Annotated in this window: 51 protein-coding genes, 1 tRNA gene and 1 pseudogene (1 of these 53 only partly in view); 27 read left to right on the forward strand and 26 right to left on the reverse strand. The window is 68.2% G+C overall.

Annotated elements, in window-relative coordinates; genetic code table 11:
- Nucleotides 1-150 precede the first annotated feature (150 nt).
- Nucleotides 151-942, forward strand: coding sequence for an ATP-binding protein (locus tag LRA89_RS13080; protein WP_230770847.1), 792 nt, complete (start codon nt 151-153; stop codon nt 940-942).
- A 375-nt stretch (nt 943-1,317) separates the two neighbouring features.
- Here the strand turns inward: LRA89_RS13080 and LRA89_RS13085 are convergent, their stop codons facing one another.
- The gene (locus tag LRA89_RS13085; protein WP_230770849.1) at nt 1,318-1,806 is read right to left on the reverse strand and encodes a thiamine phosphate synthase; all 489 of its coding nucleotides are present in this window, start codon (nt 1,804-1,806) and stop codon (nt 1,318-1,320) included.
- A 58-nt stretch (nt 1,807-1,864) separates the two neighbouring features.
- Here LRA89_RS13085 and LRA89_RS13090 point away from each other — a divergent pair, with 58 nt between their 5' ends.
- The 7 genes from LRA89_RS13090 (at nt 1,865) to LRA89_RS13120 (ending at nt 6,577) form a co-directional block, all read left to right on the forward strand.
- Complete coding sequence (locus tag LRA89_RS13090; protein WP_055761711.1) at nt 1,865-2,539, forward strand: YggS family pyridoxal phosphate-dependent enzyme; 675 nt, start codon at nt 1,865-1,867, stop codon at nt 2,537-2,539.
- 10 nt (nt 2,540-2,549) lie between these two features.
- Nucleotides 2,550-3,230: an HAD family hydrolase gene (locus LRA89_RS13095; protein WP_230770851.1), complete on the forward strand. Its 681-nt coding sequence runs from the start codon at nt 2,550-2,552 to the stop codon at nt 3,228-3,230.
- Between the two features lie 599 nt (nt 3,231-3,829).
- Entirely contained in the window at nt 3,830-4,030 is a 201-nt protein-coding gene (locus LRA89_RS13100; protein ID WP_055761714.1) for a ParD-like family protein, read from the forward strand.
- Nucleotides 4,031-4,032: 2 nt separating this feature from the next.
- On the forward strand, nt 4,033-4,800 hold the full coding sequence (map, locus tag LRA89_RS13105) for a type I methionyl aminopeptidase (protein ID WP_055761717.1): 768 nt from the start codon (nt 4,033-4,035) through the stop codon (nt 4,798-4,800).
- 294 nt (nt 4,801-5,094) lie between these two features.
- A complete protein-coding gene (locus tag LRA89_RS13110; protein ID WP_230770854.1) occupies nt 5,095-5,517 on the forward strand; it encodes a VOC family protein in 423 nt (140 codons plus the stop codon).
- The gene (locus LRA89_RS13115; RefSeq protein WP_230770856.1) at nt 5,514-6,221 is read left to right on the forward strand and encodes a glutathione S-transferase family protein; all 708 of its coding nucleotides are present in this window, start codon (nt 5,514-5,516) and stop codon (nt 6,219-6,221) included. The genes LRA89_RS13110 and LRA89_RS13115 overlap by 4 nt, the downstream gene beginning before the upstream one ends.
- Nucleotides 6,218-6,577: a DUF1428 domain-containing protein gene (locus LRA89_RS13120; protein ID WP_230770858.1), complete on the forward strand. Its 360-nt coding sequence runs from the start codon at nt 6,218-6,220 to the stop codon at nt 6,575-6,577. Before LRA89_RS13115 ends, LRA89_RS13120 begins: the two co-directional genes overlap by 4 nt.
- 263 nt (nt 6,578-6,840) lie before the next feature.
- Here LRA89_RS13120 and dnaN read toward each other — a convergent pair whose 3' ends face one another.
- Together dnaN and LRA89_RS13130 are read right to left on the reverse strand one after the other, a co-directional pair.
- Nucleotides 6,841-7,953, reverse strand: a complete 1,113-nt coding sequence (gene dnaN, locus LRA89_RS13125) for a DNA polymerase III subunit beta (RefSeq protein WP_055761728.1) — start codon at nt 7,951-7,953, stop codon at nt 6,841-6,843.
- Between the two features lie 256 nt (nt 7,954-8,209).
- Entirely contained in the window at nt 8,210-8,869 is a 660-nt protein-coding gene (locus LRA89_RS13130) for an outer membrane protein (protein ID WP_056491756.1), read from the reverse strand.
- A gap of 143 nt (nt 8,870-9,012) precedes the next feature.
- On the opposite strand from LRA89_RS13130, the gene LRA89_RS13135 reads away from it, so the two are divergent.
- The 4 genes from LRA89_RS13135 (at nt 9,013) to rlmN (ending at nt 12,169) form a co-directional block, all read left to right on the forward strand.
- On the forward strand, nt 9,013-9,666 hold the full coding sequence (locus tag LRA89_RS13135; RefSeq protein ID WP_230770860.1) for a histidine phosphatase family protein: 654 nt from the start codon (nt 9,013-9,015) through the stop codon (nt 9,664-9,666).
- Nucleotides 9,663-10,115, forward strand: coding sequence for a hypothetical protein (locus LRA89_RS13140; protein ID WP_230770862.1), 453 nt, complete (start codon nt 9,663-9,665; stop codon nt 10,113-10,115). The genes LRA89_RS13135 and LRA89_RS13140 overlap by 4 nt, the downstream gene beginning before the upstream one ends.
- A gap of 123 nt (nt 10,116-10,238) precedes the next feature.
- Nucleotides 10,239-10,964 (forward strand): NYN domain-containing protein, encoded by a 726-nt coding sequence (locus tag LRA89_RS13145; protein WP_230770864.1) that lies wholly within the window; start codon nt 10,239-10,241, stop codon nt 10,962-10,964.
- Entirely contained in the window at nt 10,961-12,169 is a 1,209-nt protein-coding gene (gene rlmN, locus LRA89_RS13150) for a 23S rRNA (adenine(2503)-C(2))-methyltransferase RlmN (RefSeq protein ID WP_230770867.1), read from the forward strand. Before LRA89_RS13145 ends, rlmN begins: the two co-directional genes overlap by 4 nt.
- Before the next feature lie 121 nt (nt 12,170-12,290).
- Here the strand turns inward: rlmN and LRA89_RS13155 are convergent, their stop codons facing one another.
- Entirely contained in the window at nt 12,291-13,286 is a 996-nt protein-coding gene (locus LRA89_RS13155; protein ID WP_230771217.1) for a ligase-associated DNA damage response exonuclease, read from the reverse strand.
- 81 nt (nt 13,287-13,367) lie between these two features.
- Between LRA89_RS13155 and LRA89_RS13160 the strand changes: the two genes are divergently transcribed.
- Nucleotides 13,368-14,633: a DUF5690 family protein gene (locus tag LRA89_RS13160; protein ID WP_230770869.1), complete on the forward strand. Its 1,266-nt coding sequence runs from the start codon at nt 13,368-13,370 to the stop codon at nt 14,631-14,633.
- Nucleotides 14,634-14,638: 5 nt separating this feature from the next.
- Here the strand turns inward: LRA89_RS13160 and LRA89_RS13165 are convergent.
- The 5 genes from LRA89_RS13165 to LRA89_RS13185 all read right to left on the reverse strand — a co-directional run bounded on the left by LRA89_RS13165 (nt 14,639) and on the right by LRA89_RS13185 (nt 17,155).
- Nucleotides 14,639-14,715: transfer RNA gene (locus tag LRA89_RS13165), tRNA-Arg, on the reverse strand.
- A 37-nt stretch (nt 14,716-14,752) separates the two neighbouring features.
- Entirely contained in the window at nt 14,753-15,418 is a 666-nt protein-coding gene (gene nth, locus LRA89_RS13170; protein ID WP_230770871.1) for an endonuclease III, read from the reverse strand.
- Nucleotides 15,415-16,143, reverse strand: a complete 729-nt coding sequence (dapB, locus tag LRA89_RS13175) for a 4-hydroxy-tetrahydrodipicolinate reductase (protein WP_055761758.1) — start codon at nt 16,141-16,143, stop codon at nt 15,415-15,417. Before dapB ends, nth begins: the two co-directional genes overlap by 4 nt.
- 67 nt (nt 16,144-16,210) lie before the next feature.
- Nucleotides 16,211-16,582, reverse strand: a complete 372-nt coding sequence (locus LRA89_RS13180) for a hypothetical protein (RefSeq protein ID WP_230770873.1) — start codon at nt 16,580-16,582, stop codon at nt 16,211-16,213.
- A gap of 48 nt (nt 16,583-16,630) precedes the next feature.
- Nucleotides 16,631-17,155 (reverse strand): DUF2306 domain-containing protein, encoded by a 525-nt coding sequence (locus LRA89_RS13185; RefSeq protein ID WP_056491772.1) that lies wholly within the window; start codon nt 17,153-17,155, stop codon nt 16,631-16,633.
- 175 nt (nt 17,156-17,330) lie between these two features.
- Here LRA89_RS13185 and LRA89_RS13190 point away from each other — a divergent pair, with 175 nt between their 5' ends.
- From LRA89_RS13190 to LRA89_RS13220, 7 genes are all read left to right on the forward strand, one after another.
- A complete protein-coding gene (locus LRA89_RS13190) occupies nt 17,331-18,113 on the forward strand; it encodes a LytTR family DNA-binding domain-containing protein (protein WP_230770875.1) in 783 nt (260 codons plus the stop codon).
- 455 nt (nt 18,114-18,568) lie between these two features.
- Entirely contained in the window at nt 18,569-18,946 is a 378-nt protein-coding gene (locus LRA89_RS13195) for a CrcB family protein (protein ID WP_230770877.1), read from the forward strand.
- Entirely contained in the window at nt 18,943-20,037 is a 1,095-nt protein-coding gene (locus tag LRA89_RS13200; protein ID WP_230770879.1) for an RluA family pseudouridine synthase, read from the forward strand. The genes LRA89_RS13195 and LRA89_RS13200 overlap by 4 nt, the downstream gene beginning before the upstream one ends.
- Complete coding sequence (locus LRA89_RS13205) at nt 20,037-20,612, forward strand: FMN-binding negative transcriptional regulator (protein WP_230770881.1); 576 nt, start codon at nt 20,037-20,039, stop codon at nt 20,610-20,612. Before LRA89_RS13200 ends, LRA89_RS13205 begins: the two co-directional genes overlap by 1 nt.
- Nucleotides 20,609-21,268, forward strand: a complete 660-nt coding sequence (locus tag LRA89_RS13210) for an HAD-IA family hydrolase (protein ID WP_230770883.1) — start codon at nt 20,609-20,611, stop codon at nt 21,266-21,268. Before LRA89_RS13205 ends, LRA89_RS13210 begins: the two co-directional genes overlap by 4 nt.
- Nucleotides 21,265-21,474 (forward strand): hypothetical protein, encoded by a 210-nt coding sequence (locus tag LRA89_RS13215; protein WP_230770885.1) that lies wholly within the window; start codon nt 21,265-21,267, stop codon nt 21,472-21,474. The genes LRA89_RS13210 and LRA89_RS13215 overlap by 4 nt, the downstream gene beginning before the upstream one ends.
- Nucleotides 21,471-22,157: an ATP12 family chaperone protein gene (locus tag LRA89_RS13220; RefSeq protein WP_230770888.1), complete on the forward strand. Its 687-nt coding sequence runs from the start codon at nt 21,471-21,473 to the stop codon at nt 22,155-22,157. The genes LRA89_RS13215 and LRA89_RS13220 overlap by 4 nt, the downstream gene beginning before the upstream one ends.
- Before the next feature lie 539 nt (nt 22,158-22,696).
- On the opposite strand, the gene LRA89_RS13225 is transcribed toward LRA89_RS13220, so the two are convergent.
- The 5 genes from LRA89_RS13225 to LRA89_RS13245 form a co-directional block, all read right to left on the reverse strand.
- Complete coding sequence (locus tag LRA89_RS13225) at nt 22,697-23,716, reverse strand: LacI family DNA-binding transcriptional regulator (protein WP_056491790.1); 1,020 nt, start codon at nt 23,714-23,716, stop codon at nt 22,697-22,699.
- A gap of 90 nt (nt 23,717-23,806) precedes the next feature.
- On the reverse strand, nt 23,807-25,228 hold the full coding sequence (locus LRA89_RS13230; RefSeq protein WP_055761785.1) for an amino acid permease: 1,422 nt from the start codon (nt 25,226-25,228) through the stop codon (nt 23,807-23,809).
- A gap of 39 nt (nt 25,229-25,267) precedes the next feature.
- Nucleotides 25,268-25,924: a GntR family transcriptional regulator gene (locus tag LRA89_RS13235; protein ID WP_230770890.1), complete on the reverse strand. Its 657-nt coding sequence runs from the start codon at nt 25,922-25,924 to the stop codon at nt 25,268-25,270.
- Nucleotides 25,921-26,919, reverse strand: a complete 999-nt coding sequence (locus tag LRA89_RS13240) for a 4-hydroxyproline epimerase (RefSeq protein ID WP_230770893.1) — start codon at nt 26,917-26,919, stop codon at nt 25,921-25,923. The genes LRA89_RS13235 and LRA89_RS13240 overlap by 4 nt, the downstream gene beginning before the upstream one ends.
- Before the next feature lie 10 nt (nt 26,920-26,929).
- On the reverse strand, nt 26,930-27,859 hold the full coding sequence (locus tag LRA89_RS13245) for a dihydrodipicolinate synthase family protein (RefSeq protein ID WP_230770895.1): 930 nt from the start codon (nt 27,857-27,859) through the stop codon (nt 26,930-26,932).
- Nucleotides 27,860-27,911: 52 nt separating this feature from the next.
- Between LRA89_RS13245 and LRA89_RS13250 the strand changes: the two genes are divergently transcribed.
- The gene (locus LRA89_RS13250; RefSeq protein ID WP_230770897.1) at nt 27,912-29,153 is read left to right on the forward strand and encodes an NAD(P)/FAD-dependent oxidoreductase; all 1,242 of its coding nucleotides are present in this window, start codon (nt 27,912-27,914) and stop codon (nt 29,151-29,153) included.
- 198 nt (nt 29,154-29,351) lie between these two features.
- Nucleotides 29,352-30,533: a M24 family metallopeptidase gene (locus tag LRA89_RS13255; RefSeq protein ID WP_230770899.1), complete on the forward strand. Its 1,182-nt coding sequence runs from the start codon at nt 29,352-29,354 to the stop codon at nt 30,531-30,533.
- 45 nt (nt 30,534-30,578) lie between these two features.
- Here LRA89_RS13255 and LRA89_RS13260 read toward each other — a convergent pair whose 3' ends face one another.
- The 8 genes and pseudogenes from LRA89_RS13260 to LRA89_RS13295 all read right to left on the reverse strand — a co-directional run bounded on the left by LRA89_RS13260 (nt 30,579) and on the right by LRA89_RS13295 (nt 45,020).
- Nucleotides 30,579-30,806: a hypothetical protein gene (locus LRA89_RS13260; RefSeq protein WP_230770901.1), complete on the reverse strand. Its 228-nt coding sequence runs from the start codon at nt 30,804-30,806 to the stop codon at nt 30,579-30,581.
- Nucleotides 30,807-30,873: 67 nt separating this feature from the next.
- Nucleotides 30,874-30,951, reverse strand: a pseudogene (locus tag LRA89_RS13265).
- Between the two features lie 81 nt (nt 30,952-31,032).
- Entirely contained in the window at nt 31,033-32,772 is a 1,740-nt protein-coding gene (locus LRA89_RS13270) for a DUF885 domain-containing protein (protein ID WP_443024974.1), read from the reverse strand.
- A gap of 128 nt (nt 32,773-32,900) precedes the next feature.
- Complete coding sequence (locus LRA89_RS13275) at nt 32,901-33,923, reverse strand: Ldh family oxidoreductase (protein WP_230770904.1); 1,023 nt, start codon at nt 33,921-33,923, stop codon at nt 32,901-32,903.
- The gene (locus tag LRA89_RS13280) at nt 33,920-36,283 is read right to left on the reverse strand and encodes a beta-L-arabinofuranosidase domain-containing protein (RefSeq protein WP_329958514.1); all 2,364 of its coding nucleotides are present in this window, start codon (nt 36,281-36,283) and stop codon (nt 33,920-33,922) included. Before LRA89_RS13280 ends, LRA89_RS13275 begins: the two co-directional genes overlap by 4 nt.
- 237 nt (nt 36,284-36,520) lie before the next feature.
- Entirely contained in the window at nt 36,521-38,791 is a 2,271-nt protein-coding gene (locus LRA89_RS13285) for a S9 family peptidase (RefSeq protein WP_230770906.1), read from the reverse strand.
- The gene (locus tag LRA89_RS13290; protein ID WP_230770908.1) at nt 38,788-41,871 is read right to left on the reverse strand and encodes a glycoside hydrolase family 2 TIM barrel-domain containing protein; all 3,084 of its coding nucleotides are present in this window, start codon (nt 41,869-41,871) and stop codon (nt 38,788-38,790) included. The genes LRA89_RS13285 and LRA89_RS13290 overlap by 4 nt, the downstream gene beginning before the upstream one ends.
- Nucleotides 41,872-42,119: 248 nt before the next feature.
- Nucleotides 42,120-45,020 (reverse strand): TonB-dependent receptor domain-containing protein, encoded by a 2,901-nt coding sequence (locus LRA89_RS13295; RefSeq protein WP_230770910.1) that lies wholly within the window; start codon nt 45,018-45,020, stop codon nt 42,120-42,122.
- A gap of 238 nt (nt 45,021-45,258) precedes the next feature.
- Between LRA89_RS13295 and LRA89_RS13300 the strand changes: the two genes are divergently transcribed.
- Both LRA89_RS13300 and LRA89_RS13305 read left to right on the forward strand, forming a co-directional pair.
- A complete protein-coding gene (locus tag LRA89_RS13300; RefSeq protein ID WP_329958516.1) occupies nt 45,259-47,301 on the forward strand; it encodes a carbon starvation CstA family protein in 2,043 nt (680 codons plus the stop codon).
- Nucleotides 47,285-47,473, forward strand: a complete 189-nt coding sequence (locus LRA89_RS13305) for a YbdD/YjiX family protein (RefSeq protein WP_230770912.1) — start codon at nt 47,285-47,287, stop codon at nt 47,471-47,473. The genes LRA89_RS13300 and LRA89_RS13305 overlap by 17 nt, the downstream gene beginning before the upstream one ends.
- Nucleotides 47,474-47,608: 135 nt before the next feature.
- On the opposite strand, the gene LRA89_RS13310 is transcribed toward LRA89_RS13305, so the two are convergent.
- Nucleotides 47,609-49,156, reverse strand: coding sequence for a cryptochrome/photolyase family protein (locus LRA89_RS13310; protein WP_230770914.1), 1,548 nt, complete (start codon nt 49,154-49,156; stop codon nt 47,609-47,611).
- 30 nt (nt 49,157-49,186) lie between these two features.
- Between LRA89_RS13310 and queF the strand changes: the two genes are divergently transcribed.
- The 3 genes from queF to LRA89_RS13325 all read left to right on the forward strand — a co-directional run bounded on the left by queF (nt 49,187) and on the right by LRA89_RS13325 (nt 53,549).
- The gene (gene queF / locus LRA89_RS13315; protein ID WP_230770917.1) at nt 49,187-49,630 is read left to right on the forward strand and encodes a preQ(1) synthase; all 444 of its coding nucleotides are present in this window, start codon (nt 49,187-49,189) and stop codon (nt 49,628-49,630) included.
- A 319-nt stretch (nt 49,631-49,949) separates the two neighbouring features.
- Nucleotides 49,950-52,217: a glycosyltransferase family 4 protein gene (locus LRA89_RS13320; protein WP_230770919.1), complete on the forward strand. Its 2,268-nt coding sequence runs from the start codon at nt 49,950-49,952 to the stop codon at nt 52,215-52,217.
- A gap of 51 nt (nt 52,218-52,268) precedes the next feature.
- Nucleotides 52,269-53,549, forward strand: a complete 1,281-nt coding sequence (locus LRA89_RS13325) for a glycoside hydrolase family 130 protein (protein WP_230770921.1) — start codon at nt 52,269-52,271, stop codon at nt 53,547-53,549.
- A 278-nt stretch (nt 53,550-53,827) separates the two neighbouring features.
- Here the strand turns inward: LRA89_RS13325 and LRA89_RS13330 are convergent, their stop codons facing one another.
- The 3 genes from LRA89_RS13330 to LRA89_RS13340 all read right to left on the reverse strand — a co-directional run.
- Nucleotides 53,828-54,760 carry a hypothetical protein gene (locus LRA89_RS13330; protein WP_055761822.1) on the reverse strand — a complete coding sequence of 311 codons (933 nt, stop codon included), beginning with the start codon at nt 54,758-54,760 and terminating at the stop codon, nt 53,828-53,830.
- A 1-nt stretch (nt 54,761) separates the two neighbouring features.
- On the reverse strand, nt 54,762-56,423 hold the full coding sequence (locus LRA89_RS13335; protein WP_230770923.1) for a helicase HerA-like domain-containing protein: 1,662 nt from the start codon (nt 56,421-56,423) through the stop codon (nt 54,762-54,764).
- A gap of 124 nt (nt 56,424-56,547) precedes the next feature.
- On the reverse strand, nt 56,548-56,892 hold the final stretch of the coding sequence (locus LRA89_RS13340; protein WP_230770924.1) for a Do family serine endopeptidase. The gene runs 1,185 nt beyond the window's last position; 345 of the gene's 1,530 nt are visible here — the last part of the coding sequence; its start codon lies beyond the right edge, outside the window — the gene reads right to left on this strand; its stop codon occupies nt 56,548-56,550.

The following is a 56,892-nucleotide window of genomic DNA, read 5'->3' on the forward strand; positions in this document are numbered from 1 at the left end:
TTTTGCAAGCTCAAGGAGTTCAAACGCATCGCCATGCGTGCCTGCAAAACAGATCGCAGCTTCGAGGCCATGATCTACCTCGTCGCAGCCGTCATCAACTCACGTTGAATCCCCACAGGCCCTAGTCTACACACCCGTGATGAGCAGATTGTGGCGATCCTTGGCCCCGTAGAGGGGCGTGACGCACGGCATCAGGAGCTTTCGGCACGCCTCGCAGACCGCGATGCCGCACTTACCGAAGCGGAACGGGCGTATGATGCCCGGCGCGCCGATGCGCTGGATCTGGACGCGGTGGAGGCGGTGCTTCGCCGCGTCCGTTCGGTCGAGCAGTCGGCGGCAACCGAAGTTCAGCAGTTGCGGGAAAGCATTGCTGGCCTGAATGCGCGCATCACGGCGCGAGCCGAAGAGGCGGTGGAAGAAAACTGGCGGGAGAAAAGCGAAGCCCTAGCCGCAGCGGAAACGCGGGTCACGGCCTTCGAGCAGGAGGTGGCGGTGCTCGCCCGGCTGATGCAGGCGCTGGAAACCGCCCGCTCCGACGCGCGCGATCTTTATTTGAAGCCGGTAATGACCGAGCTGCGCCCGCTGCTTGGATTGTTGTTCGAAGATATCGAAATCGCCTTCGATGACCGGACGCTCCTTCCCCAGAAGATCGTCCGCAGCGGGCAGGAGGAAGATGTCGAGCGGTTGAGTGGCGGCATGCGCGAGCAATTATCAGTCCTCACCCGGCTCGCCTTTGCCCGGCTGCTCGCACGCGACGGTCGCCCGGCACCGGTGATCTTGGACGACGCGCTGGTCTATTCGGACGACGACCGCATCGAACGCATGTTCGACGCGCTGCACCGTCAGGCGCGGGACCAGCAGATCATCGTTTTCTCCTGTCGCCAGCGAGCTTTCCAGAAACTAGGCGGCACCGTTCTACAGCTAACGGACTGGCTGCCGTGATCCGAATTGTCACGCAACACGTTTGATGCACTGGATGGCGCCGGCCGATCGCCATCAAATTTGCTCGGAATACCGGAGTTGAACGACTGCTTGATTCGGACTGTCTCGGTATCCGGAAGATGATCAGTGCGGGGATCAACATCCGACAGAAAGTGGGCGGTCCGGCGATCGCCATATTGAGAAAATACCACGGTGTGGTATGCCTTGGAACACCGATGGCCAGCGACGCGCGCGTACTCGAACCGTTGCTACAAACCTCGTGGCGGGCCATAAAACGGGCCATCATTTAAACCACACAGGCCTTTGATTTTCTTATCAAAATCTTGCTTACAGAACGCGGTTCCTCTTCTGGCACCATTTTTCCCGAGACAAATTTCACACCGCCCAGGCGTCGATCGCGGCCCAGCCGTGGATCGCCTGGCCCGTGAGGCTGCGCGCGCGTGGCGCGGTCATGCCGCCCAGCGCGATGGCGGGGAGGCGGTTGTTGCGCAGCAGCAGGCCGAGGCGGACCCGGCCGAGCGCACGGGCGCCGGGGTGCGAGCGCGTGGCGAAGACCGGCGAGACGAAGATCGCGTCCACGCCGGCGCGCTCGGCGGCGATGCGTTCGCGCAGCGTGTGGACCGGGCGGGTAGCGAGGCCCCTGCCCTTGCGCGCGGTGCGGCCGTGGATGCCGTCGGCGCGGGGCAGCGGCGGTCCGGCCACCAGCAGTACCAGCCGGCGGGCACGGGCGATGCGGCGGACGGCGAGGAACAGCGCACGGCGCTCGACCGGCGGGGTCGCATAGTGGCGGAACACGATGCCGCTCCCCCGTGGCATCCGGGCGACGATTGCGGGCAGCGCTGCGCCCAGCCGTTCATCGGTCATCAGCCAGCATCGCGGCAAAGGGTGGCGGGAGCGCATGCACCCCCCTATAGCGCGCGCCATGTCTGAACCCGAGCCCCAAGCACGCCTGTCCGCCATCCGCGACGCCATTGCCCGTGCCGAGACGATCGCGCGCCGCGAGCACGGATCGACCACGCTGATCGCGGTCAGCAAGACGCACGACGCCGCGACCATCCAGCCGCTGATCGATGCCGGACAGCGCGCGTTCGGCGAGAACCGGGTGCAGGAGGCGCAGGGCAAATGGCCCGCGCTGCGCGAGGCGACGCCGGGCATCGACCTCCACCTGATCGGGCAGTTGCAGTCGAACAAGGCCGAGGATGCGGTGCGGTTGTTCGATGCGATCCATTCGGTCGACCGGCCCTCGCTCGTCACCGCGCTGGCGAGGGCGATCGACAAGGTCGGGCGGGCGCCAGCGTGTTTCCTTCAGGTCGACATTGGCGACGAGCCGCAGAAGGGTGGCTGTGCGCTGGCCGATCTGCCCGCGCTGTTGCGCGAGGCGGCGGCGGCGGGGCTGCCGGTCGCCGGGTTGATGTGCGTGCCGCCGTTCGACGTTGAGGCCGCGCCCTATTTCGCGCTGACCGCGAAGCTGGCGCGCGACCATGGCCTTGCCGGGCTCAGCATGGGCATGTCGGGCGATTACGAGGTGGCGGTGACGCTGGGCGCTACGCATGTGCGCGTCGGATCGGCGTTGTTCGGGCAGCGCCGGACGGTTTGAGGACAGGATGATGACGCGACCCAAGGCCATGCTGTTCGATTTCGACGGGGTGCTGATCGAGAGCGAGTTCGCCGGCAACCGGCATATCGCCGAGGTGCTGACCGCCGCCGGCCATCCGACGACGGCAGCCGATTCGATGGCCAATTTCATGGGGCTGTCGGGCAGGCAGTTCACCGATGCGATCGAGCGCTGGGTCGGCGGCCCCCTGCCCGCCGGCTTCGCCGAGGCGCGGGCGATCGAGGATGCGCGGGTGCTGGCCGAGGGGGTCGAGGCGGTGGCGGGGGCGGTCGCGTTCGTCCGCTCGCTGCCCGCCGATCTGCCAAAGGCGATCGTCTCGTCGAGCACGACGCACTGGATCCGCACCCACCTCGACCATATCGGGCTGGGCGATGCGTTCGGCGAGCATGTGTATAGCGGCAAGGAGCATGTCGCCAACGGCAAGCCCGCGCCCGACCTGTACTGGTATGGGGCCGAGCGGCTGGGGGTCGCAATCGAGGATTGCGTGATCCTCGAGGATTCTCCGGTCGGGGTGCGCGGCGCGGTCGCGTCCGGCGCGCGGGTGATCGGGCTGTGCGCGGGGTCGCACTGCGCGGTGGGCCATGATGTGCGGTTGCGCGAGCTGGGCGTGCGCGAAATCGCGCATGGGTTTGATGAGGTTGCGGAAATGATCGGCGCGCCGGGCAAGGCGTAGCGAAGCTACGCCGCGCCGCCCAAGGCGCGCCCGGCCGGCGGCGCTGGCAGCGCCGTCCGACGGCACGGGCTTTGCCCGTGGCGTGGCCCGTCGCACGCTCCGATTCCTTCGAGAGTTTACATTTGCCGCGCGTTTCGTCGGCACGCGGCAGAATGGGTTCACGCGGAGGCGCGGAGACGCGGAGGGGGCGTGGACGCCGTGGGGTCACGCTTCCGCACGGCCGTGTTGCAGGTTTGCCGGCGCGCCGGGCATGGTGCAGCGAAGCAGCACCGCGCCGCACAAGGCGCGCCCGGCCCGCGGCGCTGGCAGCGCCGTTCGACGGCACGGGCTTTGCCCGTGGGGTGGCGCAATCCCCGCCAAAGTTTACAAAGTTTACACTAACGACGCATTTGTTGCGAAGCGTTTGCAGCATGGGGCGGCGCATCGTCGGCTGGGTCGGCACGCGGCGATCCCGCCGGTCAGGAATGTTGCGTATCTCCACCACCCGCCCCCCGCATCGCGACCCGGCGGACCCTGACAGCGACCGGCGCTGTAGGACAGCGCGTTGACTGGATGCCATACGAACCATATATGTTCCATATGCTACACAAGGAACCGACATGGGTATCGTGAAGATCGACGATGCGCTGCACGAGGCGGCGCGGCGCTCCAGTACCGTGCTGTGCCGGTCGATCAATGCGCAGGCCGAATTCTGGATGAAGATCGGGATGCTGGCCGAGGCGAACCCGACGCTGTCGTTCAACGCCATCGTCGCGCGCGAGATCGCCGCCGCGCACCTGCCCGTCGCGGACGCCGCCTGACCATGGTCAAGACGACGGAGGAACTGGCGGCGATGCGGCGCTCGGGCAAGCTCTTGGCGCAGGTATTCGCGATGCTCGACCGGACCGTGCTGGAGGGCATGTCGACGCTGGCGATCAACGATCTGGTCGAGCGGTTCATCACCGATGATCTGGCGAGCCGGCCGGCGAGCAAGGGGCAATATGGCTTCGCCTATGTGCTCAACAGCTCGATCAACGACGTGGTGTGCCATGGCGTGCCCTCGGCCGGGGCGATCGTGCGGGGCGGCGACATCGTGAACCTCGACATCACGCTGGAGAAGGACGGATTCATTGCCGATTCGAGCAAGACCTATACGGTCGGCACGGTCAGCCCGCAGGCGCGGCGGCTGGTGGAGGTGACGCAGGGCGCGATGTGGCAGGGCATCGCCGCGGTACGGCCCGGCGCGCGGCTGGGCGACATCGGCCATGCGATCGAACGCCACGCCAAGCAGCATGGCTATAGCGTGGTGCGCGAATTCTGCGGCCACGGCATCGGCCGGGAGATGCACGAGGAGCCGAACGTGCTGCATTTCGGACGGCGCGGCAGCGGCATGATGCTGCGCGAGGGGATGACCTTCACCATCGAGCCGATGCTCAACCAGGGCAGCCGGCGGATCGAGCAGAGTGACGACGGCTGGACGGTGACGACCGCCGACGGGAAGCTGTCGGCACAGTTCGAACATACCGTCGCGGTGACGGCCACCGGGGTCGAGGTGCTGACGCTGCGCGAGGGCGAGCGGTTGGCGGCTTGAAGGGTCGCGCCGGGGCTTGACCCCTCGGCGTGAAACCGTTGCCCCGACGCAGGCCGGGTCTGATCCCCCACCCTGAAACAGACGTCATCCCGGCGAAGGCCGGGATCTCCCGGGGTTAATGCGCGACAGGAGCCGCTTGAGGCCCCAGCCTTCGCTAGGGCGACGTTCGTTTCCGGGTCGATGGGTCGGACCTTGGCGCGCCTTGCATGGCGCGCCCCCTTTCGACGAGGGTTGCATCGGCGCGGCGGGTGGCGATGATCGTGGCACCAGCGACTCGGGCGAAGGTGGGCGAGCATGACGCGGATGATCTTCGTGAATCTGCCGGTGAACGACGTGGCGCGGGCGACCGCTTTCTACCAAAGCGTCGGCTTCGTGCGCGATCCGCGCTTTTCGGGCGACGACAGCGCGTCGATGCAATGGTCCGAGCATATCGTCGTGATGCTGCTTCACCGCGATCGCTTCGCCGGTTTCGCACCGCTGCCGGTCGCCGACGAACGGACGGCGACGGCGCATCTGATCGCGCTGTCGCTGGACGACCGCGCGGGCGTGGATAGCTTCGTCGCGGCGGGCACGGCGGCGGGCGGGACCGCCGATGTCCGGCCGCCACAGGATCACGGCTTCCTGTACGGCCGCACGATCGCCGATCCCGACGGCCATGTCCTCGAACCGATGTGGATGGATCTTGCCGCGTTCGAGGCAATGCAGGCGGCGGCGTGAGCGGCCGGCCGGTCCTCACCGCCTATGACTGGGTGCCCGATTTCGCGCGGGGGCAGGTGCGCGACCTGCGCGTGCGCTGGGCACTGGAAGAGATCGGCCAGCCCTATGACGTCGCCTATCTGGCGCAGGGTACGCAGAAACGCGAGGCGCACCGCGCGCTCAACCCCTACGGCCAGGTGCCGACCTATGCCGAGGGCGAACTGGTGCTGTTCGAATCGGGGGCGATCGTGCTGCATCTCGCGCGCATCCATCGCCGGTTGCTGCCCGACGATCCGGGCGGCGCGGCGCGGGCGAGCGAATGGCTGTTCGCGGCGCTGAATACGGTCGAGCCGCCGATCGCCGATCATGCGACGGCGACGATCTTCGAGGCGCACGAACCATGGTCGCGCGCGCGCCTGCCCGGCATCGAGGCGCGGGTCCGCCAGCGGCTGGCCGAGACGGCGGCGCGGCTGGGCGAGCGCGAATGGTATGACGGCGATTTCTCGGTCGGCGACCTGATGATGGTTTCGGTGCTGCGGCTGCTGCGCGACGATGTGCTGCTGGCCGGGGAACCGACGCTGGCCGCCTATGTCGCGCGGGGGCAAGCGCGCCCGGCGTTCGCGCGGGCGCTGGCGGGGCAGATGGCGGGGTTCACCGGTGCGCCGCCGCCCGGGTTCGACCGATGGCGCGCCCGGCTGGCCGCCGCACAGGGAGCAGACACATGAGCTATGTCAGCGGATTCGTGACCCCGGTGGCCGATGCCGACCGCGACGCCTATCGCGCGTCGGCCGAGGCGGCGTGGGCGATCTTTCGCGATTATGGCGCGACCGGCCAGATGGAGGCGTGGGGCGACGACGTGCCGCCGGGCAAGCAGACCGACTTTGCCCGTGCGGTGGCGCTGAAGGACGGAGAGAGCGTGGCGCTTGGCTGGGTGCTCTGGCCCGACAAGGCGACGGCGGAGCGGTGTTTCGCGGCGATGGAGAGCGATCCGCGCTTTGCCGAACTGCCGATGCCGTTCGACGGGTCGCGGATGATTTATGGCGGGTTCGTGCCGATTTTTAGCGGTGGGGTAGTGGGGTAGCGGCTCTTTGGTGTCTCCCCTCCCTGACAAGGGAGGGGCTGGGGGTGGGTTGGCCCGCGAGGAAACGAAGCACCCGACAACCAGCCGACCCACCCCCGACCCCTCCCTTGTCAGGGAGGGGAGCAGGTTGTGGCGTCATCACGTCGGGGGACGTCATGGGAGTTAATCCCATGACGTCGGTCGCCGCTTGAACGGCGCCGGCCGGTCTTGCGCGTGCGCTTTGCGCACCGGCGAATAACGTTGTTATTCGCCTCGCTTGGTCCTTAGACCCTCATCGGCATCAAGACATACAGTGCCGGCGACGCATCATTCTCGCGGATCAGCGTCGGGGCGGCGGCGTCGGCGAGGTGGACTTCGCAGATGTCGCTGTCGATCTGGCCGAGGATGTCGAGCAGATAGCGGCTGTTGAAGCCGATCTCGAACGGCAGCGCGCTATAATCGCCGGGCACTTCCTCCGCCGCCGCGCCGTTTTCGGGGCTCGTGACCGACAGGGTGATTTTGTCGCGGTCGAGCGCCATCTTGACCGCGCGGGTCTTTTCGGTGGCGATCGTCGAGACGCGGTCGACGCCGGCCATGAAGCTCTTGGGGTCGAGTTTGAGCAGTTTGTCGTTCGCGGTCGGGATGACGCGCGAATAATCGGGGAAGGTGCCGTCGATCAGCTTGCTGGTCAGGATCGCCTGCCCCAGATCGAAGCGGATCTTGCTGGGCGAGAGCGACACGCCGACCGACCCGTCGACCTCGTCGAGCAATTTGCGCAGTTCGGCGACGCATTTGCGCGGCACGATGACGTCGGGCATCTTTTCCGCACCCTCCGGCCGGTCGACCGTCATCCGCGCGAGGCGGTGGCCGTCGGTCGCGGCGGCCTTCAGCACCGGTTTACCGTCGTTCTCGGCGACGTGGAAGAAGATGCCGTTCAGATAATAGCGCGTCTCTTCGGTCGAGATGGCGAAGCGGGTCTTGTCGATGATGTCTTTCAGCGTCTTGGCCGGCAACTCGAACTGGGTCGGCAGTTCGCCTTCCGCGATCACCGGGAAGTCGTCGCGCGGCAGCGTGGCGAGGCTGAAGCGGGCACGACCCGCGATCACGGTCAGCCGCCCTTCGGCGGCGGCGAGCTGCACCTGCGACCCTTCGGGCAGCTTGCGGGCGATGTCGAACAGGGTGTGCGCCGACACGGTGATCGCGCCCTGCTGGTCGACGGCGGCGGGAACCGTCTCGTCGATCTGCAGGTCGAGGTCGGTCGCCATCAGGCGGATGGTCGATTCGCGCGCATCGATCAGGACGTTCGACAGGATTGGGATGGTGTTGCGCCGCTCGACCACCGACTGGACATGGCTCAGCCCTTTCAGGAGGGTCGCGCGTTCGATCGTCGCCTTCATGAATATCCCCCGCGCGGATGCGCTCGCAGCTCGGCCGGCGGGCTGGATTCGCCGGCAACGTATGAAACCTGAACGATACCCCTAGCGCAAAGAAAGGCCGGCGCAAACCGCTCCGGCCTTTCCTGCCATGGCAATATTCGACCCATTTTCGTCGTCCCCGCGCAAGCGGGAACCCATTGCCGCAACGACTGCGATCCTGCCGAAGCCTCGGCGGCCATGGATTCCCGCCTGCGCGGGAATGACGAGGGTCGGGATTTTAGAACCGGATGCCGACGCCGGCGACGACCTGATGCCGGTCGGTGTCGATGTCGTAGCGCGGCGAGGTCGCGCCGTTGCCGAGCTGGAAATCGGCGTTCGAATAGTTCGAATAGCGATATTCGAGCTTGGCATAGGCGCGCGTGCCGATCGCCTGTTCGACGCCCGCGCCCAAGCGATAGCCGTTCAGTTCGAAATTCTCGCGGCTGTCGGTGGTGCCGTCGCTGGCCAGCACGTTGAGGCGCGCGTTGGTGTAGCCGCCCTTCACATAGACCAGCGTCTCTGGCGCGGCGAGGATGCCGGCGCGCGCGCCGACGTACAGGTCGCGGCCGGTCTTTACGTTGCCGAAGCCGAAGAAATTGGGATCGGTGCGCGCGGTTTCGACCTTGCCGGTCGATCCGGTATATTCGCCCTCGACACCGACCAGGAAGTTGCTGAGCGCGAAGTCGTAGCCGGCCTCGACGCCATAGAGCAGGCCGTTGACCGTCTCGTCGTCGCCGTCGAGGTCGCTGTCCTCGGTGCTGCCCGGGCGGATGCCGTCATAGCCGGCGAGCGCGCCGACGCGGAAGCCGGTGAACGCGGGGTTCACGTCCTGCGCCAGCGCCGGGGTGGCGAGCGCGGTGCCGGCGGCGAGGCCAAGGGCGATCAAAGTGGTACGCATGGTGTTACTCCGTCAACAAGTGCCCGCACGTCACATCCGGCGGGCGCACGGCTCCAATGGACGGTTTGGGCGGGCGTTGCATGAACCTCACCTAAACAGGGAAATCCGTTGCAATCGGGCAACATCCCCTTGAAAGCAGGGCCATGACAAACCAGCGCAAGGGGCGAGACTTCATCGCCCGTCACGGCGAGACGGTGTATAATATCGCGCAGCGGATGCAGGGCGACCACCCGCACACCCCGCTGACCCGTGCCGGCTTCGCGCAGGCCGATGCGATGGGCGCGGCACTGCGCGGGATATTGGGCGTTCGCCCCAAAATCACGCTCTGGGCGTCGAGCGCAGGGCGCGCGCTCCAGACGCTGGCGATCATCGCCGAGCATCTCGACCTCGACTGGCACGGCGCGCATCGCGACGACCGGCTGGTCGAGATCGGCATGGGCGAGTGGTCGGGGCGCTATTATCACGAGCTGACCGGTCCGCACGCCGACTTCCTCGATGTCGAGGCCAGGCTGTATCGCCGGCCCGCGCCCGGCGGCGAATGGTATGACGCGATCGCCGCGCGCGTCGGCGGCTGGGCGGCGGATACCCATGACGATCCCGGCGACCGGCTGGTCATCATGCACGGCATGTCGAGCCGGGTGTTGCGCGGGGTCCTGACCGGGGCCGACGTGCTGCCGCCATTCGATGCGCCGGTCGCCCCCGACCTGCCGCAAGGGTCGATCGTGCGGATCGAGGGCGGCCGCGAGACGGTGGTGCATACCGGCAGCGGCCGGGCATCGGTTTCGGCCCCGGCGTGATCGCGCTGCTGCTGGCGGTCGCCGCGCCGCCGCAGGCGATCGGCATCTACCGGCGCTGGGGTGCGTTCAGGGGCACCGGGCCCAGCCGCTGCTACGCCATCGCCCAGCCGGTCGAGCCCAAGGGCGGCCGCGCGTTCGCCAGCGTCGCCAACTGGCCGGGCGCAGGCGTGCGGGCGCAGGTCCATGTCCGCCTCAGCCGCGCGCGGGCCGAGCGCGCACGGGTCGTGCTGGCGATCGGCGAGCGGCGCTTCGAGCTGACCGCCGGGGCGAGCGACGCCTGGGCACCCGATGCCGCTGCCGACCGGGCGATCGTGGCGGCGATGCGCGGCGGCCGGTCGATGAGCGTCGAGAGCGTGAGCGCCGCCGGCGCGCCGTTCGCCGACGTCTATGCGCTGGGTGGCGCGGCGAGCGCGATCGACGCGGCGCGGCTGGGGTGCCTGCGCGGTTGATTTCTGCGCATCTATACGTTATGTATAGATCATCCTGCCCCCGGCATGCCGTCTTGAGGCGCTCGCAAGAGCAGACATCAGCTCAAGGCCGATCCCGGGGGCAACCTTTTTCCGGTATCCTCCATGTCGACTGCTATAGTGATCGATGGTGCGTATTTTCTGCGCCGCTTCGGTTACAGCTTTCCTCATCTGGATCGCAATGATCCGGCGCAGGTCGCATGGGCCGTGCCGTATCTTGCCGGTTGGCATCTGGCCATCCGGCATCGATCCGAACCGCATGCGTTGGGCGATGTGACGCAAGGCTATCGGCCGGGCGAATCGTCGGACCTGTATCGCATCTTTTTCTATGATTGCCCGCCGCTCACCAAACGGCTGCACTATCCGATCTCGCGCAAGTCGCTCGATCTGGCCAAGACGTCGACGGCGATACAGCGGCAGGCGATCCACCGCCGGTTGCTCGATGCGCGCAAGGTTGCGCTTCGGCTGGGCCGGTTGAACGAGGATGTCGTCTGGGTTCCCAAACCCGAAGCGATGCGCCGCTGGCTGGACAAACAGTTCGTCGTCAGCGACGAGGATTTCGAGATAAAGACCGTCCAGAAGGGCGTCGACATGCGACTCGGACTCGATGTCGCGGCAATGGCCTTCAAACGGCAGGTCGATCAGATCATCCTTGTCGCCGGTGATGCCGATTTCGTGCCGGCGGCGAAACTGGCCCGGAGGGAAGGCATCGATGTCGTGCTCGACCCGATGGGCGGCCGGGCGGCGCGTGACCTGCTCGACCATGTCGATGGCGTTCGGATGTGCCGGATGCTCGAACCCTCCAGCGATACCGAATGGCGGATAGAATGAACGTTGCCCTCGCCTCCCCGCCCATGCCGATCCCCGGCCATGTCGATCCCGTGCCGGTGCCGCGGCCTGCCGTGCCGCGTGCCGACGGGCGCACCGACCTGATCGGGCTGTCACGCCCCGAGATTCGCGACGCGCTGGCCGCCGCCGGGCTGGATGCGCGTCAGGCGAAGCTGCGCACCAAGCAGCTCTGGCACTGGATCTACAATCGCGGCGTGACCGAGTTCGCCGCGATGACCGACATTGCCAAGGCGCAGCATCCGTTGTTCGAACGCCATTTCGTGATCGGCCGGCCTGACGTGAAAGAGGCGCAGGTGTCGAACGACGGCACGCGCAAGTGGCTGCTGACCTCGCCCGACGGGCAGGACTACGAGATGGTGTTCATCCCCGATGCCGATCGGGGGACGCTGTGCGTGTCGAGCCAGGTCGGCTGCACGCTCAACTGCACCTTCTGTCACACCGGCACGATGCGGCTGGTGCGCAACCTGACGCCGGGCGAGATCGTGGGGCAGGTGATGCTGGCACGCGATGCGCTGGGCGAATGGCCGAGCCAGCCCGAGGGGCGGATGCTGACCAACATCGTGATGATGGGCATGGGCGAGCCGCTGTATAATTTCGATGCGGTGCGCGATGCGCTGGGCGTGGTGATGGACGGTGATGGCCTTGCGCTGTCCAAGCGGCGGATCACGCTCAGCACGTCGGGCGTGGTGCCGATGATGGCGCGCGCGGGCGCGGAGATCGGCGTGAACCTTGCCGTGTCGCTCCATGCCGTGACCAAGGAAGTGCGCGACGAGATCGTGCCGCTCAACCGCAAATACGGCATCGAGGAACTGTTGCAGGCATGCGCCGATTATCCCGGTGCCAACAACGCGCGGCGGATCACCTTCGAATATGTCATGCTCAGGGACAAGAACGACAGCGACGCCGATGCGCGCGAGCTGGTGCGGTTGCTGCGCAAGTACCAGTTGCCGGCGAAGGTCAACCTGATCCCGTTCAATCCGTGGCCGGGGACGGTGTATGAATGTTCGACCCCCGAGCGGATTCGCGCGTTCAGCGACATCGTGTTCGAGGGCGGGATTTCAGCCCCGGTGCGCCGCACGCGCGGGCAGGACATCGGCGCGGCGTGCGGGCAGTTGAAGACCAGTGCCGAGAAGAAGAGCCGGGCGGAGCGCGATCGCGAGGCGGCGTTCTTGGCTGATCCGGCGTAGCCGGATCAGGGCGGTGCCGGCCCGCTCCCCCACCCGGCCACCCACACGGTACTTCCGATGGGTGGCCGGGTGGGGGAGCGGGCCGGCACCGCATCCGCGTGAGCGGATCAACCATCAGACCTCAATCATCCTCGTCCTCGAAGCCGACGAGGTCGAGCGCGCGGGCCTTGATCTGGCGGGTCATGCACCAGTGGACCAGCGCGTCCTCGCGGCCATGCGTCACCCAGACTTCGCGCGGGGCGATTTCGGTGAGCGTGGTCGTCAGTTCGTCCCAGTCGGCATGATCGGACAGGATCAGCGGCAGTTCGACGCCGCGCTGGCGCGCGCGCTGGCGCACCCGCATCCAGCCGCTGGCCATCGCCGTGATCGGATCGGGCAGCCGCCGCGACCAGCGATCGCCCAGCGCCGAGGGCGGGGCCATGACGATATGGCCCTGTAGATCGGCCTTGTCCGCGTCCATCACGGCACGCAGCTCGCCCAGATCGACGCCGAGTTCGACATAGAGATCGCACAGCCGCTGCAGTGCGCCGTGCAGATAGATGGGTTCGTGATAGCCCAGCGCCCGGACCTCGGCGATCACCCGCTGCGCCTTGCCGAGCGCATAGGCGCCGACCAGCACGCAGCGTTCCGGCTCGGTGGTGAGCGCGGCGAGCAGCTTGCGCATCTCGTCGCGCGTGTCGGGGTGGCGGAAGACGGGGAGGCCGAAGGTCGCCTCGGTCACGAACACATCGCACTTCACCGGCTGGAACGGCGCGCAGGTCGGGTCGGCACGGCGCTTGTAGTCGCCCGACACGACAACGCGCTCGCCGGCGTGGTCGAGGACGATCTGCGCCGATCCCAGCACATGGCCGGCGGGGACGAACGACACCTCGATGCCGTCCATCGCGATGCTTTCGCCGTACGCGACGGGCACGCCGTTCTGCGCGCCGTAGCGGACGGCCATGATCGCCAGCGTCTCGGGCGTCGCCCACACCTGGCCATGGCCGCCGCGCGCGTGATCGGCATGGCCGTGCGTCACCAGTGCGCGGGCGACGGGTTGCGAAGGATCGATCCACGTATCGATCGGGGGCAGATAAATGCCGGTCGGCTGCGGCGAGATCCAGCGGGCAAGGGCCATGGCGGACAAGATGGGACGCCCCGCCCCCGCTGCCAACCGGTCACGGAACCGACATGGTAACGGTTCAATACAGCGTGCATCGTGCCGCCCCCCACCCCCACTAGTCGCCAGCTCCTGACCGCCGGGCTGGCCGCGTTCGCCGTCTATTTCGCGATGTACGCTTTTCGCAAGCCGGTGACGGCGGTGGGCTTCGCCGATCAGGCGGCGCTGTGGCCGGGGCTGGACTATAAGGCGACGATCGTGATCGCGCAGGCGATCGGCTATGCGCTGTCCAAGATGCTGGGGGTGCGGGTGGTCGCCGCTCACCGTGCGGGCGGGCGCGGGCGGTTGATCCTCGCGCTGGTCGCGCTGGCGTGGGGGGCGCTGATCGGCTTCGCGCTGCTGCCGGCGCGGTTCGGGCCGCTCTGCCTGTTCCTGAACGGATTGCCGCTGGGGATGATCTGGGGGCTCGTGTTCCGCTATCTGGAGGGACGGCGGGCGTCCGACCTGCTGGCGGCGATGCTGACCGCCAGCTTCATCCTGTCGTCGGGCGTGACCAAGAGCGTCGGGGCGCTGCTGGTCGCAGGCGGGGTGTCGCCGTTCGTCATGCCGGCGCTGACCGGCGTGCTGTTCGCGCCGGTGCTGGTCGTCGCGCTGGTGGTGCTCGGCCGGCTGCCCCCGCCCGATGCGGCGGACGAGGCGGCGCGCGGCGTCCGCCTGGCGATGGATGGGCCGGCGCGGCGGGCCTATGTCCGCGCGCATGCCGTGCCGCTGATCGTGCTGATCCCCGGCTATGTGATCCTGACCGCGCTGCGCGATTTCCGCGACAATTTCGCCCCCGAACTATGGGCGGCGCTCGGCCACGCCGCCTCGCCCGCGATCTTTGCGGTGTCGGAGGTGCCGGTGACGATCGTCGTGCTGGCGGCGATGGCGCTGCTGACGCTGGTGCGCAGCAATCTGGGCGCGCTGCTGACGATCCATGCGGCGGTGTTCGCCGGCGCGGTGCTGCTGGTCGTGGCGACGTTGCTGTTCCGCTCGGGGGTGCTCGGCTCGGTCGGCTGGGTGATCTGGACCGGAATCGGCATCTACATCGCCTATGCCCCGTTCAGCGCGGTGCTGTTCGACCGGATGATGTCGCTGTCGCGGATGCCGGGCAATGCCGCGTTCCTGATCTATCTCGCCGATTCGTTCGGCTATGCCGGCAGCGTCGCGCTGCTGGTGCTGCGCACGCTGACGCAGGGGCATGGCGCATGGCTCGGCTTCTTCGAGCGTGCGGTGCTGGCGACCGGGGTCGTGCTGGCGGTGGCGAGCGCGGTGTCGGCGGCGTGGTTCGTGCGGCGGCATGGCGGCACATCATCGACGCGGTAGGAAACTGGTGCACCCGACTGGATTCGAACCAGTGGCCTCTGCCTTCGGAGGGCAGCGCTCTATCCAGCTGAGCTACGGGTGCATCGCCGGGACGCAGGCACCTAGCAAAGCGTGATGGCTTATGCCAGCCGTTTCGCCGGTTTTTCGGGCGGAGCCGGCGTTTTCGGGCGGAAAGCGCACAGATCGGCGACCGGGCAGCGCCAGCATTCGGGCCGCCGCGCCTTGCAGACATAGCGGCCGTGGAGGATCAGCCAGTGGTGCGCGTGGAGCCGGAACGGCTGCGGCACGACGCGGTCGAGCACCGCTTCCACCGCGTTCGGCGTCTTGCCGCGCGCCATGCCGGTGCGGTTGCCGACGCGAAAGATATGGGTGTCGACCGCGAAGGTCTCCGCGCCGAACGCGACGTTCATCACGACGTTCGCCGTCTTGCGCCCGACGCCGGGCAGCGTTTCCAGCGCGGCGCGATCCGCCGGGACCTGTCCGCCGTAATTGGCGACCAGCGACTCGCTGAGCGCGATCACGTTCTTCGCCTTGGCGTTGAACAGGCCGATGGTGCGGATGTGCGCCTTGAGGCCATCCTCGCCCAGCGCGATCATCTTTTCGGGCGTGTCGACGGTGGCGAACAACGCGCGCGTCGCCTTGTTCACGCCGACGTCGGTCGCCTGCGCCGAGAGGACGACCGCGACCAGCAGCGTATAGTCGTTGACCGATTCGAGTTCGGTTTCGGGGTGCGGATTGTCGGCCGCCAGCCGTTCGAAAAAGGCGAAGACGTCCGCCTTCCTCAAACGCCGACCACCGCGTCCATGCCGTGGCGACCGACGGGAGCCTGCGTCAGCCACTGGGCGGCACGCACCGCGCCGCGTGCGAACAGCGCGCGGTCGTCGGCGCGGTGCGACAGCTCGATCCGCTCGCCCTCACCCGCGAACACCACCTGATGATCGCCGATGACGGTGCCGCCGCGCAGCGATGCGAAGCCGATCGTGCCACCCGCCCGCGCGCCGACCAGCCCGGCGCGGCCGATCACCCCGCTGTCGGCGAGCGTGGTGCCCAGCCCCTCGGCGGCAGCATCGCCCAGCATCAGCGCGGTGCCCGACGGCGCGTCGACCTTCAGCCGGTGGTGCGACTCGACGATCTCGATGTCCCAGTCGGGACCCAGCCGCCGTGCGGCGTCGCGCACCAGCCGCGACAAGAGCGCGATGCCGAGCGAGGTGTTGCCGGTCTGGAGCACGGCAATGTCCTGCGCGGCGGCATCGATCATCGCCTGATGACGGTCGCTCAGGCCGGTGGTGCCGATCAGGATCGGGGTGGCGTGCGCGCGCGCCGCCGCCAGATTGGCCTCGAGCGCCAGCGGCGAGGAGAAGTCGACCAGCACGTCGGCCTTGGCCGCGAGCGCCGCGGGATCGTCGCCCTGATCGGTGCCGCCGGCGAAGCCTTCGCCGATCCGTTCGATCTCGCGTTCGATCGCGTGCCCCATTCGGCCCTGCCGGCCGAAGATGCCGATGCTGGTCATTGATCTTCGTCCGCCATGATTCCGCCCATGGGCTCCATGGCCCCGCGTGCGACGGGGTGCAAGCGGATCAGCGCCCGACGTGCGCGATCGGGGCCTCGGCATATTTGGGATCAGCGGAGTTGAAATCGGTCTGCGGCACGAAGGTGCGCGACGTGAGCGCAACATTGCCGAGGCCGAGCAGCTTGAACGTGCCGAGCTTCGTCACCTTGGGCGCGCTGCCGGCGCGTTCGACCGTCACCGCATCGACGTGCAGGTCGCCGTGCCGGGTCCACAGCATGTGCGGGGCAAGCAGCATGTCCATGTTGTTGTAGCGGACCGAGATGCAGATCTTCTGCATCAGCGCGAAGCGAATGATGTCGCTGATCGACGCGCGCAGTTCCTCGGTGGCGGAATCGGTCGCAGGGTCGCGATCCTGCGTGGAGGCGGTGACGTTGTGCATTGCAGCATAATGTAACGGTTGTGACCGCCATCGGCAAGAGGCGCGGCCTCATCCAAAAGCCCAAGTCCACATGACACGCCCCGGCGCGAAGGCGAACATCCCCGGAATGACCAGTGCGCCGACATACATGCCGATCAGCCGGTTGCGATGCTTGGCGATTCGGCCGGCGCGGGCCGCGGCGATTGCGGCCCATGCGGCGAGGAGCGTGACCGGCACGAAGATGTGAATCCACGAGAAACCGCCATGGTTGAGCTGGCGGATGAAGAGCGCGCTCAAGGCGGTCGACACCATCAACCCCATCCAGACGCGGCCGAGCAGGCGGTGGCGTGCCCCGCCCTTGCGCGTGAGCAGGACGTAGAGGCCGAGCGGGATCGCGGGCAGCACGCTCATCAGGTGGATCGCGACCGCCACGTCATGCGCGCCGGGCGCCACCGGGGCGAGCCCGACGAGCGCGCGCAGCAGCGCATAGATGCTGCCAAGGCCGAGCAACCCGCCGCCGACAATCGCCACGATCCGCGCGGCGAGCGGCACGTCGGGGGTGACGGGGGGGCGGGAAAGCGTGGCGGCGGTCATCGATCGGCTCCGGTAGCTGGTGTCGCCCCCGGTGATGGCGTGCCGCGCTTCGCGGGCAAGCGGGGTTACGCGAAACCGGCACAGGCCATCGTGAAAGCGGCGCCCTGCCCCTTCACGAAGCGTGAAATGGCAGGGTATTGGACGCCCGTCCTGTCCCTTTGCGAGCGAAACGCCGATGCCCGATGCCCGCCGATTGCTGATCGATCTTGCCATCATCGGCGGCGTGGGTGTCGTGCTGGCGGTGCTGGGGCCGTTCGGCAGCTTCGCCGCGCCGTTCGCGTGGCGGCTGGTGTATTGGGTGGCGGTCGTGCTGGCAGGATACCTTTGCTACCGGCCGGCGACGGTGGCGGCGTGCCGGGTGGCGGACGCGCTCGACCTGCCCGAAGCGGCACTGTGGATCGTCGCCTGCCTGATCGCGACGGTGCCGATGACGGTGCTGACCTGGGCGGCGAACGGAATCTGGCAGCCGCTGGTCCTGCCCTCGGCAAGCGGGTGGCTTGCCACCTATGCCAATGTGCTGGTGCTGGGGTCGGCGATCACGCTGATCTTCTGGCTCGGGCACCGGCGGGTGCTGCGCACGACGCCGGTGGTAGCAGGGATCGAGCCGCCTGCCCCGCCGGTTGCGCCAGTGGCCAAAGCGCTGGCGGCCCCGGCGTTTCTCGACCGGTTGCCGCCGCATCTGGGACGCGAGCTGATCGCGCTGGAGATGGAGGATCATTATGTCCGGGCGCATACCCCGGCGGGATCGACGCTGATCCTGATGCGGATGCGCGACGCGGCGGCCGAGCTGGAGGGCATCGACGGCCTGCTGGTCCACCGGAGCTGGTGGGTGGCGCGCGGTCATGTGCGGGGGATGACCCGCGACGGGCGCAACCTCCGCCTGACGCTGACCGGCGGGATCGAGGCCCCGGTCGCACGCGGACAGGTGGAGGCGTTGCAGGGCGAGGGGTGGTTTTAGGGCTGATCGACGTTCAACGAAATGGCTTCCCAATCTGCTCCCCTCCCTGACAAGAGTTTCGGGTCGGTCATGCCCCCGGCATGACCTGAACAGTGCGGGGCACAGTTCACCCGAAACTGGGTTGGGGGGTGGGTTGGCCGGTTGTGGAGCGCTTACGTTTCCTCTCGGGCCGACCCACCCCCAGCCCCTCCCTTGTCAGGGAGGGGAGCCGCCAAGAGCCATCGTCTGGCTGAATGTCGATCGGCCCCAGGGCGGATCGACGTTCGGTCGATGCCACCCCCTTTTCGTCGTTCCCGCGCAGGCGGGAACCCATGGACGCAGCGGATTTGGTTCGATCACCGGCGTAGGCGTGTATGGATCCCGCCTGCGCGGGGATGACGCTTGTATCAAGGCGGCGGGATCATGCGCCAGACCGGTTCCCCCCGGCGGCCTTATCGGGTAACGGCTGTCCGATCATGGGCAATTTATTTTTCGTCATGGCCGGCGGTGCTGTCGGCTCGGGGCTGCGTTACCTGTTCGGTCGCGTCATGCTGTCGCTGTCGGGGCCGGGCTATCCGTGGGGGACGCTGGGGGTGAACCTGATCGGCGGGCTCGGCATGGGGCTGTTGATGGGCACGCTCGCGCGGACCGGGGGGAGCGAGCCGGTGCGGCTGCTGCTCGGCGTCGGCGTGCTGGGCGGGTTCACGACGTTTTCGGCGTTCTCGCTTGACATGGTGACGATGATCGAGCGGGGGCAGCCGGCGCTGGCGCTGGGCTATGTATTGCTATCGGTCGTGGGTGCGGCGGTGGCGCTGTTCGCGGGCCTTACGATCACGCGGGGAGTGGCGGCATGAGCGGCAATGATGTGCGCCAGTTCACCGTCGGGGCGGACGACGACGGCATCCGGCTCGACCGCTGGTTCAAACGGCATCTGCCGGACACGACCTTCAACGTCGTGTCGCGCTGGGCGCGGACCGGGCAGTTGCGCGTCGATGGCGCACGGGCGCAGCCGGGCGGGCGGCTGAGCGCCGGGCAGGTGCTGCGCGTGCCTCCCCCTGAGTCGGCGGTGGTGGCGCAACCGCGCGCCAAGGCCGAACGCCCGCCGCTGACGCCCGAGCAGACCGAGCTGGCGCAGGGAATGGTGATCCACCGCGACGCGCAGGCGATCGTGCTGAACAAGCCGCCGGGTCTGGCGACGCAGGGCGGGACCAAGACCCACGACCATGTCGACGGGCTACTCGACGCGCTGCAGTTCGATGGCGAGGGGCGGCCCAAGCTGGTCCACCGGCTCGACAAGGATACGTCGGGCGCGCTGCTGATCGCGCGGACGTCGCGCGCCGCCGCGTTCTTCGCCAAGTCGTTTTCGGGGCGGACCGCCAAGAAGGTCTATTGGGCGCTGGTGGTCGGCGTGCCCGACATCGCCGACGGGATCGTCGACCTGCCGATCGCCAAGCAGCCGGGCACCGGCGGCGAGAAGATGCACGTCGACGAGGACGAGGGCCAGCCCGCCCGGTCGCGCTATCGCGTGATCGAACGGGTCGGCAACCGCGCCGCATGGGTCGAGTTGCAGCCGTTCACCGGGCGCACGCACCAGTTGCGCGTCCATATGGCGGCGATCGGCCATCCGATCGTCGGCGACGGCAAATATGGCGGCCAGGCCGCGTTCCTGACCGGCGGGGTCAGCCGCAAGATGCACCTGCACGCACGGCGCATCCGCATCGACCATCCCGATGGCGGGCAACTGGACATCACCGCCGAACTGCCGCCGCATATCGCCGAGAGCATCGACCTGCTGGGCTTCGACCTGTCGCTGGGGCAGGCGATGATCGACGACGGCCCGCCGCCCGTCACCCGCGCCGACCTGAAGGCCAAGGCCAAGGCGCATGCCAAGACGTATCGCAAGGAACGGCGCGGCGAGCGGCGGTCGCGGGGCAGCCGCGACTGATGCACCCCAATGCCGCGTTCCATATGGACGAGGCCGCTGCGCGGGACTTCGTCGCCCATGAAGGCTTCGGGTCGTTGTTCGCGGTGACGCCCGACGGGCCGCGGGTGGCGCAGGTGCCGGTGGTGATCGACGGCGACGGGACGCTGCGCTTCCACCTCGCCAACGCCAATGCGCTGACGCCGCATCTGGCCGGCACGCGCGCGCTGTTCGTGGCGGGCGGGCCGCACGCCTATGTCTCGCCGACATGGTATGCCGCCGGGCCGGACGAGGTGCCGACGTGGAATTACGTGTCGGTCGAGGTCGAGGGGACGGTGGCGCCGATCGACCGGGCAGGGCTGATCGGACAGATCGAGGCGATGGCTGCGGCCTATGAGGACGCAGCCGGCTGGCGGCTCGACCGGATGGCGGCGTACAAGGCCGAGGCGATGCTGGGCGCGATCGCCGGGTTCGCGCTGGTGCCCGATGCGTGGCGCGGCACCGCCAAGCTGAGCCAGAACAAGCCCCAGGCGGTGCGGACGCGGGTGATCGCGGCGCTGGGCGATCATCCCTTGGCAAGCCGGATGCGCACGGCATGACGAAACTGGCGGTGTTCGATTGCGACGGGACGCTGGCCGACGGGCAGGCGAACATCTGTCAGGCGATGGCGCTGGCGTTCGCCGATGCGGCGCTGCCCGCGCCCGATCCGCGCGCGGTGCGGCGGATCGTCGGGTTGAGCTTGCCGCAGGCGGTGGCGCTGCTGGCCCCGGCGATCGGCGAGGCGGGGCATGTCGCGGTCGCCGAGGGCTACAAGCGCCATTTCCGGACGATGCGGATCGACGGGCGGCTGTTGGAGGAACCGTTGTTTCCGGGCATCGCCGCGCTGCTCGACCGGTTGATCGATGCGGGCTGGCGGCTGGGGGTGGCGACGGGCAAGTCCGATCGCGGCCTCGCGCTGCTGCTGGCACATCATGGCCTGTCGCGCCATTTCGTGACGCTCCAGACCGCCGACCGGCATCCATCGAAGCCCGATCCGGCGATGCTGCTGGCGGCGATCGCCGAAGCGGGTGCGACGCGCGAGACGACGGTGATGATCGGCGATACCGCGTTCGACATGGGCATGGCGCGCGCAGGCGGCACCCGCGCCATCGGGGTGGAATGGGGCTATCATCCCCCCGCCGAACTGGTCGCGGCGGGGGCCGATGCGCTGGCGCAGGATGCGGGGGCGCTTGGACGGTTGCTGGAGGTGGCATGAGTGCGAACGATCCCGCGCGGAACCGCTGGCTGGTGCTGGTCGGCGTCCGCATCCTGACCGCGATCGGCGCGGTGTTCGGCGTGGTGCTGATCGCGCGGGCGGGCGACACGTTACCCAAGGTGCTGGGCACCGCGATCGTGCTGTCGGCGCTGTACGCGATGGCGGTGGTGCCGCGCGGGCTGGCCGCGAAGTGGCGCAGCAAGTGAGGCGGTTCTGGAAGGACGTGACGGTCACGCCGGAGGGCGGGATCGCGCTCGACGGGAAGCCGGTGCGCACCCCGGGGCGGCTGCCGCTGGTCGTGCCCTTCCCCGCGCTGGCCGAGGCGATCGCGGCGGAGTGGCGCGCGGTCGGCGAGACGATCGATCCGCGCGCGATGCCGCTCACCGGCCTCGCCAATGCCGCGATCGAGCGGGTCACGCCCGATCCGGTCGCGTTCGGTTCGGGCATCGCGGTCTATGGCGCAAGCGATCTCACCTGCTACCGCGCCGGGGACGAGCCGCTCGCCGGACGGCAGGCGGCGGCGTGGGACCCGGTCTTGGACTGGGCGCGCGACCGGTACGGCGTCGAATTCATCGTGACCGACGGGGTGATGCCGGTCGAACAGCCGCCGCGCACCCTCGCCCGGTTGCGCGAGGCGGTGGTGGCGCTGTCGCCATGGGTGCTGGCGCCGCTGTCGCCGATCGTGAGCCTGACCGGATCGTTGCTGCTCGGGCTGATGCTGGTCGAGCGGGCGATTTCGGCGGAGGCGGCGTGGGAGGCGGCGCATGTCGACGAGGACTGGCAGGCCGAGCAATGGGGTGAGGATGATCTGGCTGCCGAAACTCGGGCGGTTCGGTTGCGGGAGTATGGGGCGGCTGTGGGAGCGCTTGGCGCGCCGGGCGAGGCGTAGCGAAGCTACGTCGAGCCGCACGAGGCGCGCCCGGCCGGCGGCGCGGAAAGCGCCGTCCGACGGCACGGGCTTTGCCCGTGGCGGGTGTTGGACGCCCGGAACGGCTTCCGGTCAGGAACCGCATCGTCAGCGTGTATGGATTCCGGCCTTCGTCGGAATGACGATTGGGGCAGCGGTCGGGCGCGTTGCGGCGGCGGTAATTCCCCCCAAAGTTTACAAAGTTTACACTTGCGGCGCGTTTCGGCGGGGGTGTTGGTGTCTCGATCCGTCACCCCTAACCGTCGCCCCAGCGAAGGCAGGGGCCTCATGCGGCTCCTGCTGCGCGCTATCAACGGGAGATCCCAGCCTGCGCTGGGATGGCGTTGATGGGGTGGGCCAGAGAAGAAGTTTTGGTTCGCGCGGAGGCGCGGAGGCGCGGAGGGGTTGCGCATGGGGGCACGCCGCGTGTTGCAACATGGTGGAGGGGCTGCTCGCGCAGCCGGGGGTTGGACGGTGCATGCCGTCCACCCTGCCCCGACGCCTACCCTGTAGGACAGCGCCTATCGCGGTGGCGCGGTCGAGCCGTGGAGGTCGAGGTCGAGCGTGACGCCCGGTTCGGCGTCGGCGGGGCGGCCCTCGATGCGGTCGATCAGGCGGCGGGTGATGGTGGCGGCCATGTCGGCGATCGGGCGGCGGACGGTGGTGAGCGCGGGCGTCAGCATCATTGCCAGGATGCTGCCGTCAAAGCCGACCACCGACAGGTCGCCCGGCACCGACAGGCCGTGGCCGGCGGCGACCTTCAGCACGGCGGCGGCCATCACGTCGTTGCCGGCGAAGATCGCGGTCGGGCGCGGATCGTGGCGCAGCACCGCCTGCGCGCCGGCCACGCCCGAATCGAAGCCGTAATCGCCGATCGCCTCGGTCAGCAGGGCGATGCCCCGCTGCGCCAGCGCGGCGACGAAGCCCGCGCGGCGTTCGAGCGCGCTGTGCGCGTCGGCCGGCCCCGAGATCAGCGCGACGCGGGTATGGCCGAGGTCGAGCAGATGCGCGGCGACGGCGGCGGCGGCACCACGCTCGTCGGCCACCAGCATCGCGTCATAGCCCTCCAGCCGGACCGAGGAGAGTGCTACCGCCGGCACGCCGACCTGCGCCAGCCGGTAGGGCAGCGCGGCGATGCCCGACACCGGCGGCACGACGACGACCCCGTCGACACGCGAGCGCTGGACGAATTCGATCACGTCCTCGGCCGGATCGCCGCCATCGGCGCGGACCGGGTGGACGACCAGTTCATAGCCGCGCACCGATGCTTCGCGGACCATGCCGCGTTGCAGGGGATCGAGCACCAGCGCGTTGCGATCGTTATGGACGAGGCCCAGCAGGAACGAGCGCCCGGTGGCGAGGCCGCGCGCGCGGGCGCTGGGGCGGAACTGGAGCGCGGCGATGACCGCCTCGACCTTTTCGCGCGTCTCGGCATTCACCAGCGGCGAGCGGTTGAGCACGCGCGAGACGGTGCGGATCGACACCTGCGCGCGCGCCGCGACGTCGGCGATGGTGGTTCCGCTCTGGGGGGTGTCGTGCATCAGACGATGGGTATCGCCCGATGGGGCGGTCGGGCGCAAGGGGCGGCGTCCGGCTTCCCTCCCCTCCCTGACAAGGGAGGGGAGTTTGCGTCAGTCGAACACCCCGCCCTTCGCGCGCAGCGCGCGGCTCGCGCGGCGGCCGTAGGCGAGGTAGATCGCGAGGCCGATCGCGTTCCAGATCAGGAAGCGGACCAGCGTGGCGCCGGGCAGGCTGTGGAGCAGATAGAGGCAGCCGAGGATCGCCCCCGTCCCCACCACCATCGGCGCGGGGCAGCGGAACAGGCGTTTGGCGGTCGGTGCGGTGCGGCGCAGCACCATCAGGCAGGCACCGACCGCGACGAAGGCGACGAGCGTGCCGGCATTGGCCAGCTCGGCGATCTCGTCGAGGCGGAACAGCCCGGCGACGACCGCGATCGACAGGCCGGTCAGCACGGTGATCCGCGTCGGCGCGCCGCTGCGCTTGCTGACGGTGGCGAGGCTGGCCGGAAGCAGTCCGTCGCGCGCCATGACGAAGAAGATGCGGCTCTGCCCATACATCATCACGAGGATCACCGAGGGGAGCGCGATGACGGCGGCGAGCGCGATCAGATAGGCGGCGGTCGGTTGATTGAGGGTGCGCAGCACCAGCGCGAGCGGCTCGGACGAATTGGCCAGCGTCTGGAACGGCACCGCGCCGATCGCCGCCACCGCGACGCCCATGTAGATCGCGGTACACAGCAGCATCGACCCGACGATGCCGATGGTCAGGTCGCGCCCCGGATTCTTCGCTTCCTCGGCCGAGGTCGCGACCGCGTCGAAGCCGTAGAATGCGAAGAACACGATCGCCGCCGCTGCCATCACTCCGCGCTTGGTCCCCTCCACCTCGGTACTGCCAAAGCCATAGGGCATGAACGGGTGGAGGTTGTTGGCGTCGAACGCGGGCATGGCGAAGGCGATGAACACGCCCAATGCCACCAGCTTGATGACGACCAGCACGATGTTGAGCGTCGCGCTCTCGCGCGTGCCCGCCACCAGCATCCCCATCACCGCCAGTGCGACGAGGACGGCGGGCAGGTTGACGATGCCGCCGCCATGCGGCCCGGCGAGCAGTTCGGGCGGAAGCGTGACGCCGATCGCCTGGATCCACCCGACCAGATAGCCCGACCAGCCGACCGCGACCGTCGAGCAGGCCAGCGAATATTCGAGGATCAGCGACCAGCCGACGACCCATGCCGCCGTTTCGCCCAGCGCCACATAGCTGAAGGTATAGGCGCTGCCCGCCGCCGGGATCATCGTCGCCAGTTCGGCATAGGCGAGTGCCGCGCAGGCGCAGACCGCGCCGGCGATGGCGAAGGCGAGGATGACGGCGGGGCCGGCGCGCTCCGCCCCGACCCCGGTCAGGGTATAGATGCCGGTGCCGACGATCGCGCCGACCCCCAGCGCGATCAGATGCGGCCAACTGAGCGTCTTGGCGAGCGCCTGTCCGGCGGGCGCGTGCTGCCCCAATGGTTTGCGCGGTCCGATGATCGACATGGCCTGTTTCCCCCCTGTGCCGTCGTCCGTCCGCTCAGGTCAGGCGGCGGTGAATTGTCCGTGCAGATCGTGCAGCGTCGCCTCGATATGGCGATGCAGCAAGGCCTCGAGCGCCACCGCGTCGCGCGCCAGCCACGCATCGATCAGGTGGCGATGTTCGAGATGCGCGCGAGCGTCGCGCCCGGCGGGTTCGAGATGGCGGATGACGTAGCGTTCGGCGAGGAACGCCAGCCGTTCGATCAACTGCGTCGTCAGCAGCCCGCCGCCCGGCCGCACCAGCGCGACGTGGAACGCGCGGTTGCATACCGCGACCTCGGCGAGATTGGTGTGCGCCGCCTTGTCGAGTGCGTGGAACGCGGCCAGCGCCTCGGCCCGTTCGGCATCGTCGGCGAGCGCGGCGGCGCGCGCGGCGGCGGCGGGTTCGATCGCGAGGCGCAGCGCATAGATCTCGTCGGCCTGATCCGCCGACATCGGGCGGACCGAATAGCCGCGATTGGCCTGGCTGACGAGCAGCCCTTCCTGTTCCAGTCGGCCGAGCGCCTCGCGCAGCGGAATCTTGCTGCCCCCCAGTTCGGCGGCCAGCGCGTCCTGCCGAATCGGGGCATCCTCGCCCAGACTGCCGGTGACGATGCGGTCGCGGACGATGGTGAACACCTGATCGGACAGGGTGCGGACGACGATTGCGGAACTGTTCACCGGACGACGAACCCCTGCCAGAACGGATCGGCGCGATCGATCCAGATGGTGTTGAAGCCGGTGGCGATCGCCGACCCCTCGATCGAGGGGATGATGGCGGGCACGTCGCCGAGGCTCGTCGCTGCCTCGACCCGGCCGGTGAAGCGGCTGCCGATATAGCTTTCGTGGACGAAGCTGTCACCGATCGCCAGCCGCCCGGTGGCGGCGAGGTGCGCGAGCCGCGCCGAGGTGCCGGTACCGCACGGGCTCCGGTCGATCGCGCCGTCGCCGTAGAAGACCGCGTTGCGGCCGTCAGCGCCCTCGCCCTTCGGCACGTCGGCCCATAGCACGTGGCTGACGCCGCGAATCGTCGGGTCGAGCGGATGGACCGGCTCGAACACCGCGCGCACCGCGTCGCGCAACGCCCGGCTGTGGGCGATGATCGCCTCGGCCCCGAGCGAATCGAGGCCGGTGTAGCCGCCCTGCGGCTCGACGATCGCATAATAATTGCCGCCATAGGCGACGTCGACCTTGAGCGGCCCGAGGCCGGGCAGGTCGAGCGCGATGCCGGTCGCGGCGAGATAGGCGGGGACGTTGGTGATCTTCACCGACGTCACCCTGTCACCCTCGCTCCGGTAGGCGATGTCGATGATCCCGGCGGGCACCTCGACGCGCAGGCGGCCCGGCGTGGTCGGCTGGATCAGGCCGTGTTCGAGGCCGAAGGTGATGATGCCGATCGTGCCGTGCCCGCACATCGGCAGGCAGCCCGAGGTTTCGATGAACAGGATGCCGATGTCGCAATCGTCGCGCGTCGGCGGATAGAGGAACCCGCCCGACATCATCGCATGGCCGCGTGGTTCGAAGCACAGCCCGGTCCGGATCCAGTCGAAGCGCGCCAGGAAATCCTGTCGCCGCTCCGACATGGAGGCCCCTTTGAGCAAGGGTGCGCCACCCGCGACCAGCCGCACCGGATTGCCGGCGGTATGCCCGTCGATGCAGAAGAAGCTGTGGCGCATCGGCGTGCGATCAGGCCGCGACGGCGGCGGCGGGCTGGAACGAGGGCAGGTCGGGGCGGGTCGTCGCCGCCTGTTCGACCATCGCGATCACCTGTGCGCGGCGCTCGCCGATCAGCGGCAGGCGCGGCGGGAGCACGCGCTCCGACCCGCGACCCATGACCTGTTCGGCCAGCTTGATCGACTGCACCAGATCGTGATCGGCATCGAGGTGGAGCAGCGGCATGAACCAGCGATAGATTTCCATCGCCTTGGCATGATCGCCACGCTGGAACGCGCGCACCAGTTCGACCGATTCGCGCGGGAAGGCGTTGGTAAGGCCCGACACCCAGCCCTGCGCGCCAAGGTACAGCCCTTCGAGCGCGACATCGTCGAGGCCGGCGAACAGCACGTAGCGGTCGCCGAACGCGGTCTTCACATCGGTGAAGCGGCGCGTGTCGGGGGCCGATTCCTTGATCGCGACGATGGTCGGCGCATCGGCCACCATCTCCAGCACCGTGTTGTCGATCTGGGTGCGATAGGCCGGGGGGTTGTTGTAGAGCATGATCGGCAGCGCGGTCGCCGCCGCCACGCCCTTGAAATGCGCGGCCAGTTCATGCGCCTTGGGCACATAGACCATCGGCGGGAGCAGCATGAGGCCGTCCGCCCCGGCCTTTTCCGCCGCGATCGCATAGGCGACGGCGCGGCGGGTGTCGTATTCCGACACGCCGGTGACGACGGGGACGCGGCCGTCGACCACCTCGACGATCGCGGTGAGGACCGTGATCTTCTCGTCATGGGTCAGCGAGTTGTTCTCACCCACCGTGCCCAGCGCAATGACACCGGTCACGCCGTCGCGGATCAGATCGTCCACCACGCGCTGGGTATCGGCGAGATCGATCGAGAGATCCTCGCGAAGCTGCGTCGTCACCGCCGGAAACACACCTTGCCAATCAATCGTCATGCTCTGGTCCTGAAGTCTTGTCTGTGAATACCGTATACGATAATAGCGGGTGATGAACAAGGGGGCAAAGCGGACCATGCCGGACGATCGTATCGCCGTGGTCGGGGCCGGGATCGTCGGCCGGTCGATCGCGCTGGCGCTGGCGGCCCGCGGGCAGCGGGTCGTGCTGATCGATGCGGCCGACGACCGCGCCGCACCATCATGGGGGAATGCCGGACATATTGCCACCGAACAAGTCGCGCCGATCGCGTCATGGGCGACGATCCGGTCGATGCCGAAGCGGCTGTTCTGGCGCGGCGGGCCGGTGGGGCTGCCGATCGCGCAGATCGCGACGTGGCTGCCGTTCGCCGCGCGGCTGGTCGCGGCGTCCGGCCCGAAGCGATTCGCCGCCGGACAGGCCGCGCTGGCGGCGATGCTGGCGCAGGCGATGCCGGCGTGGGAGCGGCTGGCCCATGCGATCGGACGGCGCGACCTGCTGCGCGAGGACGGGCATCTGATCGCATGGGAAAGTGCCGCCAGCGCCGCGGCGGGCCGGGCGCACTGGGGCACGGCCGATACCGGCACCGCGCGGCTGGGCGAGGCGAGCGCCGACGATCTCGCCCGGTTGCGCGCGCTGTCGCCCGGCGTGGTCGATGCGGTGCGCTTCACCGGCACCGGGCAGATCGCCGACCTGACCGCACTGGCCGACGCGCTCGACGCCGCGCTGGCGGCGGCCGGGGTCGAGCGGTTGCACCGGCACGCCACGCTCGAACGCCATGGCCGGCGGATCGTGGTGGAGGGAGTCGCCGCGACCCGGGTGGTGATCGCCGCCGGGGTCGGCTCGGCCGCGCTGATGGCGGCGGCGGGGCATGCCGCCGTGCCGCTGATCGCCGAGCGCGGCTATCATCTGCGCGGCGATGCGGACGGCTGGCCCGCCGACCTGCCGCCGGTGGTATTCGAGGACCGCTCGATCATCGTCACCCGCTATGCCGACCAGGTGCAGGTGGCAGGCTTCGTCGAGTTCGGCCGCGCCGACGCCCCGCCCGACCCGCGCAAGAGCGAGCGGTTGTGTGCGCATGTCACCGCCCTGCGCCTGCCGATCGCCGGGCCGTTCCGGCGGTGGATGGGGGCACGGCCGACGCTGCCCGATTATCTGCCGGCGATCGGGCGGTCGACTCGCGCCGACAATCTCTATTATGCCTTCGGGCATCAGCATCTGGGGCTGACGCTGGGGCCGATCACCGGAGAATGGGTCGCGGCGCTGATGCTCGGCGATGCGCCGGTGCCTGCGGCGTTCGACGTCGAGCGGTTTTAGAACGGGTCTACCTTCGGTCGGCACGTGAGCAGAATTGCTCCCCTCCCTGACAAGGGAGGGGTTGGGGGGTGGGTCGGCCGGTTGTGGAACGCACACCTTACCTCGCGGGCCGACCCACCCCCGACCCCTCCCTTGTCAGGGGGGAGACGTGGAGCACTTGGTTGAATGTCGATCCACCATGATACGGAACTTTGTAGCATGACCATCGGAACCTCCGACGCCGCGACCGAACTGGCGGCGATCCGCCCGCCCGCGACGCGGGTGCCACCGATCGATGCAGGGGAATATGCTGCCCGCGCCGCGAAGGCGCGCGCGCTGTGCGCGGCGGTGGGGGCAGGCGCGCTGCTGGTTCATGCCGGGGCGTCGCTGCGCTATTTCACCGGCGTGCCTTGGGGTGCGACCGAGCGGATGGTCGCGCTGCTGCTGCCGGTGGCGGGCGAGCCGGTGATGATCTGCCCCCGGTTCGAGCAGGGATCGCTCGAGGCCGACCTTCAAATCTCCGCCGATCTCGCGCTGTGGGACGAGGATGAGGACCCGGTCGCGCTGCTGGCGAAGGCCGCGCAAGGCATGGGCGCAATCGCGGTCGATCCGCAGCTTCCCTTCGCATGGGGGGCGAAACTGGCGCGCAGCGGCGCGACGCTGGTCGACGGATCGGGAGTGATCGACGGGTGCCGGATGGTGAAGTCGGCGGCCGAGCTGGCGTGTCTGGCGCAGGCCAAGGCGATGACGCTGGAGGTGCAGGCGCGCGCCGCGCGCATCCTGCGCCCCGGCATCGCCGCGAGCGAGGTGATCGCCTTCATCGACGCCGCGCATCGCGCGATCGGTGGCGGCGGATCGTTCTTCTGCGCGGTGCAGTTCGGTCATGCCACCGCCTTTCCCCACGGCCTGCCCGGCGACCAGCGGCTGGCCGAGAATGAGCTGGTGCTGATCGACACCGGTTGCCGGGTGCAGGGCTATCATTCGGACATCACCCGCAGCTATGCCTTCGGGCAGGTGGCGCAGGACATCCGCGACATCTGGGACATCGAACACGAAGCGCAGGCGGCGGCGTTCGCGGTCGCAGGACCCGGCGTGCCATGCGAGGCGGCCGATGCGGCAGCGCGCGCGGTGCTGTCCGCCCATGGGCTGGGGCCGGACTATGCGCTGCCGGGGCTGCCGCATCGCACCGGCCACGGCATCGGCCTGTCGATCCATGAGCCGGCCAATCTGGTGCGCGGCGACGTGACGCCGATGGCGGTGGGCATGTGTTTCTCGAACGAGCCGATGATCGTGGTGCCGGGGCGTTTCGGCGTGCGGCTGGAGGATCATTTCCATGTGACCGATGCCGGCGCGGCATGGTTCACCCAGCCGCAGCCGTCGATCGACCGGCCGTTCGGGTAGGGGGGAACGGATAGGGGTGCTTGGCTGCCGTGGCCCTGCCCCTTTTCAGACGGGCGGGCGTTTACCGCGACGCCACGCCGATGCCCGCCTCAAACAATAATAACATACCACCAGAGGCGACAGTGCAAGCGAGCAGAAGATCGCAAGACTGCCTGGATTTTCGCCGATGCCTCCAGCGCCGAAGAACCCGATCGTAAACACGACGAGGAATACAATCATCAGCGTGTAGACAGACGCGGCGGCTATCAGAATCGCGGAAACAAACTTGTTCACCACATCCTCCACGTAAGCCTTACACGCTGGTCTAGGGCCATGGCCGGTGTTCGCAATCATGCGAATCCGCCAGCGGCAGGGATCGAACCCGCACCCGGTTCCGGGATCGCTGTAGCGATACGTCTACCAATTCCGTCACGCTGACATGGCGGGTGTAGCGTCCGATCGGGTTGCCACACAATGTTCGGTTCGGGGCAACGTGTACCGAAGGACCGGCGATTTCTCCCTACCCCAGCGGATACGGCCCCTTGCCGCCCTCGGCGATGAAGCGATCGACGCGGGCGTCGATCATCGGCAGCGGGACCGATCCCAGCGCCAGCATCGCGTCGTGGAAGGCGCGGATGTCGAATTTGGGACCGAGCGCCTTTTCCGCCTTCGCGCGGCCCTGCACGAACGCCATTTCGCCCATGTAATAGCTCAGCGCCTGTCCGGGCCATGCGATGTAGCGGTCGACCTCGGTCGTGATCTCGTGGGTCGACAGCGCGGTATTGTCCTTGAGGAAATTCTGCGCGCGCTCGCGGGTCCAGCCTTGCGAGTGGAGGCCGGTGTCGACCACCAGCCGGGCGGCGCGCCACATCTGGTAGCTGAGCATGCCGAAAATTTCATACGGGGTGGTGTACATCCCCATCTCTTCGCCGAGCGCCTCGGAATAGAGCGCCCAGCCCTCGCCATAGGCCGAGAGATAGGCGTCGCGGCGATAGGCGGGGAGGTCGTCCAGCTCGGCGGCGAACGGCATCTGCCACGCATGTCCCGGCGCGCTTTCGTGGAGCGTGAGCGCAGGCAGCGAATAGAGCGGACGCGCAGGCAAATTGTACGTGTTGACGAGATAGATGCCCGGCCCGCCGCGCCCGCCGGTGTAGAAGGGGGCGAGGTCGGCCGGCACCGGTTTGATCGCGAAGCGCGCGCGCGGCATGCGGTTGAAATATTGCGCCGCCTTGCCGTCGAAGGTCTTGGCGATCCATGCCGCGCGGTCGAGCAGCGCTTGCGGGGTCGTCGTGTAGAATTGCGGATCGGTGCGCAGGAAGTGCAGGAAACCGGGGAAATCGCCCTGCCATTTCGCGTCGCGCATCACGGTCTGCATCCGTGCTCGGATACGGGCGACTTCGGCGAGGCCGATGGCATGGACCTGATCGGCGGTCAGGTCGCGCGTGACATATTCGCGGACCTTGGAGGCGTAGTAGGCGCGGCCATCGGGCAGGTCGTAAGCGGCGAGGCTGGTGCGCGCGCCCGGGACATAGTCCTGTTGCAGAAACGCGAGGAGCCGCTGGTGCGCGGGGATCACCGCGCTGCCGATCAGGCGCAGCGCTTCGGCGCGTAGGCTTGCCTGGGTTGCGGGTGGGATCGTCGCCGGCATGGCCTTGAACGGGGCGTAGAAGGGCGATGCCTCGCCGGGCGCGGCGACCACCGCCGCCACGCCGGCGTCGCGCCCTTGCAGCGTGATCGCCGGGGGCGTGAAGCCGCGCGCGAGGCCGGCGCGCATGTTGGCGATGTTCTGGTCGAAATAGCGCGGGATCTGCGCCAGCCGGGCGAGATAGCCGCGATAGCCGGCCGCGTCGCGCAGCGGTTCGCCCGCCATGCCGGCGATGTCGATCCAGAAGCTGCTGTCGGCGTTGAGCGGCTTTTCCCAGTCGCGGAAGCGCTGCGCGGCGAGCAGCGCGGCGACCTGCGCACGGTAGACGGTATAGTCGTCGCGGACCTTGGGGCTGAGTTTGGCCGGGTCGATCGCGTCCAGTGCGCGGGCGGTCGTTTCCCAGCGGGCGAGGCGGGCGGCCTGTGCGGCGGGGCCGACGTCGGGCAGGCCAGCATCGGGCGCAACCGACGAATCCTCGCCGGGGCCAGCCTGCGCCTTGCGCCAGTCGTACTCGGACGTGGCGAGCGTGGCGAAGGCGGTGTCGGCGGGGGTCGCCTGCGGTTGCTGCGCCATGGCGGGGGTGGCGAGGAGGAGCGCGAGGGCGGACATCAGCATCGTCACCCCGGACTTGTTCCGGGGTCCACTCGTCGGCGAGCGATGCGTGTCGTGGATCGGGCGACGACGTTCGTGGCGAGGTGGACCCCGGAACAAGTCCGGGGTGACGATAGGGGTGTCGTTCCGCATCACTTCGCCTTTCCTGCCACCGCGTCGATGTCCGCGAGCAGCGCCCGCGACACCTGCACCCCTTCGCGTTCGCTTGCCCTGCGGGCGGCGTGGCGGCGGCTGCCGGGGAGGCGCGCGCCCTGCCCCTCGATCGCCTCGAACATCGCCTCGGCGCGCGCGAGATGGTCGGCCGCCGCGTCGCCGAGGAAGCCGGCGGGGTCGATCGCGACGATCAGTTCGCCGCCGATTGGCGAGCCCTTGCGGCCCGCATCGCGCGCGATCGATTCGGCGCTGGTCAGGTCGCCGATCAGCGGCCCGGCGATCAGTTCGACCATCGCCGCCAGCGCCGATCCCTTGTGCCCGCCGAAGGTGCGCATCGCGCCGGCCAGTACCGCTTGCGCGTCGGCGCTGGGGTTGCCGTCGGGGTCGATGCCCCAGTCGGTCGGGATGGCCTTGCCGGCGCGGCGGTGCAGCTCGATCTCGCCGCGCGCGACCATCGAGGTCGCGAAGTCGAACACGAACGGGTTGGGGCCCGGGCGCGGCCAGCCGAACGCGATCGGGTTGGTGCCGAACACCGGCTTCGTGCCGCCGGCCGGCGCGACCCACGCATGGCTGGGGGTGAAGGCGAGTGCCACGAGGCCGTCGGCGACCAGCGCCTCGACCTCGGGCCAGAGTGCGGCGAAATGGACGATGTCGTTGAGCGCCATGGCGGCGATGCCGCCCACGCAGGTCGCCTCGACCAGCGCGGCGCGGCCCGTCTCGAACGCCAGTTGCGCGAAGCCGCCCTGCCCGTCGACGCGGACCAGCGCGGGCTTGGGGCGCGACAGCACCGGCACGGCATCGGGCACCACCACCCCGCTCGCAACGCTGTGCGCGGCGACAAGCAGGCGGTAGAGGCCGTGGCTCCCGCAGCCGTCGCGCTCGCCCGCGACCATCGTCTCGGCGACCGCGACGACATGCGGTTCGGAGAGGCCGACGCGGCGCAGCGTGGCGCGGGCATAGTCGCGCACCTCGTCCAGCGTCATGCGAACGGTGTCGCTCATGCGGTCACGCCCGGCCTGGCGGTGAACAGGCGCATGCCGAACACCGGGCCGGCGGTGTTCTTGTCGTGCGGCACGACGCGGATGGTGATCTTCGCCTTGCCGCGGGTCAGCGGTTCGGGGACCGGATAGTCGACGTCGAAGAACGTCCCCGGCCGGCTGCGGTCGAGCGACTGGGTAGCGATGCGCTGATTGTCGACGAGGATGTCGAACGATCGTTTGCCCTCGTCGCCCCAATAGGTCGCCTGGAGCACCAGCGGGCCGGGCTTCACCGCCATGGTGAACTGGAAGAAGCCGCCGGTGCGCGCGTCGCGCCCGGCACGCCCGCGATAGCTGAGCGGGTAGGAGATGTCGGAGGTGAGATTGTGGTCGCGCTCGGGCTGCATTTCGCCGAGGTGCATCACGTCGACCGAGCGGGCGGCGAGTTCGCGCTCGTCGGCCTGCCGCTTGCGGAACGCGGCTTCCTCGACCGCCCATTCGCCATCGGTGAAGCGGCGGAAATAGACCGCGCTTCGCCGGTCGTACTGGCGGTAGAAGGGGACGAAAGTCAGGTCGCCGGGGCGGATGAGACTAGCGGTGCGATATTGCGCTTCCTCAAGCGCGACCGGCTGGAACCGGGCGAGCAGGTCGTCACCGACCATTGCCGGGTCGGGCTGGTCCCATGTCCCGTCGGCACGGCCGAGATCGCCGGCCAGCACCAATGGCCCGCGCAGCACCGCGACGGTCTGCGCATCGCCCGGCGTCGCCTCCAGCCGCAGGTCGAGCGGCAGGCGGATGGTGACGCTGTCGCCCGCCTTCCAGCGGCGGTCGATCACCGCATAGCCGCTCGCGCGGGCGGCATCGTGCGGGCGGTCGTTGACGAGGATTTCGGCGGACCTGGCCCAGCCGGGGATACGCAGCGCGACGGGAAAACGGCCGGCTTTGCCGAGCGTGGTGAAGGTCAGCGTCGCCTGGCCGTCGAACGGATAGTCGGTGGTGAGGCCGACCCGCGCGCTGCGCGCCGCCCACTCGGCGTCGGCGGGGATATACAGGTTCACGATCAGCGTATCGTCGCCCGACCAGAAGATGCTCTCGCCGTGCTTGGCATGGCTTTCCATGCCGGTGCCGACGCAGCACCAGAATTCCTCGCCATCGGGGGCCGAATATTCGCGCTTCGTGCCGGTCATCAGCGGGGTCATGTAGGTGAAGCCGCCGTTCACCGGCTCCTGCTGCGCCATGACGTGGTTCAGGTGGGCGCGTTCGTAATAGTCGAACAGCGCGCCGTCGGGCGCCCAGCCATAGAGGTGGCGGGTGAGTTTGAGCATGTTGTAGGTGTTGCAATGCTCGCACGTCTGTTCGGTAATGTGCTGCGCGATGCTGTCGGGCGCGCTGAAATATTCGCGGTCGGCGTTGCCGCCGATGACATAGCTGTGGTGGCGCGTGACGCGCTCCCAGAAGAAGCGCGCGGCGGTGGCGTGGCCCGGATTGCCGGTGATCTCGTACAGCCGGGCGAGGCCGATGAGTTTGGGCACCTGCGTATTGGCGTGGATGTTGGCCAGTTCGTCGCGCTTCTCGGTCAGCGGGACCAGCACCTTTTTATGATAGATGCGCTCGGCGAGTTTGAGCCAGCGTGCATCGCCGGTGCGGGCATGGAGTTCGGCGAAACTCTCGTTCAGCCCGCCGTGTTCGCAGGCGAGGACCTGCTGCACCTGATCGTCGGTGAGCGCGGCGAATACCCGGTCGATATAGCCGCCCAAGGCCACCATGATCGCCGTCGCCTTGGGCGAAGGGCCGATATGGTCGAGGACGTCGAACAGCCCGGTATAGAGCTTGTGCCAGTTGTAGAACGGCACCCAGCAGCCGTTGAGATCGAACCCGGCCGAGCGGATGTCGCCGCCCATGATCTCGGGGAAGATTTCCTTCCCGTTGACGATCGTGCCGTCGCGGCGCTTGCGGCTGAACCCGGCGACATAGCCGTCGGCGGCCTGACACGCGACCAACTCGTCGATGATGTACGCGGCGCGCGCCGCGCAATCGGGGCAGCCGGTCTGGGCATGGGTCAGCGCGAGGCCGGAGAGATAATGGCCGAGCGTGTGGCCGGCGATGGTGTCGCTTTCCCAGCCGCCATAGACTTTGCCCTTGGGGGCGAGGCCGGCGAAGCTGCGGTAATTGTGCAGCAGCCGGTCGGCATCGAGCCGCAGCAGATAGGCACGATTGACCTCGACCGCGCGGGCATAGTCCGACGGGCGCAGCCGCACCGCCGACAGGGGCAGCGGTTTGGGGTGCGCGGGCAGCGCGGCGGTCATCCCCCGCGCGGCGGCGGGCAGCGTGGCCAGCGGCAGCGCGGCACCGCTAGCGAGGAAGCGGCGGCGGTCGATCGGCATATCCATCCCCTGTGAATACCGTATACGATAGGGCCGGGGGTGGGTTTGTCAATCTGGGACGGATCGACATTCCGCGAAAGGTTCGGCTTCTCCCCTCCCTGACAAGGGAGGGGGCGGGGGTGGGTTGGTCGATTGTGGAACGCTCGTCTTTCCTCGCAGGCCTACCCACCCCCAGCCCCTCCCTTGTCAGGGAGGGGAGCAATGTTGCGGGACGACGCGGCTGAAGGTCGATCAACCCTATCGCGCGTTCCAGTCGCTCACCCCCTCCCCGCCCAGCGTGCGCAGGAAGAAGTCGTACTGGCGGCGCATTGCGTAGGGCACCGGACCGGTCGAGCGACCCGCGCCATGTTCGCCGTTGGGCACGACCAGCAGGTCAAAGCGTTTGCCTGAGCGGACCAGCGCGTCGACGACCTGCGTCGTCGAGGCGGGGTCGACGTTCGAATCCTGTTCGCCGACGACCAGCAGCAGCTCGCCTTTCAGCCTGGCGGCATGCACCACGCCCGATCCGGCGAGATAGCTGGCGTCGACCGGCCAGCCGAGCCATTGTTCGTTCCAGTCGATCTTGTCCATGCGGTTGTCGAAACACCCGGCATAGGCGACCCCGGCCTTATAGACATCGCCGTGAAACAGCAGCGCGTTCAGCGTGCTCTGCCCGCCCGCCGACCCGCCATAGATGCCGACGCGGGTGAGATCGACCGCTGGGTCCCTCGCCGCCAGCGCGCGCAGCCATGCGATGCGATCGGGAAAGCCGGAGTCGGCGAGGTTCTTCCACGCGACGTCGTGAAACGCCTTCGAGCGGTTGGCGGTGCCCATGCCGTCGATCATCACCACGATGAAGCCCAGATCGGCCTGCGCCTGCATCCCGATCACCTTGTCGCCGCCCGAATAGCTGCCGAACGGCCAGAAGCCCTTGGGCACGAAGCTGTCGTGCGGGCCGGCGTAGATGTTTTCGATCACCGGATAGCGCCTGGCGGGCTCGTAACCCTGCGGGCGGACGACGATGCCGTGGATGTCGGTGACGCCGTCGCGGCCCTTCGCCACGAAGCGTTCGGGCGGACGATAGCCCGCCGCCGTCAGCCGTGCGATGTCACCGCGCTCCAGCACCGCGACCAGCCGTCCGTCGGGGCCATGCAGTTCGCTCGTCTCGGGCAGGTCGCTGCGCGAATAGGTGTCGACATAGGCCGACATGTCGGGGGCGAAGCGGACCTCGTGGGTGGCGTTCGCGGTGGTCAGCCGCGTCAGGTTGCGGCCGTCGAAACCGATGCGGAACCAGTGTTTGTAATAGGGGTCCTCGCCCGGCACATAGCCGCTGGCCGAGAACCATATCTGCCGCTTGCCCTCGTCCACCTTCGCGATGTCGCGCACCAGCCACTTGCCGCGCGTGATCCGGCGCTTCACCCGGCCGGTGCGGCCGTCGACCAGATAGAGGTGCCGCCAGCCGTCGCGCTCGGAGGTCTGGATCAGCTCCGCGCCGTCCTTGCCCAGATCATGGGTGAAGATGCGGTCGCGGAACACGAAGGTCGTCGCCTCGTCGCTTGCCGCGACATGTGCCTCGCCGCTCGCCGCATCGACCGCGATCCGCCGCGCCGCGCCGAAGCCACGCCGGACATAGTCGAACGCCAGCGTCCGCCCATCGGGCCGCCAATAGGGGGCACTGAGGGTATAGGCGTTGGGGAACAGCGTGTCGGCGATGTCGGTGTGCTTGGCCGTAGCGACATCGAACAGCACCGGCTGTTCGCGGTCCACCGTGTCGCCGGGCTTGGGATAGAGTTGCTGCACCACTTCGGGCTGGACCCGGCCGGGGGGCGCGGCGACGATGCGCGTCACCATCCGGGGATAGCCGGGGCGGACGCGATAGACCGCGACATGGCGGCCATCGGGCGACCACGCGATGGTTTCGGGATCGTGGAAGTCGCCGGGCGATCCGTCCTGCGCGCGCCACTTCTCCGCGCCGCCGCCAGCGGCGCGCACCACCAGATTATCGTCGACCACCAGTGCTTCGAGACTGCCGTCGGGCGAGCGGCGGGGCGTGTTGTCAGCGGGCTGGCGCAGGTCACGCACCACGCCGAAACCGCGGTCGCGCTGCGGCACCGGTTCGGGCAGCCGTGCGCATACCGGCTGGATCAGCGTGCAGCGCATGCGGACCTCGCCGAGGGGCAGCTCGATCGCCTTGCGCCCGTCGACATAGGCGAAGCGATCGAACGGCAGGCGCAGCGGATCTACGGGCACGCCGCTCGCCTTCGTCAGCGCGGCGGCGATGGCAGCGGCGTCGAACGCGGGGGACTTGGCGAGGGTGGCCGCATCGACGTCGACGAAGCCGAAGCCGCCCTCGACCGTCTTGCGATAATGGAAATGGCGGCCGTCCGCGTCCCATTGCGCGGGTTCGGCGATGTCGCGGGTCAGCCATTGCCAGCGCTCACGCAACGCCAGCGAGGCGTCGATCCGGGTGGGCACGTCCTGCGCCATCGCCGGCGCGGCGAGCAGCGCGAGCGCGAGGAGCGCCCTCACTTCACCGTCCCGAGCGTAAACGCGAAGGTCGTGGGCCTGAGCGCGATGCGATAGGGCATGTGCGGTCGTCCATCGAGGTTCCAGCCGGTATCGCCGCCGACCCCGGCCTGCGCCGCATCGATCAACAGGCTGGGGAGCCCGTGCGGCACTATCTCGCCGCTGTGTTTCTTCGTTTCGAGGTCGGCATAGGGAAAGGCGAGCGCGTTGACCGACAGCGGCTGGACCCCGGTGACGCGCAGGCTCGGCAGGCCGGTTCCGCTCAGCGTCACCCGGCGCACGTCCTGTTTCGCGCCGGTTTCCTGCGGGCGGGCATAGCCGTGCGCCTGTTCCGCGAGCGTGCCGTGCCACTCGGCAATCAGCCCCGACACCTTGCGATCGGCATAGGTTTCGTGGGGGCCGCGCCCGTACCAGCCGATCCGGTCGAAACCCTGCGCACCGCTGAACGCGAGGCCCATGCGCAGCGGATCGGGCAGCGTGTCGCGGTGCGGGGTGAAGGTCATCGTCACGCCGACGCTGCCGTCACGGCCCATGGTCCAGCGGGTGACGGTGTCGACCGATCCCACCCCCATGTCGTGGCGCACGACGATCGCGTCGCCCTCCACGCCCACGCCATCGACGCGGCGGTTGTTCGAGAACTGCTTCCACATCGCATGGCTCTTCAGCACGCCGGTGCCGATGTCGTTGTCGGTCGGCGCGCGCCAGAAATTGGGCGCGCCGCCGGTCAGCAGAGTCGTGCCGCCGCGCGCGTAGCGGCGGACGAGGCCGCTCGCCCGCTCGATCTCCAGCACCGCATCACCGCTGGCGAGGCGCAGCACGTCGGCATCGGCGACCGGCGCGACCCCGCCAGGCAGCGGCACCGCGCGTGGTGGCGACAGCGCGAACTGGTCCCAGCCGACGACATGGCCCTGCGGCACCAGCGGGATCGCCCCGGCCTTCGCGCGGGCGCGCAGCACCAGCCGCCGTTCGGCCTGGCGGTCGTGCGGGGCGGGCAGCGCCAGCGCGAGCGGCGCGGTCTGCCCCGGGGCCACCACCGGTGTCGGGATCGCGCCGGCGGCAACCGGGCGGCCGTCCTCCAGTACTTCCCAGTCGAGCGTGAAGCGCGACAGGTCGATATGGTCGTGGCGGTTGATGACGGCGTAGCGTCCGGCGGCCTCGGTAAAGGCGATCGGCGACTGGACCTTGGCCAGTTCGTGATATTCGGGGTCCGGCGTCCGGTCGGAACGGATCACGCCATCGCCGACCGGGCTGTCGTCGCCGCCCTTGTTGGCGAAGTCCGGCCCCTGCGCGAAATAGTCACGGCCCGCCGCGTCCTTCAGGATCACCGTCTGGTCGACCCAGTCCCACACGAAGCCGCCCTGTAGCTTCGGGTACGCGCGGATCACGTCCCAGTAATCGGCGAAGTTGCCGAGGCTGTTGCCCATCGCATGGGCATATTCGCACAGGATCAGCGGCTGTTTCAGCTCCCCCTGCCGCGCATAGTCGGCGAGTTTCAACGTATCGTCGTACATCGGCGCGAAGATGTCGACATAGCGGTTCACCGGATGGCGCCAGCCGCTCATGCTCCAGCCGAGGAAGCTGATGAGCCGCGTCGGGTCGTGCGCGCGGACCCATGCGGCGGCATCCTCGAAGCTTTGCCCCACGCCGGTTTCGTTGCCGAGCGACCAGAAGAGGATCGACGGGTGGTTGCGGTCGCGCTCGACCATGCGCTGCACCCGGTCGAGATGCGCCGCGCGCCATTTGGGGTCGTTGCCGAGCAGGACCGAGGGGTCGTTGTCGCGCTCCTGCGAGAGACTGAGATAGCCGTGGCTCTCGATATTGGCCTCGTCCATCACGTACAGGCCGACCTCGTCGGCAAGGTCGTACCAGCGCGGATCATTGGGATAGTGCGAGGTGCGCACCGCGTTGATATTGGCGCGCTTCATCAGTTCGAGGTCGCGGCGCATCGTCGCTTCGGAGACGATACGAAAGGTGCGCGGGTCGTGTTCGTGGCGGTTGACGCCGCGGATCATGATGCGGCGACCATTCACCCGCACCTCGCCGTCGGCCACCTCGACGGTGCGGAAACCGATGCGGCGGCTGGTCGCCTCGATCACCCGGCCGCGAGCGTCGAGCAGTTCGACCAGCAGCGTGTAGAGGTCGGGCGTCTCCGCGCTCCACTGGCGCACGGTGGGAATCGTGGCGGTGAGCGTCGCGTGGTCAGCGGCAACCGGGGCGGTCTGCGTCCACGCATTGCGTTTGCCGTCGAGCAAGGTCGCGCGGACCTGCGTTCCCGCCCCTGCCCCGGCCGTATCGATGCCGAGGGTCAGCCGGCCGTCGCGATAGGCGGCGTCGAGCCCCGCCTCGACCGACAGGTCGCGCAACCGCGTCTGTGGCGCGGCGTACAGCGTGATGCCGCGCTCGATGCCGTTGACGCGCCAGAAGTCCTGATCCTCCAGATAGCTGCCATCGGCGTAGCGATAGAGTTCGATCGCGATCGTGTTGCGGCCGGGTCTGGCGGCGGCGGTGATGTCGAACTCGGCGGGAAGCTTGCTGTCCTCGGAATAGCCGATGCGCATGCCGTTGACCCAGAGATAATAGGCCGCGCCCGCAGCACCGATCGTCAGGAACAGGCGGCGGCCGGCGAAGTGCGGCGGCACGGTGACATCGCGGCGATAGGAGGCGACCTCGTTGAGCTTGTGGTCGATGAACGGCTGGTTGCGTGGGAACGGATAGCCGCTGCCGACGAACACCGGCCCGCCATGCCCCGCCGCCTGCAGGATGCCGGGCACCGCCATCTTTCCCCAGCGCGATACGTCGTAGGACGGGGCCTCGAACCCGACCGGACGCGCTTCTGGCGTGGGCGAGAGCTGCATCGTCCAGTCACCGTTCAGCGACAGATGATAGCGCGAGGCGGCGGGGTCGCCCGCCAGCGCCTTGGCCCGGCTTTCATAGCCATCGAAGGTCGCGTGCATCGGTTCGGCGCCGATGCGGATCACCTCGGGCCGTTCCCATTCGGCGGGCGGCGGGGTCTGCGCCATGGCCGGGGTGGCGAGCAGCGCCGCCAGCAGCAGCGGAAAACGGCGTCGCGCGCGAAGGGTCATGCGGCCTCGAACAAAAAGGACCGGCGGGACGATGCCCGCCGGTCGTACCGGTATTAGAGCCTGTCTGGAAATTCGCGGGAAAGCGAATTTCAGGGCGGTGCCGGCCCGCTCCCCCTCCCGTCCACCCACGCAAGTATCCTGATGGGTGGACGGGAGAGGGTAGCCCAGCAAAGTAGTACTTTGCTGGGACCCGAGGGGGAGCGGGCCGGCACCGCAAAATGCGGGCTCACGCATTTTCAGACAGCCGATCAGAACTCGGCGGTCAGGCCGACGAAGAACGAGCGGCCGGCGACGTCGTAGAAGCCGGGATAGGTGTTGCCGTTGCCGAAGCTGGCGAGCAGCCCCTGCGCGATCGCCGGCGGATCCTTGTCGAGCAGGTTGTTCACGCCCATGCGCAGCGAAATATCCTGCTTCACCCGGAACGACGCCGCCAGATCGAAGTAATTATAGGCGGGCAGTTCGGCGTTCAGCTTGTAGGTCGATCCGGTCAGGAACGGGTCCTTGGTGTTGAGCGACAGACTGGTGCCGCCGATGTAGCGCCAGTTGAACGACAAGGTGGTGATGTCGTCCGGCGTGGTCCAGCTAAAGCGCGCCTGATGCCGCCATTCGGGCGTCGGCTGGCCGCAGGTCGCACCGAACAGCCCGACGCAGTCATATTCGCCCAGACCCGGCAGCGGCTGGGTGATGAGCTGGTCGAGCCAGGTGCCGACCGCCTGCACAGCGAACCGCCCGATGCCGGTGCGCACGCTATAGTCGGCGGTGACGTCGATGCCGGCGGTCTTGAGCGATCCGGTGTTCTGCGACGTCGAGACGATATAGCCGTTGTCGCCGAAGATCACGCCGGTCGCCGGATCGCGGCGGAACAGCCCGCAGAAATACGGATCGCCGCTCGACACGCACTGGCTGATCGCCAGCGTCGCGGGGATGCCAGCGATATAGTCCTTCACCTTGATGTTGAAATAGTCGACCGAGAGCGACAGGCCCTTCAGGAAGGTCGGGCTGAACACGAAGCCGGCGGTATAGGTGTCGGCTTCCTCGGGCTTCAGCATCGGATTGCCGCCCTGCTGGATGCCGCACTGTTCGCTGGGGCATTCGCTGATCCGGCCATATTGCGCCGCCGTCACGCCGGTACGCGCGCACACCGTGGCGCTGGCGGCGGGCGATGCGCCGGCGCACGGGTCCTGCGTCGTCGCGAGGTTCAGAAACTGCGGGCCGAACAGTTCGGAAACGTTGGGCGCGCGGATCGCGCGGTTGTAGCTGCCCCGGAAGCGCAGCGACGCGACCGGCGCCCACGACAGCTCGCCCTTGTAGGTCGAGATGCCCTTGTCCATCGCGCTGTACTTGGAATAGCGATAGCCGCCGGTCAGCAGCAGTTCCTTGAAGAACGGACGATCCTCGATCAGCGGCAGGCCGATTTCGGTGAACGCCTCGGTCACGTCGAACCGGCCCTCGCTCTCGCGCGTGCCCTTTTGCCGTGCGAGCGCGTCGGCGCGGAATTCGAGCGATTCGCGACGATGCTCGACACCGAACACCAGCCCGATTCCCCGCTCGGCGAACGGCGACTTCACGCCGTAGCTGGTCAGGTCGCCGGTCAGCGTGCCGGTCAGCACCGATTCCTTGTCGAGCCCGCGGGTCGAGGTGGGAGCATAGATATAGTTGAAGCCCGCCGCGCTGATCCCCTGATAGCGGAACACGTCGATCGGCACGCAGGCGGGATCGCTGCCGTCGATCACCGATTTGCAGGTCAGCGTGCCGTTGACGTTCACCGCCTGCAACGCGCGGTTGGCGCGGCCGGGATCGATGTCGTTGCTGTAGGTTTCGTTGTAGATGACCGTCGAGAACAGCGCGTTGGCGTCATAGCGGATGCCCTCGGCGATCTCGCCGCGCACCCCGCCGGTGAAGCGATAGTCGGTGTGGCGCAGATCGTCGCGGCGCGGGGCGGCGTTGCCGCCGACCGGACGATAGCCGATGAACGCCTGCGCCGTGGTGTCGGTGCCGTACGCGCCGCCGCACAGCAACTGGCCCTGCTGCGCGCTGAGCAGCGGGTTGTTGCAGTTGACGTTGTAGGTGCGGCCCTGGAACAGCGCCGACGGGGCGATCTGCGAATTGGTGCGATCGTCCATGAACATCGCGCTGCCGTACAGTTCGGCCGCATCGGTCACTTCGTACCGCGCGAAGGCACCGGCGGTGTAGCGGGTGTCGTTGCGCTGGAAATAGTTGAGCGGCGCGTAATTGTACCGGAAGGTCGAAGTATACGGCACCCACGTCTTGTTGCCGTCGCGGGTGTTGTTGAACCGGGTGCCGGCATTCGGGCCGGTCAGCGGCTGGAACAGGCCATACTGGTTGTTGCTCGATCCGCCACAGACGAATCCGTCGAGCGCGCCGTTGGGATCGAGCGCGCAAGCCGACACGTCGCGGTCGGCCTGAAGGATCGGCCGCACGTCGCGATAGCCGAAATAGGCGGTGACGTTGCCGCGCCCGTCGGCGAGGTTCGCGCCGAACGCGATGTTGGCATCGAACCGCTGCCCGTCGACCGGCGAGCGGGTGGCGCGTTCGTAGCTGTTCGCCGCGACCAGCGCGCGACGATCGGCATTGTCGTTACGGTGCGCCGAAAAGCCGTACTGCACGTCGGTCTTCACGCCGTTCAGATCGTCGCGCAGGATGAAGTTGATGACGCCCGACACCGCGTCCGACCCATAGACCGCCGAGGCGCCGCCGGTGACGACGTCGATCCGCTTGATCAGCGTCGAGGGCACGAAATTGAGGTCGATCGCCTGCACCGGCAACAGCCGCTGGCCGTTGATGAGGACGAGGTTTCGGTTGCTGCCGAGGTTGCGCAGGTTGACGCGCGCGGTGCCGTCCGCCCCGTTCGAGACGTTCTCGTTCGCATCGGGGGTGATCTGCGGCAGGCGGTTCAGCACGTTTTCGACGTTGATCGCGCCCTGCAACCGGATCTCGGCGGCATCGACCGCGGTCAGCGGGCTGTTGCTGACCAGACCCGGATTGGGCAGCCGCGAACCGGTCACGATGATCGCTTCGTCCTCGGCCGGATCGGCGGATGGCGTCGTCTGGGCAAAGGCCGGCATCGCAAGGCCGATCGCCAGTGTCGCCATGCTGGAACCACGCAACAATCGCATGAAATCGGTCATTTTATTTCCCCCGTTTTCTACTCGGGCAAAGTATATGTCCATAAACTGATATATATCAAATATATTATACGATTGTATCCGAAGGGTTTAGGACGCATAGGCCCTTTCGCCCACCGCCGCTTTGCTGGCATGATCCGCCGCGACCGGCCCGACGACCATGGCCGGCGTGACAGGGGAAGCGAGCGCGATGGCGGCAGCGGGATTAGCGGACGAGCCGGCACCGATCCTGCCGGCGACGATGGCGGCGCGCGCGGGCTGGGCGGTGCTGGCGCTGGTCGGCGCGGGGGCGCTGGGCGTGGTCGCGCTGACGCGCGGCGAGAGCGTGAACGCGCTGTGGATCGTGGTCGCGGCGCTCAGCGTCTATCTGATCGCCTATCGCTTCTATGGCCTGTTCATCGCGCGGCGCGTGCTGGCGGTCGATCCCGATCGCCCCACCCCGGCGGTGCGCCGCGCCGACGGGCTCGATTTCGTCGCGACCGACCGCCACGTCCTGTTCGGCCATCATTTTGCGGCGATCGCCGGCGCGGGGCCGCTGGTGGGGCCGGTGCTGGCGGCGCAGATGGGCTATCTGCCCGGCACGCTCTGGTTGTTGGTGGGCGTGGTGTTCGCCGGCGCGGTGCAGGATTTCCTGATCCTGTTCTTTTCCACCCGGCGCGACGCGCGGTCGCTCGGCGACATGATCCGCTCGGAAATGGGGGTGGTGCCCGGCACCATCGCGCTGATCGGCGTGCTGATGATCATGGTCATCCTGCTCGCGGTGCTGGCGCTGGTGGTGGTCAAGGCGCTGACCGGGAGTCCGTGGGGCACCTTCACCGTGTTCGCGACGATCCCGATCGCGCTGCTGATGGGCATTTATGGCCGCTTTATCCGTCCGGGGCGCATCGCCGAGATGTCGGCGATCGGCTTCGTGCTGCTGATGGCGGCGATTATCGGCGGCGAGCCGGTGGCGCGGTCCGCGACGCTGGCGCCGTGGTTCACCTATAGCGGACCGGCGCTGGCGCTGATCCTGATGGGATACGGCTTCGTCGCCTCGGTCGTGCCGGTGTGGCTGCTGCTCGCGCCGCGCGACTATCTGTCGACCTTTCTCAAGATCGGGGTGATCGCCGGGCTCGCGCTCGGCATCCTGATCGTGCGGCCGCAACTGGAGATGCCCGCCGTCACCAAGTTCATCGACGGGACCGGGCCGGCGTTCTCGGGCACGTTGTTCCCGTTCCTGTTCATCACCATCGCCTGCGGCGCGGTGTCAGGGTTCCATGCGCTGATCGCCAGCGGCACCACCCCCAAGATGATCGCGAGCGAGGGGCATTTGCGCTACATCGGCTATGGCGCGATGCTGACCGAAAGCTTCGTCGCGGTGATGGCGCTGATCGCCGCCTGCGTGCTCGATCCCGCCGTGTATTTCGCGATGAACGCGCCGCCCGCGCTCATCGGCACGACGGCGGTCGAGGCGGCGCAGGCGATCGGCGAATGGGGCTTTACCGTCACGCCGCAGATGCTCGACCAACTGGCGCGCGATGTCGGCGAGACGACGATCCTGTCGCGCGCGGGCGGCGCGCCGACGCTGGCGGTGGGCATGGCGCATATCCTCAGCCAGGTGATCGGCGGGCCGGGGATGATGGCGTTCTGGTATCATTTCGCGATCCTGTTCGAAGCGCTGTTCATCCTGACCACGGTCGATGCCGGCACTCGCGTCGCGCGGTTCATGATCCAGGACCTGCTCGGCAGCATGGTGCCGGTGATGAAGGACACCAGCCGCACCGCGCCCAACCTGATCGCGACCGCGCTGGCCGTCGCGGCATGGGGGTATTTCCTCTACAGCGGCGTCACCGATCCGCTGGGCGGGATCAACACGCTGTGGCCGTTGTTCGGCATCTCGAACCAGATGCTGGCGGCGATCGCGCTGACGCTGTCGACCGTCCTGCTCTTCAAGATGAAGCGGCAGCGCTATGCGTGGGTGACGATCCTGCCGACCGTGTGGCTGTTGATCTGCACGCTGACCGCCGGGTGGCAGAAGCTGTTCCATCCCAATCCGCGCATCGGCTTCCTTGCCCATGCCGAGCAATTCTCGACCGCGCTCGCCGAAGGGCGGTTGCTGGCCCCGGCCAAGAGCGTCGCCGAGATGCAGCGGATCATCCTGAACGACCGGATCGATGCGATCCTGTGCGCCTTCTTCATCGCGGTGGTGCTGGCGATCGTCTTCTACGGCATCGCCGGGGCGCGCCGCGCGCTGGCGAGCGACACCCCCACCACGCGCGAGGTCGGCGATGCGCTTCCTGCATAGGGCGGCGCAGACCGCGCGGCTGATGGTCGGCGTGCCCGATTACGACGCCTATGTCGCGCATCGCCATGCCGCGCATCCGGGCGAGCCGGTGATGACGCTGGCCGAATTCCACCGCGACCGGGTGGAGCGGCGCTACGGCGGCGGCAAGGACCGGGTGATGCGGTGTTGTTGAGCCACCCGTCACCCCGGACTTGTTCCGGGGTCCACCGGGCGGCGCACGCTTCGGCACGAGGCTCGGGCGGCAGCGCAAGCGGCGAGGTGGACCCCGGAACAAGTCCGGGGCGACGAAAGGGAGCCGGGACCTCCCCTACCCCTCGTATTTCGGCAGCTTGTCGAGCTTCTTCAGAAACCCCTTCGCCTGCGTCAATACATCGCCACGCACTTCCCCCGCCATCTTGTCCCAAGTCCGGTACGGCATCCCCATGCGCGGGTTGCGGCCGAGCTTCTCGCGGTTGCGGTCGAGAAAATCCCAATAGAGCGCATTGAACGGGCAGGCATCCTCCCCCGTCCGCTGCTTCACGTCGTACCGGCACGCCCCGCAATAATCCGACATCCGGTCGATATACGCCCCCGACGACGCATAGGGCTTCGAGCCGAACAGCCCGCCGTCGCCGAACTGGCTCATGCCCAGCACATTGGGCTGTTCGACCCATTCATAGGCATCGGCATAGACTTCGAGATACCAGCGCTGCACCTGCACCGGATCGGCGCCGATCAGCAGCGCGAAATTGCCCGTCACCATCAACCGCTGGATATGATGGGCATAGGCGTTCTGGAGCGTCTGGCCGATCGCCTGGGACAGACAGTGCATGTCGGTATCGCCGGTCCAGTAGAAACCGGGCAGGTCGCGTTTCGCGTTCAGGAAATTGCGGCTGCCATAGTCCGGCCCCTCGCGCCAATAAATGCCGCGGATGAATTCGCGCCAGCCGATGATCTGGCGGATGAAGCCCTCCGCCGCGTTGATCGGGACCTTGCCCTCGTCATGGTGCTTCTGCACCGCCCGGCACAGATCGATCGGATCGAGCAGCCCGGCGTTGATGTAGGGCGAGAGGACCGCGTGCCACAGATACGGCTCGTCGGTCAGCATCGCGTCCTGATTGTCGCCGAAGCGCGGCAGGGCGTGGGTCAGGAACGCGCGTTGCTGGCGCAGCGCATCCTTGCGCGTCACCGCGAAGTCGAAGCCGTCGAGCGTGCCGGCATGATCGCCGAACCGGTCGGCGACCAGCGCGATCACCTCCTGCGTCACCGTATCGGGTGCGAACGACAGCGGGCGCGGCATCATCAGGTCGCGGCCGGGCGGCTTGCGGTTGTCCTTGTCGAAATTCCACTTGCCGCCGACCGGCTTGTCGCCGTCCATCAGCAGCCGGGTTTCGCGGCGCATCTCGCGGTAGAAATATTCCATGCGCAGCTCGCGCCGCCCTTCGGCCCATGTGTTGAACCGGTCGTGGCTGCACAGGAAACGGGTGTCGGCGCGGATGTCGACGGGGATGCCGAACATCGTCTCCCACGCCTCCAGCATCGCTTGCACCCGCCACTCGCCCGGTTCGGTGACGACGATCCGGGTGGGGTCGTGCCGGCCGATCGCCCGCGCGACCTCGCCGGTGAAGCTGCCGGCGTTGTCGGGATCGTCGAGCGTGACATAGTCGACGTCCCAGCCCGCCTCGCGCAACGCGGCGGCGTGATGCCGCATCGCGGCGAACAGGAACGCGATCTTTTTGGGGTGATGGCGGACATAGGTCGCTTCCTCGACCACCTCCATCATCAGGATCGTCGTGGCGGCGGGATCGGCGCGCTTCAGCGACGACAGCGTGGCCGTGAGCTGGTCGCCCAGCACCGGGATCAACACCCGTTCCATTCGTGCCCCGCCTTTCCTATGTGGGCGGGCATGGACCCGAAATTCCTTGGCCAGACCAGCCCGCTTCCCGCCACACCGGAAGCCGCCGAGCTCGATTATGTTCCCAACCCGCGGGCGACGCCGTATCTGGTGCGCTTCACCGCGCCCGAATTCACCTCGCTGTGCCCGGTGACGGGACAGCCCGATTTCGCGCATCTGGTGATCGATTACGTGCCCGGCGACACGATCGTCGAATCCAAGTCGCTGAAACTGTTCCTCGGCGCCTTCCGTAACCATGCCGCGTTCCATGAGGATTGCACCGTCGGCATCGCCGAGCGGCTGGTCGCGGAGATGCGGCCGGTCTGGCTGCGCATCGGCGGCTATTGGTATCCGCGCGGCGGCATCCCGATCGACGTATTCTGGCAGTCGGGCGAGCCACCCAAGGGGGTATGGGTGCCCGATCAGGACGTGCCGGGGTATCGCGGGCGGGGGTGAGCATCCGTTTTCGTGGTGCGGAACAGCTCGTCGGGCAGATCCCCTCCCTGACAAGGGAGGGGCTGGGGGTGGATCGGCCCGCGAGGGAGGACAGGCGTTCCATAACCGGCCGACCCACCCCCGCCCTTGTCAGGGAAGGGAGACGTCGAGCGCCGTATTTAATTGCAATCCGTCCCAACGCCCTGTCGAACAAATGTGACGGTCTGACGAAAATGCTGCGTCGCAATACGCGCCGCATGCAACTATCTGCGTATCAAAATGTTTCCTCGATGCATACCGCCGCAATGCCGCGGATTCTGCAGCATCAAAAGGAAGCCGGATGGACCGCACCGTCGCCCCCGAATCGCTCGACCGTATCGCGCTGATCGGAAATTTCCTGCCGCGCAAATGCGGCCTGGCGACGTTCACCACCGACACCTACAACGCGCTGCGCGATCGCTATCCCGACCTTCAGGTCGACGTCTATGCGATGGACGACCGGCCGGGTGCCTATGCCTATCCGCCCGCCGTCACCCATGCGATCCCGCAGGACGACCGCATCGCCTATCTCGACGCCGCGCGCCGGATCGAGGCGAGCGGCGCGCAGGCGGTCTGGGTCCAGCATGAATATGGCATCTATGGCGGGTCGGCGGGCGAGCATCTGCTGGCGCTGCTCGACCGGGTCAACGTGCCGGTGCTGGTCACGCTGCACACCATCCTCGAACATCCCAATGCCGAGGAGCGCCGCGTCCTCGAAGCGCTGCTGCGCCGCGCCGCCAAGGTGATCGTAATGGCCGAGAAGGGCCGCGAGATCCTGATGCGCGTCCATGGCACCAACAGCCGCCAGATCGCGATGATTCCGCATGGCGTGCCCGATCGCCCGTTCGTCGCACCCGCAGCGATGAAGCCGGCGTTCGGCTGGGCCGAGCGCGACGTGATCCTGACCTTCGGCCTGCTCGCGCCGAACAAGGGGATCGAGACGATGATCGAGGCGATGCCCGCCGTCGTCGCGCGCCATCCCAATGCGCTGTACGTCGTGCTGGGCGCGACCCACCCGCATCTGGTGGCGCATGAGGGCGAGGCGTATCGCGACCGGTTGAAGGCGCAGGCGGCGGACCTCGGCGTCGCCGACAACGTCGCCTTCGTCGACGCCTTCGTCGAACAGCATGAGCTGCTCGACTATCTCCAGGCGGCCGACCTGTATGTCACGCCGTATTCCAATCCGGCGCAGATCACCTCGGGCACGCTGTCCTATGCGGTGGCGATGGGCAAGGTCGTCGTGTCGACCCCCTATGTCCATGCGACCGAGATTCTCGCCGACGATCACGGCATCCTCGTCGATTTCGGCGATGCGGCAGCGTTCGCCCGCGAGATCGACGACCTGCTGTCGAACGATGCGCGCCGCATCGATCTGGCCGCCCGCGCCTATGCGCGGGGCCGCACCATGCTCTGGCCGTGCCTCGTCGAATCGGCGCTGAAGGAGGTGACGGCGGCCTTTGCCGCGCGACCGCGCCGGATGAAGATCGACATGGACCTGACCGCGCTCACTCCCGATTTCGCGGCGGTCGAGCGGATGAGCGACGCCACCGGCATGCTCCAGCATTCGATCTATTCGGTGCCCGATCGCCGTCACGGCTATTGCATCGACGACAATGCCCGCGCGCTGATCCTGATGTCGCAGATCGACGAGATCGACGAGATCGCGCGCGACAAATGGATGACGATCTATGCCGCGTTCGTCCAATATGCGTGGAACCCCGATCGGCGGCGCTTCCGCAACTTCATGAACTTCGACCGGACGTGGTGCGAGGACGAGGGGTCGGAGGACTCGAACGGCCGCACGCTGTGGGCACTCGCGATCACCGCGCGTGACGCGCGCTCGCGCAAGCATCGCGACTGGGCGCTGTCGCTCTACGAACAGACCGCGTCGATCGCGCTCGACCTCGGCAGCCCGCGCGCCCGCGCCTTCGCCATGCTGGCGGCGGTGGCGATGCTGGAGGTCGTCCCCGGCCATGCGCTGTCGACCGAGATCGCAACGCGGTTCGGCGACGAACTGGTGACGTTGCTCGACACCGCGCGCCGCCCCGAATGGCGCTGGTTTGAAATCGTGCTGGCCTATGACAATGCGCGCCTGCCCGAAGCGATGATCCGCGCCGGTGCAGCGCTCGGCCGTGAGGATTTCCTCGACGTCGGCCTCGACACGCTCGACTGGATCGTCGGGCGGCAGACCTCGCCCGAGGGCCGGTTCCGCGCGGTCGGCACCGAAAGTTTCGGGCGCCCCTATGCCGAACCGCTGCCGTTCGACCAGCAACCACTCGAAGCACAAGCCACGGTCGAGGCATGCGTCGCCGCGTTCCACGCAACCGGCGACCGGCGCTGGCGGGATGAGGCGCTCAAGGCCTATCACTGGTATCTGGGCGCCAACGACCTCGACCTGCCGCTGGCGACCGTCGCCGATGGCGGCTGCTTCGACGGGTTGATGCCGACCGGATTGAACCGCAACCAGGGCGCGGAGTCGATTCTCGCGCTGCAACTCGCCTCCTGCGCCATTTCGGCTCTTTCAAAGCGCGGCGCATCCGTGGCAGACCCGCGCCGCGCCGTCGCCTGAACAGGCACGGTGCGGCACCCGACGGTCGGGCCGGATTGAGTGGACGCGCGAATGCTGGATATTTTCAACCACCCCTTGCGGCTGTACGCCGATCCCTCGCGCGTGGTGGTGCGCCCGTTTCATATCGCGTGGCAGCGCAACGGCTCTGCGCCCAGCCGCACCGAACGGCTGGTGGGCGAAGTGCTGGCGATGTCGGCGGCCGAGACGCGCGCGCAGCTCGAAACCGTCCTCAAGGATTTCGAGGCGCGTCACTGGCAGACGCGCCGGGTGTTCATGACCCGCTACGACGAGATCGAGACGGTACTGAACCTCGACGGTGCCGAGATCGGCGACGAGAAGCGCCAGTTGATCGGCGCCTATTTCTGTCACGAATACAGCTATGCCGCAGCGGCATTGATGAACCCTAGCGCGGTGGCGCATTTCGACCAGTCGGGCATGCCCGATGGATCGCTGCGCATCCTGATGTCGCTGCGCGCGGTCGGCGAGGGGCATATCTCGTCGGTGGCGTTCCGCGAAGGCATCATCACCGACGAGAACGAGCTGGTCCTTGCCCCCGAACCGCCGTTCGCGACGGCGGCGGACGCGATCGGCGAGGAGGACGAGGCCCCCGAGGGCGAAGTGACGGTGTTCCGCCACCGCGATTCGACGCTGTCGGGCACCGTCATCTTCCCGATCACCCAGGCGCAGTCGAAGGGGCTGGAGGACATGCGCCTCGTCCAGTTCCGGCACGACGACGGCAGCTTCGAATGGCTCGGCACCTATACCGCCTATAACGGATCGATGATCCAGTCCGAGCTGCTGCGCACCCGCGACTTCCGCGCGTTCGACCTCGTGCCGATGACCGGCAGCGCCGCGCGCAACAAGGGCATGGGCCTGTTCCCGCGCAAGGTGAACGGCCAGTATATGATGATCGGCCGGCAGGACGGCGAAAACCTGTTCCTCATCAAGTCCGACACGCTGACCCACTGGGACGAGGGCGAGCTGCTGCTCAAGCCCCATTATCCGTGGGAGCTGGTGCAGATCGGCAATTGCGGCCCGCCGATCGAGATCGACGAGGGCTGGCTGCTGCTGACCCACGGCGTCGGCGCGATGCGCAAATATGCGATCGGCGCGGTCCTGCTCGACAAGGATGACCCTTCCAAGGTGATCGGCCGCACCCGCGACCCGATCCTCGCGGCGGCGAACGAGGACCGCGAGGGCTATGTCCCCAATGTCGTCTATTCGTGCGGCGCGATCCGCCACGGCGACCGGATTTTCATCCCGTACGGCGTGGCCGACAGCTCGGTCGCCTTCGCCTTCGTGACGATCGAATCGCTGCTTTCGACGATGTGAGGGGGCTGGGTAGCGGCGTACCTGCCCTACCCACCATCGTCACCCCGGACCTGTTCCGGGGTCCACCGTGCCGCTGACGCACCGGACGTCGCGTTCGCGGTGCCGTGGACCCCGGAACAAGTCCGGGGTGACGATGCCCTTGGAGGCTGATCCGTTCACCTCAAAACGAACGTCATCCCAGCGAAGGCTGGGATCTCCCGGGACTGATGCGCGACAGGAGCCGCGAGAGGCCCCAGCCTTCGCTGGGGCGACGTCCCTGTCTGGATGGATCAGGCGACCTAAATCCGGTGCAACGCCTGCGTCGGGCAGCCCAGCACCGCCGCCCGCGCACGTAACGATGCGGTTAGGAACAGCAGATCCTCCTGCACGAAGCGGCGCGGCGTCGTGCCCAGCACCGCCTGCGCATCGCGCAGGAAATGCGACGCGCTGACATAGGCGGCGTCGATCCGCGAATAATCCTGCTCGCCCTCCGCCTCGATCAACGGGATCAGCGAGCGCAGGAAGCGCGAGCGGATCAGCAGCGTCTTGGGACCGAAACCGAAATAGCGTTTGCACGTCCGCCGCACGACATCCTGCGACACGCCCCAGCTTCGCGCCGCCTCCGCCACGCCGCCGGGCGTATCGTCGGTGATGAGGTGGGCGATGCGCCGGATCAGTTCCTCGTCGGGCGACTTCGGCCCCATCTCGGCGATCAGGAACGCATCGAGCGCGGGCTTCATCGCATGTTCGTCGGGAATGGCCGACAGCACCGCCAGCAACCGCCGGTCGAACCCCGGCGCGGCGGCATCGGCCAGCGGCAGCGCCTGTTCGCGGGTACGCTCGGCCGATCCGGCGAAGAACCGTGCCCAGCCCAGCGCGCTGACGCCGAAGCCGATCGCGATGCCGCCGTTCGACCGGGTGTGGATCGCATGGCTGGTCGGCCCGAACAGGCTGGTCTGCGGCAAGGGATCGTACCGCCGCCGCCCGATCGTCACCGCGACCGGCCCGGCGTTGAGCAGCACCCGCACGGTGGCGGTGCCGGGCAGGAACCAGTTTTCCAGCCCCATCGCCTGCGGCCCGTCCGCCGCATAGAGGTGATAGCCGGTAACGTAATCGGTCAGCGCGTCGGCCGGCTGGTCGTAGCGGATCGCCATGCCGTGCGGCATCACGAACAGCGAATGGGGAATGTCGGGCGTCTCGGTCCCGCCGGTCACGGCCTGCAATGTCGCCATGTCAGCCCCGGAACAGCCCGCCGAGCACGCCGCGCAGCAATCCGCCGAGCGCCCCGCCGGCTTTCGCGCGGCCACCGCGCGTGGTGCCGAACACCTGCTTGCCGATTTCATTGACGACGATCCGCCCGACCGCCGACCCGGCCGATCGCGTCGCCGACTGGGTCGCACGGGTCCACGGGCTGTTCGCCGCCTCGCGCGCCGCCGCGCGATCAGCCTCCTTGGCGGCGCGTTCCGCCTCGCGCGCCGCCGCGATGCGCTGACGCTCGGCCTCCTTGGCGGTGCGGGCATCCTCCTTTGCCTGGAGCGCCGCCGCCTTGTCGGCGGCGACCTGCGCCTTGGCGGCGGTGGCGGCGGCCTGCGCTTCCTGTACCTTCGCGCCAAGCAGTTCGGCAGCGGATTCGCGGTCGATCGCGGTGTCGTAGCGGTCGCCGATCACGTCGGTGTCGATCAGCACCCGGCGTTCGTCCGGCGTGACCGGGCCGACGCGCGAGGCGGGCGGGCGGATCAGCACCCGCTCGACCGGGCTCGGCGTGCCATCGGCCTGCAAGACCGACACCAGCGCCTCGCCGATCGCCAGTTCGGTGATCGCCGCGCCGACGTCGATCGTCGGGTTCGGGCGGAACGTCTCCGCCGCCGCGCGGATCGCGCGGGCTTCCTTGGGCGTGAACGCGCGCAGCGCATGCTGCACCCGGTTGCCGAGCTGGGCGGCGATCTTGTCGGGGATGTCGACCGGGTTCTGCGTGACGAAATAGATGCCGACCCCCTTCGAGCGGATCAGCCGCACGACCTGCTCGACCTTTTCGACCAGCGCGTCCGACGCATCGTCGAACAGCAGATGCGCCTCGTCGAAGAAGAACACCAGCACCGGCTTGTCGGGGTCGCCCACCTCGGGCAGCGTCTCGAACAGTTCGGAGAGCAACCACAGCAGGAACGTCGCGTAGAGCCGGGGCGAGGCCATCAATTTGTCGGCGGCCAGCACCGACACGATGCCGCGCCCATCGTCGCCAACCCGGCGAAAATCGGCAAGATCGAGCGCCGGTTCGCCGAAGAAGCGGTCGCCGCCCTGCGACCGGAGTTGCAGCAACGCGCGCTGGATCGCGCCGACCGATTGCTTGCTGACATTGCCATAGCGGGTGGTGAGCTCGTCGGCGCGCTCGGCGCAATGCACCAGCATCGCCTGCAAATCGTCGAGGTCGAGGAGCAGCAACCCTTCCTCGTCGGCGACATGGAACGCGATGGTCAGCACCCCGTCCTGCACGTCATTGAGGTTCAGCATCCGGCCGAGCAGCAGCGGCCCCATCTCCGACACCGTCGCGCGCACCGGATGGCCGCTCTCGCCGAACAGGTCCCAGAACACGGTCGGCGTGTCGCGGTAGCGCCAGTCGCTGTCGCCGATCTGCGCGGCGCGCGCGGCGAAGGCGGCATGGCCCTTGGCGGTGGCGCTGCCCGCTATGGCGATGCCCGACAGGTCGCCCTTCACATCGGCCACGAACACCGGCACGCCGGCGGCGGCGAAATTCTCGGCCAGCCCCTGCAACGTCACCGTCTTGCCGGTGCCGGTCGCCCCGGCGATCAGCCCGTGGCGGTTGGCGCGCTTGAGGACCAGCGACTGGCGCACGCCATCGGCGGTGCTGCCAAGGAACAGTTCGGTGGTGTCGGTCATGCCCTGCCCGTCGATCGTTGCAGGGGTTTGCTACCCTGTTTCACGGCGGCTTGCATCGTTCAAAACGAAAGGGGGGCGGCAATCGCCGTGATCGCCACCCCCCCGATGCGGAACCGATCGTCGATCAGTTGCCGGTTTCGATACCCACCGGCACGAACACCGCCGCCCCCGCGCCGGGAGCCTGGGCGTACAGCAGGATATTCTTGCGCCCCGCCGACCGGGCGGCCTGCACCAATCGCGCCAGATCGGCGCTGGACGTCACCGGCTGACGATCGACGGTGAGGATCACGACGCCGCGCTTCAATCCCTTGGCCGCCGCATCGCTGTCGGGATCGATCCCGGCGACCACGACGCCGCGCGTCGCGGTGTCGAAACCCAGTTGCCGTGCGATCGCCGGCGTGAGCGGCTGCACCGCGATGCCCGCCGTTGCGGTCAGCGCGTTGCCCGACGGCGGCGTATCCGGCTGTCC

The organism is Sphingomonas sp. Leaf4 (assembly GCF_920939515.1).
GTDB lineage: Bacteria > Pseudomonadota > Alphaproteobacteria > Sphingomonadales > Sphingomonadaceae > Sphingomonas.

What these genes read in the sequence shown, in the direction of transcription:
- LRA89_RS13085 (WP_230770849.1), bottom strand. Translation starts at nt 1,806, where the DNA reads ATGACCGATGAACGGCTGGGCGCAGCGCTGCCCGCAATCGTCGCCCGG.
- LRA89_RS13090 (WP_055761711.1), top strand. Translation starts at nt 1,865, where the DNA reads ATGTCTGAACCCGAGCCCCAAGCACGCCTGTCCGCCATCCGCGACGCC.
- LRA89_RS13095 (WP_230770851.1), top strand. Translation starts at nt 2,550, where the DNA reads ATGACGCGACCCAAGGCCATGCTGTTCGATTTCGACGGGGTGCTGATC.
- LRA89_RS13100 (WP_055761714.1), top strand. Translation starts at nt 3,830, where the DNA reads ATGGGTATCGTGAAGATCGACGATGCGCTGCACGAGGCGGCGCGGCGC.
- map (WP_055761717.1), top strand. Translation starts at nt 4,033, where the DNA reads ATGGTCAAGACGACGGAGGAACTGGCGGCGATGCGGCGCTCGGGCAAG.
- LRA89_RS13110 (WP_230770854.1), top strand. Translation starts at nt 5,095, where the DNA reads ATGACGCGGATGATCTTCGTGAATCTGCCGGTGAACGACGTGGCGCGG.
- LRA89_RS13120 (WP_230770858.1), top strand. Translation starts at nt 6,218, where the DNA reads ATGAGCTATGTCAGCGGATTCGTGACCCCGGTGGCCGATGCCGACCGC.
- dnaN (WP_055761728.1), bottom strand. Translation starts at nt 7,953, where the DNA reads ATGAAGGCGACGATCGAACGCGCGACCCTCCTGAAAGGGCTGAGCCAT.
- LRA89_RS13130 (WP_056491756.1), bottom strand. Translation starts at nt 8,869, where the DNA reads ATGCGTACCACTTTGATCGCCCTTGGCCTCGCCGCCGGCACCGCGCTC.
- LRA89_RS13135 (WP_230770860.1), top strand. Translation starts at nt 9,013, where the DNA reads ATGACAAACCAGCGCAAGGGGCGAGACTTCATCGCCCGTCACGGCGAG.
- LRA89_RS13145 (WP_230770864.1), top strand. Translation starts at nt 10,239, where the DNA reads ATGTCGACTGCTATAGTGATCGATGGTGCGTATTTTCTGCGCCGCTTC.
- rlmN (WP_230770867.1), top strand. Translation starts at nt 10,961, where the DNA reads ATGAACGTTGCCCTCGCCTCCCCGCCCATGCCGATCCCCGGCCATGTC.
- LRA89_RS13155 (WP_230771217.1), bottom strand. Translation starts at nt 13,286, where the DNA reads ATGGCCCTTGCCCGCTGGATCTCGCCGCAGCCGACCGGCATTTATCTG.
- dapB (WP_055761758.1), bottom strand. Translation starts at nt 16,143, where the DNA reads ATGACCAGCATCGGCATCTTCGGCCGGCAGGGCCGAATGGGGCACGCG.
- LRA89_RS13180 (WP_230770873.1), bottom strand. Translation starts at nt 16,582, where the DNA reads ATGCACAACGTCACCGCCTCCACGCAGGATCGCGACCCTGCGACCGAT.
- LRA89_RS13185 (WP_056491772.1), bottom strand. Translation starts at nt 17,155, where the DNA reads ATGACCGCCGCCACGCTTTCCCGCCCCCCCGTCACCCCCGACGTGCCG.
- LRA89_RS13190 (WP_230770875.1), top strand. Translation starts at nt 17,331, where the DNA reads ATGCCCGATGCCCGCCGATTGCTGATCGATCTTGCCATCATCGGCGGC.
- LRA89_RS13195 (WP_230770877.1), top strand. Translation starts at nt 18,569, where the DNA reads ATGGGCAATTTATTTTTCGTCATGGCCGGCGGTGCTGTCGGCTCGGGG.
- LRA89_RS13200 (WP_230770879.1), top strand. Translation starts at nt 18,943, where the DNA reads ATGAGCGGCAATGATGTGCGCCAGTTCACCGTCGGGGCGGACGACGAC.
- LRA89_RS13205 (WP_230770881.1), top strand. Translation starts at nt 20,037, where the DNA reads ATGCACCCCAATGCCGCGTTCCATATGGACGAGGCCGCTGCGCGGGAC.
- LRA89_RS13210 (WP_230770883.1), top strand. Translation starts at nt 20,609, where the DNA reads ATGACGAAACTGGCGGTGTTCGATTGCGACGGGACGCTGGCCGACGGG.
- LRA89_RS13215 (WP_230770885.1), top strand. Translation starts at nt 21,265, where the DNA reads ATGAGTGCGAACGATCCCGCGCGGAACCGCTGGCTGGTGCTGGTCGGC.
- LRA89_RS13225 (WP_056491790.1), bottom strand. Translation starts at nt 23,716, where the DNA reads ATGCACGACACCCCCCAGAGCGGAACCACCATCGCCGACGTCGCGGCG.
- LRA89_RS13230 (WP_055761785.1), bottom strand. Translation starts at nt 25,228, where the DNA reads ATGTCGATCATCGGACCGCGCAAACCATTGGGGCAGCACGCGCCCGCC.
- LRA89_RS13240 (WP_230770893.1), bottom strand. Translation starts at nt 26,919, where the DNA reads ATGCGCCACAGCTTCTTCTGCATCGACGGGCATACCGCCGGCAATCCG.
- LRA89_RS13245 (WP_230770895.1), bottom strand. Translation starts at nt 27,859, where the DNA reads ATGACGATTGATTGGCAAGGTGTGTTTCCGGCGGTGACGACGCAGCTT.
- LRA89_RS13250 (WP_230770897.1), top strand. Translation starts at nt 27,912, where the DNA reads ATGAACAAGGGGGCAAAGCGGACCATGCCGGACGATCGTATCGCCGTG.
- LRA89_RS13255 (WP_230770899.1), top strand. Translation starts at nt 29,352, where the DNA reads ATGACCATCGGAACCTCCGACGCCGCGACCGAACTGGCGGCGATCCGC.
- LRA89_RS13270 (WP_443024974.1), bottom strand. Translation starts at nt 32,772, where the DNA reads ATGCTGATGTCCGCCCTCGCGCTCCTCCTCGCCACCCCCGCCATGGCG.
- LRA89_RS13275 (WP_230770904.1), bottom strand. Translation starts at nt 33,923, where the DNA reads ATGAGCGACACCGTTCGCATGACGCTGGACGAGGTGCGCGACTATGCC.
- LRA89_RS13280 (WP_329958514.1), bottom strand. Translation starts at nt 36,283, where the DNA reads ATGCCGATCGACCGCCGCCGCTTCCTCGCTAGCGGTGCCGCGCTGCCG.
- LRA89_RS13290 (WP_230770908.1), bottom strand. Translation starts at nt 41,871, where the DNA reads ATGACCCTTCGCGCGCGACGCCGTTTTCCGCTGCTGCTGGCGGCGCTG.
- LRA89_RS13295 (WP_230770910.1), bottom strand. Translation starts at nt 45,020, where the DNA reads ATGACCGATTTCATGCGATTGTTGCGTGGTTCCAGCATGGCGACACTG.
- LRA89_RS13300 (WP_329958516.1), top strand. Translation starts at nt 45,259, where the DNA reads ATGGCGGCGCGCGCGGGCTGGGCGGTGCTGGCGCTGGTCGGCGCGGGG.
- LRA89_RS13305 (WP_230770912.1), top strand. Translation starts at nt 47,285, where the DNA reads ATGCGCTTCCTGCATAGGGCGGCGCAGACCGCGCGGCTGATGGTCGGC.
- LRA89_RS13310 (WP_230770914.1), bottom strand. Translation starts at nt 49,156, where the DNA reads ATGGAACGGGTGTTGATCCCGGTGCTGGGCGACCAGCTCACGGCCACG.
- queF (WP_230770917.1), top strand. Translation starts at nt 49,187, where the DNA reads ATGGACCCGAAATTCCTTGGCCAGACCAGCCCGCTTCCCGCCACACCG.
- LRA89_RS13320 (WP_230770919.1), top strand. Translation starts at nt 49,950, where the DNA reads ATGGACCGCACCGTCGCCCCCGAATCGCTCGACCGTATCGCGCTGATC.
- LRA89_RS13325 (WP_230770921.1), top strand. Translation starts at nt 52,269, where the DNA reads ATGCTGGATATTTTCAACCACCCCTTGCGGCTGTACGCCGATCCCTCG.
- LRA89_RS13330 (WP_055761822.1), bottom strand. Translation starts at nt 54,760, where the DNA reads ATGGCGACATTGCAGGCCGTGACCGGCGGGACCGAGACGCCCGACATT.
- LRA89_RS13335 (WP_230770923.1), bottom strand. Translation starts at nt 56,423, where the DNA reads ATGACCGACACCACCGAACTGTTCCTTGGCAGCACCGCCGATGGCGTG.